At 37.5% G+C, this 57,671-nt stretch carries 56 protein-coding genes and 1 riboswitch (2 of these 57 cut by a window edge); of the genes, 15 read left to right on the top strand and 41 right to left on the bottom strand.

What is annotated here, in order from left to right; all coding sequences use genetic code 11:
• Together LC455_RS14365 and LC455_RS14370 are read right to left on the bottom strand one after the other, a co-directional pair.
• Positions 1–423, bottom strand: partial view of an amylo-alpha-1,6-glucosidase gene (locus LC455_RS14365; protein ID WP_223592256.1) — the 5' end (the start) only. 894 nt of this gene lie to the left of the window's left edge; only the first 423 of its 1,317 coding nucleotides appear in the window; its start codon is at positions 421–423; the stop codon falls past the left edge of the window.
• A 53-nt stretch (positions 424–476) separates the two neighbouring features.
• Positions 477–2,927, bottom strand: coding sequence for an alpha-mannosidase (locus LC455_RS14370; RefSeq protein WP_223591790.1), 2,451 nt, complete (start codon positions 2,925–2,927; stop codon positions 477–479).
• 239 nt (positions 2,928–3,166) lie between these two features.
• On the opposite strand from LC455_RS14370, the gene LC455_RS14375 reads away from it, so the two are divergent.
• Positions 3,167–4,219 (top strand): lactonase family protein, encoded by a 1,053-nt coding sequence (locus LC455_RS14375; protein WP_223591791.1) that lies wholly within the window; start codon positions 3,167–3,169, stop codon positions 4,217–4,219.
• A 65-nt stretch (positions 4,220–4,284) separates the two neighbouring features.
• Here LC455_RS14375 and LC455_RS14380 read toward each other — a convergent pair whose 3' ends face one another.
• The 19 genes from LC455_RS14380 to LC455_RS14470 all read right to left on the bottom strand — a co-directional run bounded on the left by LC455_RS14380 (position 4,285) and on the right by LC455_RS14470 (position 24,800).
• On the bottom strand, positions 4,285–5,007 hold the full coding sequence (locus tag LC455_RS14380) for a hypothetical protein (RefSeq protein WP_223591792.1): 723 nt from the start codon (positions 5,005–5,007) through the stop codon (positions 4,285–4,287).
• Positions 5,008–5,310: 303 nt separating this feature from the next.
• Positions 5,311–6,417, bottom strand: a complete 1,107-nt coding sequence (locus LC455_RS14385; RefSeq protein WP_223591794.1) for an acyltransferase family protein — start codon at positions 6,415–6,417, stop codon at positions 5,311–5,313.
• A gap of 36 nt (positions 6,418–6,453) precedes the next feature.
• Positions 6,454–7,044 carry a YdcF family protein gene (locus LC455_RS14390; protein ID WP_223591796.1) on the bottom strand — a complete coding sequence of 197 codons (591 nt, stop codon included), beginning with the start codon at positions 7,042–7,044 and terminating at the stop codon, positions 6,454–6,456.
• Between the two features lie 13 nt (positions 7,045–7,057).
• The gene (locus tag LC455_RS14395) at positions 7,058–8,287 is read right to left on the bottom strand and encodes a glycosyltransferase family 4 protein (protein ID WP_223591797.1); all 1,230 of its coding nucleotides are present in this window, start codon (positions 8,285–8,287) and stop codon (positions 7,058–7,060) included.
• A 38-nt stretch (positions 8,288–8,325) separates the two neighbouring features.
• A complete protein-coding gene (locus LC455_RS14400; protein ID WP_223591798.1) occupies positions 8,326–10,149 on the bottom strand; it encodes a polysaccharide biosynthesis protein in 1,824 nt (607 codons plus the stop codon).
• Positions 10,150–10,232: 83 nt separating this feature from the next.
• Entirely contained in the window at positions 10,233–11,411 is a 1,179-nt protein-coding gene (locus LC455_RS14405; RefSeq protein ID WP_223591799.1) for a DegT/DnrJ/EryC1/StrS family aminotransferase, read from the bottom strand.
• A 58-nt stretch (positions 11,412–11,469) separates the two neighbouring features.
• Positions 11,470–12,561, bottom strand: coding sequence for a GNAT family N-acetyltransferase (locus tag LC455_RS31710; RefSeq protein ID WP_223591800.1), 1,092 nt, complete (start codon positions 12,559–12,561; stop codon positions 11,470–11,472).
• Between the two features lie 25 nt (positions 12,562–12,586).
• Complete coding sequence (locus tag LC455_RS14415) at positions 12,587–13,357, bottom strand: GNAT family N-acetyltransferase (RefSeq protein ID WP_223591801.1); 771 nt, start codon at positions 13,355–13,357, stop codon at positions 12,587–12,589.
• Between the two features lie 25 nt (positions 13,358–13,382).
• Positions 13,383–13,985 carry a sugar transferase gene (locus LC455_RS14420; RefSeq protein WP_223591802.1) on the bottom strand — a complete coding sequence of 201 codons (603 nt, stop codon included), beginning with the start codon at positions 13,983–13,985 and terminating at the stop codon, positions 13,383–13,385.
• 76 nt (positions 13,986–14,061) lie between these two features.
• The gene (locus LC455_RS14425) at positions 14,062–15,108 is read right to left on the bottom strand and encodes an acyltransferase family protein (protein WP_223591804.1); all 1,047 of its coding nucleotides are present in this window, start codon (positions 15,106–15,108) and stop codon (positions 14,062–14,064) included.
• Positions 15,109–15,159: 51 nt separating this feature from the next.
• Complete coding sequence (locus tag LC455_RS14430; protein ID WP_223591805.1) at positions 15,160–15,930, bottom strand: glycosyltransferase family 2 protein; 771 nt, start codon at positions 15,928–15,930, stop codon at positions 15,160–15,162.
• Between the two features lie 80 nt (positions 15,931–16,010).
• On the bottom strand, positions 16,011–17,408 hold the full coding sequence (locus tag LC455_RS14435; RefSeq protein WP_223591807.1) for a sugar transferase: 1,398 nt from the start codon (positions 17,406–17,408) through the stop codon (positions 16,011–16,013).
• Positions 17,409–17,459: 51 nt separating this feature from the next.
• On the bottom strand, positions 17,460–18,512 hold the full coding sequence (locus LC455_RS14440; RefSeq protein ID WP_223591809.1) for a glycosyltransferase family 4 protein: 1,053 nt from the start codon (positions 18,510–18,512) through the stop codon (positions 17,460–17,462).
• Complete coding sequence (locus LC455_RS14445) at positions 18,487–19,803, bottom strand: O-antigen ligase family protein (RefSeq protein ID WP_223591811.1); 1,317 nt, start codon at positions 19,801–19,803, stop codon at positions 18,487–18,489. Before LC455_RS14445 ends, LC455_RS14440 begins: the two co-directional genes overlap by 26 nt.
• Before the next feature lies 1 nt (position 19,804).
• Positions 19,805–21,262: an oligosaccharide flippase family protein gene (locus LC455_RS14450; protein ID WP_223591813.1), complete on the bottom strand. Its 1,458-nt coding sequence runs from the start codon at positions 21,260–21,262 to the stop codon at positions 19,805–19,807.
• 49 nt (positions 21,263–21,311) lie between these two features.
• A complete protein-coding gene (locus tag LC455_RS14455) occupies positions 21,312–21,938 on the bottom strand; it encodes a CpsD/CapB family tyrosine-protein kinase (RefSeq protein WP_223591815.1) in 627 nt (208 codons plus the stop codon).
• The gene (locus LC455_RS14460) at positions 21,931–22,677 is read right to left on the bottom strand and encodes a YveK family protein (RefSeq protein ID WP_223591817.1); all 747 of its coding nucleotides are present in this window, start codon (positions 22,675–22,677) and stop codon (positions 21,931–21,933) included. The genes LC455_RS14455 and LC455_RS14460 overlap by 8 nt, the downstream gene beginning before the upstream one ends.
• 95 nt (positions 22,678–22,772) lie before the next feature.
• Positions 22,773–23,786: a glycoside hydrolase family 55 protein gene (locus LC455_RS14465; protein WP_223591818.1), complete on the bottom strand. Its 1,014-nt coding sequence runs from the start codon at positions 23,784–23,786 to the stop codon at positions 22,773–22,775.
• A gap of 75 nt (positions 23,787–23,861) precedes the next feature.
• Positions 23,862–24,800 (bottom strand): NAD-dependent epimerase/dehydratase family protein, encoded by a 939-nt coding sequence (locus LC455_RS14470; protein ID WP_223591819.1) that lies wholly within the window; start codon positions 24,798–24,800, stop codon positions 23,862–23,864.
• A gap of 425 nt (positions 24,801–25,225) precedes the next feature.
• Between LC455_RS14470 and LC455_RS14475 the strand changes: the two genes are divergently transcribed.
• The 7 genes from LC455_RS14475 (at position 25,226) to LC455_RS14505 (ending at position 35,288) form a co-directional block, all read left to right on the top strand.
• Positions 25,226–25,579: an XRE family transcriptional regulator gene (locus LC455_RS14475; RefSeq protein ID WP_223591820.1), complete on the top strand. Its 354-nt coding sequence runs from the start codon at positions 25,226–25,228 to the stop codon at positions 25,577–25,579.
• A gap of 88 nt (positions 25,580–25,667) precedes the next feature.
• Positions 25,668–25,783, top strand: a riboswitch (SAM riboswitch).
• 81 nt (positions 25,784–25,864) lie between these two features.
• Positions 25,865–26,977, top strand: a complete 1,113-nt coding sequence (locus LC455_RS14480; protein WP_223591821.1) for a methionine biosynthesis PLP-dependent protein — start codon at positions 25,865–25,867, stop codon at positions 26,975–26,977.
• Positions 26,977–28,152 carry a cystathionine beta-lyase gene (gene metC, locus LC455_RS14485; RefSeq protein ID WP_223591822.1) on the top strand — a complete coding sequence of 392 codons (1,176 nt, stop codon included), beginning with the start codon at positions 26,977–26,979 and terminating at the stop codon, positions 28,150–28,152. The genes LC455_RS14480 and metC overlap by 1 nt, the downstream gene beginning before the upstream one ends.
• Positions 28,153–28,167: 15 nt before the next feature.
• Entirely contained in the window at positions 28,168–30,027 is a 1,860-nt protein-coding gene (locus LC455_RS14490; RefSeq protein WP_223591823.1) for a bifunctional homocysteine S-methyltransferase/methylenetetrahydrofolate reductase, read from the top strand.
• Entirely contained in the window at positions 30,008–33,457 is a 3,450-nt protein-coding gene (metH, locus tag LC455_RS14495) for a methionine synthase (RefSeq protein WP_223591825.1), read from the top strand. Before LC455_RS14490 ends, metH begins: the two co-directional genes overlap by 20 nt.
• A gap of 208 nt (positions 33,458–33,665) precedes the next feature.
• Positions 33,666–34,079: a MarR family winged helix-turn-helix transcriptional regulator gene (locus LC455_RS14500; RefSeq protein WP_223591826.1), complete on the top strand. Its 414-nt coding sequence runs from the start codon at positions 33,666–33,668 to the stop codon at positions 34,077–34,079.
• 12 nt (positions 34,080–34,091) lie between these two features.
• Positions 34,092–35,288 carry an MFS transporter gene (locus tag LC455_RS14505; RefSeq protein ID WP_223591828.1) on the top strand — a complete coding sequence of 399 codons (1,197 nt, stop codon included), beginning with the start codon at positions 34,092–34,094 and terminating at the stop codon, positions 35,286–35,288.
• Positions 35,289–35,327: 39 nt separating this feature from the next.
• Here LC455_RS14505 and LC455_RS14510 read toward each other — a convergent pair whose 3' ends face one another.
• The 4 genes from LC455_RS14510 to LC455_RS14525 form a co-directional block, all read right to left on the bottom strand.
• The gene (locus tag LC455_RS14510; protein ID WP_223591830.1) at positions 35,328–35,543 is read right to left on the bottom strand and encodes a hypothetical protein; all 216 of its coding nucleotides are present in this window, start codon (positions 35,541–35,543) and stop codon (positions 35,328–35,330) included.
• A gap of 33 nt (positions 35,544–35,576) precedes the next feature.
• Positions 35,577–36,068 (bottom strand): hypothetical protein, encoded by a 492-nt coding sequence (locus LC455_RS14515; RefSeq protein WP_223591831.1) that lies wholly within the window; start codon positions 36,066–36,068, stop codon positions 35,577–35,579.
• A 282-nt stretch (positions 36,069–36,350) separates the two neighbouring features.
• Positions 36,351–37,040, bottom strand: a complete 690-nt coding sequence (locus tag LC455_RS14520) for a response regulator transcription factor (RefSeq protein WP_223591832.1) — start codon at positions 37,038–37,040, stop codon at positions 36,351–36,353.
• Complete coding sequence (locus LC455_RS14525; protein ID WP_223591833.1) at positions 37,040–38,494, bottom strand: sensor histidine kinase; 1,455 nt, start codon at positions 38,492–38,494, stop codon at positions 37,040–37,042. The genes LC455_RS14520 and LC455_RS14525 overlap by 1 nt, the downstream gene beginning before the upstream one ends.
• 151 nt (positions 38,495–38,645) lie before the next feature.
• Here LC455_RS14525 and LC455_RS14530 point away from each other — a divergent pair, with 151 nt between their 5' ends.
• Positions 38,646–38,873, top strand: a complete 228-nt coding sequence (locus tag LC455_RS14530; protein WP_223591834.1) for a hypothetical protein — start codon at positions 38,646–38,648, stop codon at positions 38,871–38,873.
• On the opposite strand, the gene LC455_RS14535 is transcribed toward LC455_RS14530, so the two are convergent.
• From LC455_RS14535 to pxpB, 3 genes are read right to left on the bottom strand one after another with little or no spacing between them, the layout of a single operon-like run.
• A complete protein-coding gene (locus LC455_RS14535; RefSeq protein ID WP_223591835.1) occupies positions 38,834–39,778 on the bottom strand; it encodes a biotin-dependent carboxyltransferase family protein in 945 nt (314 codons plus the stop codon). The two genes, LC455_RS14530 and LC455_RS14535, sit on opposite strands and share 40 nt — an antisense overlap.
• Complete coding sequence (locus tag LC455_RS14540) at positions 39,775–40,542, bottom strand: LamB/YcsF family protein (protein WP_223591837.1); 768 nt, start codon at positions 40,540–40,542, stop codon at positions 39,775–39,777. The genes LC455_RS14535 and LC455_RS14540 overlap by 4 nt, the downstream gene beginning before the upstream one ends.
• Positions 40,529–41,170: a 5-oxoprolinase subunit PxpB gene (gene pxpB, locus LC455_RS14545; protein ID WP_223591839.1), complete on the bottom strand. Its 642-nt coding sequence runs from the start codon at positions 41,168–41,170 to the stop codon at positions 40,529–40,531. Before pxpB ends, LC455_RS14540 begins: the two co-directional genes overlap by 14 nt.
• 255 nt (positions 41,171–41,425) lie before the next feature.
• On the opposite strand from pxpB, the gene LC455_RS14550 reads away from it, so the two are divergent.
• Positions 41,426–41,986 carry an NAD(P)/FAD-dependent oxidoreductase gene (locus tag LC455_RS14550; RefSeq protein ID WP_223591841.1) on the top strand — a complete coding sequence of 187 codons (561 nt, stop codon included), beginning with the start codon at positions 41,426–41,428 and terminating at the stop codon, positions 41,984–41,986.
• A gap of 147 nt (positions 41,987–42,133) precedes the next feature.
• Positions 42,134–43,657: an MDR family MFS transporter gene (locus tag LC455_RS14555; protein ID WP_223591842.1), complete on the top strand. Its 1,524-nt coding sequence runs from the start codon at positions 42,134–42,136 to the stop codon at positions 43,655–43,657.
• A 59-nt stretch (positions 43,658–43,716) separates the two neighbouring features.
• On the opposite strand, the gene LC455_RS14560 is transcribed toward LC455_RS14555, so the two are convergent.
• From LC455_RS14560 to LC455_RS14590, 8 genes are all read right to left on the bottom strand, one after another.
• Positions 43,717–44,112 (bottom strand): cytosolic protein, encoded by a 396-nt coding sequence (locus tag LC455_RS14560; RefSeq protein WP_223591844.1) that lies wholly within the window; start codon positions 44,110–44,112, stop codon positions 43,717–43,719.
• A 77-nt stretch (positions 44,113–44,189) separates the two neighbouring features.
• Positions 44,190–44,582 (bottom strand): hypothetical protein, encoded by a 393-nt coding sequence (locus LC455_RS14565; RefSeq protein ID WP_223591846.1) that lies wholly within the window; start codon positions 44,580–44,582, stop codon positions 44,190–44,192.
• Positions 44,583–44,702: 120 nt separating this feature from the next.
• On the bottom strand, positions 44,703–44,831 hold the full coding sequence (locus tag LC455_RS31435; protein WP_263297791.1) for a hypothetical protein: 129 nt from the start codon (positions 44,829–44,831) through the stop codon (positions 44,703–44,705).
• Between the two features lie 12 nt (positions 44,832–44,843).
• Positions 44,844–46,064: a helix-turn-helix domain-containing protein gene (locus LC455_RS14570; protein WP_223591847.1), complete on the bottom strand. Its 1,221-nt coding sequence runs from the start codon at positions 46,062–46,064 to the stop codon at positions 44,844–44,846.
• 134 nt (positions 46,065–46,198) lie between these two features.
• A complete protein-coding gene (locus LC455_RS14575) occupies positions 46,199–47,455 on the bottom strand; it encodes a S8 family peptidase (RefSeq protein WP_223591848.1) in 1,257 nt (418 codons plus the stop codon).
• A 224-nt stretch (positions 47,456–47,679) separates the two neighbouring features.
• Positions 47,680–48,618, bottom strand: a complete 939-nt coding sequence (locus LC455_RS14580; protein ID WP_223591849.1) for a magnesium transporter CorA family protein — start codon at positions 48,616–48,618, stop codon at positions 47,680–47,682.
• A gap of 227 nt (positions 48,619–48,845) precedes the next feature.
• Positions 48,846–49,742 (bottom strand): cation diffusion facilitator family transporter, encoded by an 897-nt coding sequence (locus LC455_RS14585; RefSeq protein ID WP_223591850.1) that lies wholly within the window; start codon positions 49,740–49,742, stop codon positions 48,846–48,848.
• A gap of 118 nt (positions 49,743–49,860) precedes the next feature.
• Complete coding sequence (locus tag LC455_RS14590) at positions 49,861–49,998, bottom strand: hypothetical protein (RefSeq protein WP_223591851.1); 138 nt, start codon at positions 49,996–49,998, stop codon at positions 49,861–49,863.
• 93 nt (positions 49,999–50,091) lie between these two features.
• Here LC455_RS14590 and LC455_RS14595 point away from each other — a divergent pair, with 93 nt between their 5' ends.
• Positions 50,092–50,280 (top strand): YozQ family protein, encoded by a 189-nt coding sequence (locus LC455_RS14595; protein WP_223591852.1) that lies wholly within the window; start codon positions 50,092–50,094, stop codon positions 50,278–50,280.
• A gap of 55 nt (positions 50,281–50,335) precedes the next feature.
• On the opposite strand, the gene LC455_RS14600 is transcribed toward LC455_RS14595, so the two are convergent.
• Positions 50,336–51,091 (bottom strand): yteA family sporulation protein, encoded by a 756-nt coding sequence (locus tag LC455_RS14600; RefSeq protein ID WP_223591853.1) that lies wholly within the window; start codon positions 51,089–51,091, stop codon positions 50,336–50,338.
• A 188-nt stretch (positions 51,092–51,279) separates the two neighbouring features.
• On the opposite strand from LC455_RS14600, the gene LC455_RS14605 reads away from it, so the two are divergent.
• Together LC455_RS14605 and LC455_RS14610 are read left to right on the top strand one after the other, a co-directional pair.
• Positions 51,280–51,441 (top strand): hypothetical protein, encoded by a 162-nt coding sequence (locus tag LC455_RS14605; RefSeq protein ID WP_223591854.1) that lies wholly within the window; start codon positions 51,280–51,282, stop codon positions 51,439–51,441.
• A gap of 56 nt (positions 51,442–51,497) precedes the next feature.
• On the top strand, positions 51,498–52,814 hold the full coding sequence (locus tag LC455_RS14610) for an amino acid permease (protein WP_223591856.1): 1,317 nt from the start codon (positions 51,498–51,500) through the stop codon (positions 52,812–52,814).
• Between the two features lie 47 nt (positions 52,815–52,861).
• Here LC455_RS14610 and LC455_RS14615 read toward each other — a convergent pair whose 3' ends face one another.
• The 3 genes from LC455_RS14615 to LC455_RS14625 all read right to left on the bottom strand — a co-directional run bounded on the left by LC455_RS14615 (position 52,862) and on the right by LC455_RS14625 (position 56,343).
• Complete coding sequence (locus tag LC455_RS14615) at positions 52,862–53,485, bottom strand: LysE family transporter (protein WP_223591858.1); 624 nt, start codon at positions 53,483–53,485, stop codon at positions 52,862–52,864.
• Between the two features lie 120 nt (positions 53,486–53,605).
• Entirely contained in the window at positions 53,606–54,646 is a 1,041-nt protein-coding gene (locus LC455_RS14620) for a glycosyltransferase family 2 protein (RefSeq protein ID WP_223591860.1), read from the bottom strand.
• A gap of 20 nt (positions 54,647–54,666) precedes the next feature.
• Positions 54,667–56,343 carry a DUF6044 family protein gene (locus LC455_RS14625; RefSeq protein WP_223591861.1) on the bottom strand — a complete coding sequence of 559 codons (1,677 nt, stop codon included), beginning with the start codon at positions 56,341–56,343 and terminating at the stop codon, positions 54,667–54,669.
• A gap of 196 nt (positions 56,344–56,539) precedes the next feature.
• On the opposite strand from LC455_RS14625, the gene LC455_RS14630 reads away from it, so the two are divergent.
• Positions 56,540–57,526, top strand: coding sequence for a potassium channel family protein (locus LC455_RS14630; protein WP_223591862.1), 987 nt, complete (start codon positions 56,540–56,542; stop codon positions 57,524–57,526).
• 2 nt (positions 57,527–57,528) lie between these two features.
• Here LC455_RS14630 and LC455_RS14635 read toward each other — a convergent pair whose 3' ends face one another.
• Positions 57,529–57,671 carry the 3' end of a YugN-like family protein gene (locus LC455_RS14635; RefSeq protein ID WP_223591863.1) on the bottom strand. Its footprint extends 259 nt past the window's final position, so 143 of the gene's 402 nt are visible here — the last part of the coding sequence; the start codon falls outside the window, past its right edge — the gene reads right to left on this strand; its stop codon occupies positions 57,529–57,531.

Raw genomic sequence — 57,671 nt, forward strand, 5'->3', positions numbered from 1 at the left:
TAAAAAATCTATGTCCTTGGATTCCATAAAATATGCGTAATGGCCTATAATATACCACAAATTTCCATCAACACATCCAGCATGAATGGAATCTTCAACAGCTTTTCCGTTTTCCTCTTCAATTTCAACTTCAAGCTTACCACCATGTGCGATTAACGCGGGGTCTGCAACGTTTGGAAACCCAACATTATGTGGAATCTTCCCCAGATCACTTTGGAACGTTCCCAAAGTTTCCAATGACTTACGATGAGTCTTGGGGCCCATTTCACTCCCACAAACTAAGAGACCAAGTCCGCAAATCATACTATCTCTTGCCCAAACTTGTTGGTAGGCGGTACTCGACCCTAATAGACCAAGTTCTCCGCCATTCTGCAATAATATTTTTTCTGCCTTCTCCCTGCCAATGTCAACCTTTCTTTCCATCAATCTCAAGTCTCCCCTCAAACGATTCATTAGATGATTTAAAAAATATTGTTTTATGCCAGCACCAAAGCATGATCGAGATTTTCAATTAAATTCGTTTCATAAATCGGCTCTTCAGGATTTTTCGGAATGCATAATGTTTTAATTTCCGAAGGTCCAAAATACAATTCCATTGATCTTCCCCAATTTTTCAAGTCCACTTTTACTGTTGTTTCTTGGTGATTGGTTTCATAAAGCCGGATAATGAAATCATCATTATTTTCCGCCTTCTTTAAAGCAGAAAGGATAATGTTAGGCTGATCAATAGCGATAAATGAATCCTCTTGCGGCAATTTCCCCTTATGATACGTTTCCACAATCACCTGCGGTTTTTGATTTAGTTCTAATGCATGTTTTACCGTTCCAGCTTCTTCCCAGCTATTTTCATGTGGCAGCAATTCATACGTGAATGTTTGAATCCCTTGATCAATAATTGGGTAATCCTCGTCAGGATCCGGTACAAAAGGAGCATGGTGTGCATAGATTGGGCTGCGTAACACCGTAAGATTAATAGAATTTCCATTTACATCTATGCCGTATTTACTATCGTTTAGAATGCTTAGACCGTAAATGTCACTCCTGTGCTTACCTATGGTCCCCGTTACATCCACCCAATTTTGCATAGGTTTTTCGTCCCCATTTGACTCACGGGAAACATGACCATATGGAATTTCAAAAGTCGCATTACGCTGATTAAAGCTTACCGGGAACTTAAGTTTTAATGTTTGATAGCTTTCCTGCCAATTCACTTTCACTTTCACTTCAATCTTATCCAGCTGTTTGTACATTATAAAATCTTGCACAATCGTTGAAGACTGAAATTTAGAAGTTACTCGAATCACACCTTTTACCGGTCCTTCTTCAAGCTTCTTAATGCGAATTGGTTTAAATACTCCTGCAACTTCATCGAAACGAAGTTTTCCGTGACCCCATGAATCAGAAGTATCGTTCATGACAACTGGAATAGCTGCATCGCTCTTGAACACTTCAATTTGCTTTACTTTGTCATATAAACTGCTTATACCGCCGGATTCTTTATTAATGACAAGTTTGAAGCGGTCATTTTCCATTTCATTATCGGTTACTTTTACTGATTCGAACTCTTTTGTCGGTTTATTAGCACGAAGTTTGTACGTACTATATCCTAATGGCGGAAGCTCCGCTAAAAAAGCGACTCTTTTTCGATTTGGAATTTTGGCAACAGAGTCAATGATTTGATATGGTACTTCATTCCCTTTTACATCTTCAATAATGAATTCCTCTGGCAGCAAATAATTAACGAACAGCCCATATTCAATTTCAACATTCACTTTTACTGGCCATGAATGTGGGTTAAAGATAACCATTGGTTTCATATCTTTTTCTTCTTCAATATCAATATTCCAGCTCAACGATTGCAGAGCATAATTCATATTCCGCGAAGAAATGCTAATAGATTCCCCAAATAAATCTCTGGCATCCGTATACGCCGCTTCAATACTTGTCCCTGCTAAAATATCATGGAATTGGTTAAATAAGATTCCCTTCCAAGCCTGATTCATATCTTCGGGGTATGGCTGCTCTGTTGTCCAATTTGCAATGGAGGAAAACTTCTCAGCCATCAACGTCAGATTTTCCGAGTATCGGTTTAGTTTTTTCACTTCGGAGTGAACAGAATAACAGCCCACTGCATGATGGTGCAGGTCATCATGCACAACCGGAAGCTGCTCCTTAAAACTCTCGACATGTTCGAAAAATTCATTTGGAGAACTAAAGATAAGATTTGTATCTCCCATCGTTTTATTTATTTTTTCGATAATCTCAATATTTTCTTTTGTTGGTCCCCCGCCATGATTGCCAACACCATAAAAGCACATTAAGTTATTAAAGGAATGTTTAAGTTCTGATTTACAGTGCAAAATATGGTTTTCCAAATGATCGAAAGTACAATATTCAAAAGGGATACGAAATGCTTTTACACGGGAACCGTCCTTTGATTCCCATAAAAACAACCGGCTTGGAAGTCCTTTTTCATCCGGACCTGGCCTCATGAATACGTAGGAATCCATTCCTGATTTCTTTAATATTTGCGGCAGCATTCCATTATGCCCAAAGCTATCGACATTGTAGCCAACACTGGCAGTTACCCCAAACTTTTCTTTAAAATAATTTTGACCAATCAGTCCTTGGCGGACAAAGGATTCCCCGCTAGGAATATTGCAATCAGGTTGAATCCACCAGCCGCCACAGATCACCCATCTTCCTTCTTGAATTCTTTCTTTTATTTCTTGAAACATTTTCGGTTCATTTTTTTCAATCCATTCATAATAAGCAGCTGAGCTGGAGGTGAAAATAAAATTCTCGTATTCTTTCAAACGGTCAAGTGCTGAGCGAAATGTAGCTTTTACTTCTTGAAAGCCTTCCTGCCAGCGCCAAAGCCAAACGGGATCAAGATGAGCATTTCCAATCATAAACAGGTTTTTCATAAGTGAATTCCTCCAATTACAGTGTCTAATCTAAAATTTGTCGTTTATAGCTTGCAATGTAATCGTATTCAATTAAGTTTTCTGCTCCATTATAACACCCAAATCTTAGTTTGTGTATTCAATAAACTAAGTTGCAAAAATAATAAACCTGATTAATTCATTAGATTGGGTATATTATTTAATAATTATTGGAAATTTTGTTAAAATAAAATGATTAACTTTCTTAGAGGAGTTTGATTATGAATTCGAAATTCATCGGCTATGTTGGAACATATACAAAAGGAGAAAGCAAGGGTATTTACTCCTTTACCCTCGATGCAAATGAGGGGAAAATTGAGAATCTGCAGGCTGCAGCTGAGTTGGAAAACCCCACATATTTAGCAATCAGCAAAAACAACAAGTTTCTTTATTCGGTTACAAAGGAAGGGAATAATGGCGGGGTTGCCTCTTTTTCAATCAATGAAGCAGGTGGACTTACAGCTATCAATAGTGAATGCTCAGAGGGATCTCCCCCATGCCATGTCAGTGTGGACAACAAGAATTACTTCGTGTTCAGCGCCAATTACCATAAAGGAATAGTGGAATCCCATCCTATTAACCAAGAGAATGGTTCTATTCAACCGGCAGTCTCGGTGATGAAGCACGAAGGACGAGGCCCAGATCCAAGGCAGGAGAAACCTCATACACATTATGCGGGGCTTACTTCAGATGAAAAGTATCTTGCTGTAGTAGAATTGGGAATTGATGCACTGATTACATATGAAGTAAGTAATGACGGGACCCTTACAGAAGTTAGCCGTTTACCTTTAAAAGCAGGCAGCGGACCAAGACATCTAGCTTTTCATCCGAATGGAACAATTGCCTATATCATGACGGAATTCAGTTCAGAGGTTATAGTTTTAACCTATCATCCTGAAAATGGACATTTTACTGAAAAACAATATATTTCAACGCTTCCTGATGATTTTCAGGATAATAATCAAGGCAGTGCCATTCATATTTCCTCTGACGGCCGCTTTGTTTATGCAGGTAACCGGGGACATAACAGCATCGCTGTATTTAGAGCAGACATACTATCCGGAGAGTTGAGCTTTATCGAGCATACGTCTACCGAAGGGGATTGGCCGAGAGATTTTTCTTTAGATCCAACGGAGAAATTCATCGTAGCTTCCAATCAGGAATCGAGCAATCTTGTGTTGTTTACAAGGGATGCATCCTCTGGAAGGCTAACTCTCCTGCAATCGGATATAACGGTTCCACACCCAGTTTGTATTAAATTCTTAAATTTGTAAGATAAAAACAGGATGTTTTTTTAGCATCCTGTTTTTATTGTATCTCTCTATTTAGCAAGGTTTATTTAAAAAGTATCAAATCGATTTTTTGTTTTTCCACTATTTAAAATTCGATTTGCAGGGATGGATCTCATTACCAAGTCATTATAATTGCTCTCTGGCTTAAATATAACAACGGGGTTGGTATGTTGTATTAGATGCAAATCCCAACACATACCGTCTACCTTATTGTATTGTCCTTGGATCGTCAGGATATGATTGGTATTGCTCGAAGGCTGGACCTGTAAATTTGTAAAGTAGTTACCACTGCATTCATTTGGAATCGTTTCACTGCCTTCTAAAACAATATTTTCAATACAATCATCCAATGATATCTTATCAAAGCGATTTGCGTTCACATAGGCAAATCCACTAGCAGGTTTAACAGCTTTTAAATAAATACCTTTTTCAAAAGATACAATTTTTATATCTGTAAAGTTTACAAATGAAATCTCGTGTCCACTTCCAGCTGAGTACAACCGGATTCCTGTTCCCGATACAGTGCCTGTCCAATTCACTAGGACAAGATTTTGAAGTGATGAATTGTTCCAAGTATTGTAATATTTATATTTTCCATCCAAATAAATAACTTCTTTGTTATAACCGTTATAATCAACCATAATACTAGCGTCCCACAAGGAAGCATCCTTTTGAAGTTCAAAACCTCTAACGTTAGCACCAAGAACAAATCTTGTTCCATAACTCCCTTGTAACTTAACACCCTGTTTAATAATAACTGTTCCCGTCATATAATAATCTTTATCAGAAGCAATAACTGTTTTCCTAGCATTCTGGTAGGCAAAATCAATTGCTGCTTGAATCTTTCCCTGTGGTGTACTGCCTGTAAAATCTTCAACATAAACAAATGGATTTTCTGCTATTTTCTATTACTCCTTTATCATTTTATAGTTTTCAAGGTATTATATGAATTTAATAAAATAAAGTATAATTAAATCGTACATAAGTATAAAATATATAAATAGTTTGAATAATTTAATAGAAATAACCCTAAGTAATGAAGGATGATTACTTAGGGGTTTTTTTATTAAGGCTTACCCATGTATAGTTTTTCTATCCAGAACTGATCGGCTACTAATTTTTTTATCATTCATTCCTATCGATATTTTCCCAGCAAAATAGATGCCATATGGAATTTTATTCAGGACAAATGTAGTGGCACATGACAATAAAAGACTGCCAATGAAATAGAATAGGGTCATCAATGATGGATAAACTTCAAAAGATAAACGGTTGTAAACCAAGTACATTACAGCTAAAAAGACAGGATGGATTAAATAAATGCCGAATGAATATTGACTAATCCAAACGAAGATTTTAGGTACTTTAGAAATTTTTGTAGCAATATAATAAATCAACAAAATCATACTTGTGGTAAAAAAAACCATATCCACTCTTTTGGATGAAATACTAGAGATTATCTGTGAGTCAAATAAATATAAACAAATGGATCCGATGAGTAAAGGACTAATAATGATCCATTTTGCATTTTTATTTAAAAAGCTAATAAAAAGGGAAAAGTTTCTCCCACAGTAATAGGCAAGAGTAAAATAAAACAACCAGCCAAAAAAGGGAATCCAATAGAATTTTTCCCAGATGTATACTCCTATATCTGTTGGATACGGTTTGACAAAATTGAAAAATCCTAAATAAGCCACGTTGATCAGTAGGGCAATGCCCATGACCAAGGGTGGTTTCCACATTTTTAAATATTTATGGAAGAAAAAATGCAGCAGGTAAAATTGAAAGATAACTAGAATAAAATATCCATGGTAATCACCCAATAAGAGATGCCGCCATAAAAAATGGCCAAACGAACCTGCCAAATTATTTCCTGAACTTATGGAGGCCTCGAAGGCTTTTAAGAGGGCATAAAATGTCCCAAACAAAATATAAGGCACCATTATATACTTTAGTCTTTTAGACCAGAAATGGGCTGGTAATTCATGTGGATAAGAACGTGCCAAGATAAATTCCGAAATAAATATAAAGGTTGGTGTACCGAAAGTTAATAAAACTCTCAGTAGATTGATTGTATGATTTTCATCAGCGTAAGCTCTTGCCAGTGAATGAAGAAGTAAAATACTTAAACATGAAATACTTCTCAATAAGAATATTTCATTTATCAACTTTTTAGGCAATTTCTCTCTCCCTTTCTATGAAAATAATATTTAACCTTATTCTTCAAAAAACACTTCAAAATATTGATATAATTTTCTTTTTGCGTCGTTTCCGTAAACCCCAAAGGTATTGCCGATTATTTTTATATATTCACTCATTGTGACACCAAAGTTGTGTTTACTCATCCACCATGCCTTTGGATCATAAGAAGTATCACTAGAAATAAAAACTAATTTAATATGGCTTCCTCTATAGACTCTGCTGAAGTTGTATTTCACCCTTCTCATATGGTAATCAGAAGAAACAACAATGGCAGAATGATAGTTATTACTTTCCATTATTTCCTTCAAATAGACTGCGCTTTCATATGTGCTCTCAGCCTTATCTTCCAATAGTACAGATTTCCTTGGCAATAGGGTAATAGCATTTTCCCATAGATTATCCGCCAATCCATTTGATACAATAATGGTCCTTGCATACCCCGAATTATACAGTTCAATTCCTTTTTCTAGACGCCCTTCTCCTCCACTTAATACTACAATCACATCCACTTTTTTTGGTTCTTCATTGATAACTAGAAATCTCCCTGCAAAAAATAGAACAAGAATAATTAAAAATACTATTAGTAAAAAAACTCTTTTTCGCATAATGCGATCATCCTTAAACGGTTGCTTGTTCAATAAGGCTATAAATTTCACCGTATGAATGTCTTCTATCAAATTTTTCTTCTGCTAATCTTCTGGCGTTTTCACCAAGTTCGGAACGTAAGCCATCATTATTATAAAGCCGCTCAATTAATGCAGCTAATTTTACAAAATCACCAGGATCATAGTTATGTCCAATATTTTTTTCACTCACCATATCCATAAATTCCTTATTAAGGCTGCTATTTAATATAGGTAACCCTGCAGATAAAAAATCTCCAATTTTGTTGGTAATACTTTGTTGCGCGCCTTTACTGATTGCATTGGCTGCTATATCAGAACTTACTAAATATGGAATCATCTCCTCATATTTAAAATGTCCCATAAAATCGACTGGTGCATCTAATTGTTGGGCCAACTTTTCAAATTTTGGCTGTAAGGGCCCTGAACCGAATACTTTAAACACAATATTGGAAATCCCTTTGTTTTTTAGAATGGAAACTGCACGAATTACTGTTTCCAAATCATAACTATAGCTAAGGGTACCAATATAGGTAATCCAAAATTCATTAGGATCTTTCATTACATAATTTTCTTTATAGCTATCGAAAACACCTAGATCTGTTCCTATAAAAATGGGTAAATACCTTCTGGCATTTAGATTGGCTTTATTTACTCGATAAACGTAACTTTTTGAAACACCTACAACGTAGTCAGCCAAACTATAAATTTTATTGGCATATACAGTAAGTGGATATAATAAAGCATCAACGATTACCTCCGGAAGAGGAATGGCATTTTTAATCGCTTCTGGCCATACATCCTGAATATCCATAATAAATGGAATCTGAAACTTCTTGGCATATCTTCCAGCAATAAAAGCAGCATCCATCATCGGATAGGCACAATAAATCACATCGGGCTTATGTTTTATTTTATTTAAATAGAAGTGAAGCTGTTTCGAAAAGTGTCTATGGCTTTGAATACGATCAAAACCAATATTTTTTTTGTATCCAAGTTCATCTAACATGACGATTTTATATCTTACTCCCTTACTGATGTTTTCAATATTATTTTTATCTCGAAAGCTTTTATCACTGTGCTTAAAATTACTTGTAAGTAATGTTACGTTATGATCCTTGCTGCTTAATTTGTCTGCAATATAAGTGAATCTATTAAATCCTTTTTCACCTGGGAGTATTGTAAAGGGAGCGACTAAAAGAATCTCTTTACTATTTGTTAACATCCTTCCACTCTCCATCCACCCTTAAGTTAGCATTACTACTAGACAACTACTTTCATGGTTTCTTTAGTTTGTCTGGTTTGATTGGTCATAAACAGCAGTATTTCCTTTAGGGTTTCTCTATCTTTATGGATAAAATTCTCAAGTAAGTCTGTAATTTTCGTTTGATCTACATTTACTGGTTTACCTACCAATATTTTTGGATGGACCTGATAGTCCTGTACTTCATTTTGGTTTAGAATTTCTTCAAAAAGTTTTTCACCTGGTCTTATTCCAGAGTAAGTAATTTCTATTTCATTCTCCGAATAGCCAGATAACCGGATTAAATTTTTAGCCAAATCAACGATTTTTACTGGCTCACCCATATCAAGAACAAAAATTTCCCCGCCTTGCGCTCGTGCTCCAGCTTGTAAAACAAGTCGAGAAGCTTCGGGTATTGTCATAAAATACCTTGTCATCTCAGGGTGTGTAACTGTTACAGGACCGCCTTTGGAGATTTGTTCCTTGAACAACGGGATGACACTCCCCCTGCTTCCTAACACATTACCAAAGCGGACTGCAACGAACCTTGTGCTGCTTTTTTGATTTAGCTCCTGCACAATCATTTCAGCAATTCTCTTTGTAGCTCCCATTACACTTGTTGGGTTGACTGCCTTATCAGTAGAAATCATGACAAAGGTTTCAACACTATTTTCTCCTGCTGCTTCGGCAACATTTTTTGTTCCAATAACATTGTTTTTAATGGCTTCCTCTGGATTTCTCTCCATTAAGGGAACATGCTTATGTGCTGCTGCATGAAATACCACCCTTGGTCTATATTCATTCATAATTGCAAAAATTTTATCCCGGTCTGTAATATCCGCAATTTCAGTTACAATTTGAATGTTTTTACCCAATGAGGATTTCAATTCCATTTCAATCGTATAAATACTATTTTCCCCATGACCAAGTAGGATAAGTTTTGATGGTGAAAACTGAGAAATTTGCCGGCAAATTTCAGAGCCAATCGATCCCCCGGCACCGGTTACAAGTACCACGCTATTGGAAATATATTTTGAAATGGAGTTTGTATCTAATTCAACTGGCTCTCTCCCTAATAGATCACAAGGTTCTACATTGCGAATTTCATTAACAGAAACTTTACCTGTTACTAGATCTTCAAACAATGGCATCATTTGTGTATTAATCTTTGTTTTGATGCATTTCTGATAAATACTGTGCAATTCTTTTTTACTTAGGGATGGGATGGCAATGATAATATTTTCAATCATTAGATTATTGACCGTATCATTGAGGGTGGTTAAGCCGCCAAGTACTGGCAGCCCCAAAATTTCTAGGTGCTGTTTTTGTTTATCGTCATCAATAAATGCAACAGGAATAAGTTCCCCGTCACTATGTTTTAATTGCCTTGCAACTAACATTCCCGCTGACCCTGCACCAATAATGAGTGTTCGTTTCTTAACTCCTTTGTTTCCTGAAAAATAATTATCTTTATAAAGACGCCAAGAAAACCGAGAACCGCCAATTAAGAACAAATGCATCATCCATGTTGTAGTTAATATACGAAAATATATTTGCTGGCCAATAATAAATTGAATAATCGCTGCCGTGACGATTGATAACGTTACAGCCTTCAGAACGGTTATCATTTCACCGACACTAGCATACTCCCAAGCACTCTTGTACAGCTTATATTTATAAGCAAACAAATGGTGACTTAAAAGCAAAGTTGTTGATACAAGTGTCAAATGCACTTTAGGAACAACACAGCCTGAAAACAAAAGAAAACTACATATATATACAGATGTAAACACGATTAAAGAATCCACAACTACTAAAGAAAGAAACCGTTTCAGAAAACTCATTATTGCCCCCCTCTCTGTTTTCATTACTAAAAAGGTTACATTTCGTTCTCTTTAAAGAACAACCAAGTAAATACTTCCCTAACCTATGTGGCAATAAATCGCTGCTTTCTTTTACGACTTACAAAGGACTGGATTGTTTGGATAACCCGTGCTTGCTCCTCTTCGGTCATGTTCGTACCAGAAGGCAGACAAACCCCTTTTTGAAACAAACAATCAGCGACGTTTAAATGAATGGAATGAGGGTAGAATCTATATTCTTTTAGTAATGGCTGTAAATGCATTGGTTTCCATACAGGTCTAGCTTCAATGTTTTCATTTTCTAATTCCTGTATTAACTCCAATGGTGTAAACATTGGTTGTACTGAATCTATAAAGAAAGCAGTTAACCAGCGATTATGACGTGTCCCTTGATATTCTGGCATAAAAACAAACTCTTTTATATGACCTAATTCGCGGACATATCGTTGAAAAATAGCTTGTTTTTGTGACACTCTTCCTTCAATCTCGGCAAGTTGAGCGATTCCAATCCCCGCCAAGATATTGCTCATCCGATAATTGTAGCCTAGCTCACTATGTTGATAATATGGCGAAATGTCTCGTGCCTGCGTAGCCAGAAACTTCCCCTTAACCAGTGCCTCATGATCATTCGAAACAAGCATTCCACCACCCGAGGTAGTAATTATTTTATTGCCATTGAAGGAATACACCCCAAATTTACCAATAGTACCACTTTTTCTTCCCATGTAAGTGGAACCAAGTGATTCAGCTGCATCTTCAATAATCGGGACCTGATAAAAAGTACATATTTCAATTATTTCGTCCATCTTGGCACTCTGCCCATATAGATGAACGACAATGACAGCTTTGGGAAGATTTCCTTCTTTTTCTGCGTCCATAAATGCCTTCTTCAAAGCAAGCGGCGACATATTCCATGTATCAAATTCTGAATCAATAAACACTGGAACAGCTTGTTGATAAAGAATTGGATTTACACTTGCCACAAATGTAAGTGTGGAGCAAAATACTTTATCGCCTGCTTTCACATCCAGTAATCTTAATGCCAGGTGGATTGCTGCTGTACCCGAACTGACGGCTAAAGCACCATTCGCTCCAACATATTGAGATATCTCCTTCTCAAACCTATCAACATTTGGGCCTAAAGGAGCAATCCAATTAGATTCGAAGGAGCTATTAATGTATTTTTGCTCATTGCCGGTCATATGCGGTGCCGAGAGATAAATTCTCTTATTATCACTTTCCATTTATTCACATCCATTTCTTTAAAGGCTTACTTCTCTACTTGACTATAAAAAGTTTAAATTATTGATTAGTAAGAAGATTTTGCAGGACCAAATCTGGATGTCTATATAGCGGAAAGTAATTTTCAGTGACTGAGAGGTTTTTTATAAGCTCATGATAAATTTCCTCATTCCGAATTCTTTTTCCGATGTAGAAAGGCAAATCCCCATATTTATTAAATCGTTTTTTAAAACGATACAAGGTATCGCTATCTCCAGCATATCCTCCGCCTAAATGTAAAAATTTTTTTCCGTTTGACTTTGCCCATTCCACAACATAATGAATTAAAAAATTATTTGGCGCGTATTTTAGATAATCTTCATCGGAACCTAATAAGTGATAATGGATGAATTCATCATAATGCATAAAAAAGCATGACATGATTACTTTATCCCCCATCACCACCTCGATTAATTCCAAGTGATTCTGCAAAAGTTCAACTTTATTTTCAAAAAAGCTTCTCTGAAAATAGTAATATTCATAAGCGTTTTTCTTATCCATTGTTTTATAATATAGATTCATAAAACCTTCTAATTCACTTGGCGAGCGATGGACCATCGTAAAATATTCATTCGTATTAGCCTTCCGTAATCTATTTCTATTTTTATTATCGTAATTCGCCCATATTTCTTCCAAGTCCAAGGATAAATCAACATAAATCGTATGACGATTTAAAGTTGATTCAATATCTTTATAATCCTGATCATTTCGAATTATGGGATGAAATCGCACAAACTCGGCGATTATGTTTTTTTGATAACAATACGAACGAAAGGAAGCCTCAAATTGGCGAAATAGCTGTTCTTTTCTTATCTCATCCTTTGTATTTGTAATAGGCCCGCCATAACCGTATGGAGTTGTAATATCATACAAATCCCCATATTTTCTTTTTACATCTTCTGCAGATTTTAAGTCATTAAGTCCTCTCAATAAAAACGGGTAATAAACGAAATCCTGACCATCTTCATATATAAAGAGCTGCGCCTTCCCGTCCCCATTTCTCTCATAAACTTCTAAATATTCCGGAGTAAAATAAATATCCTTTCTTATGGTCTGGTCTAAATATTTATGCCAGTACTCTTTATCACATAAGTCAAATGTTTTATAAACCACAAAAAGGACCCCCAAACAATTTAATTTAAACTAAAATTTCTACATTCATCCTGTTGCTAATACAAACTAATGTGAACGTTTCGTTGCCTGTGAATGATTCGTTCGTTAATAGGAGCAATTTCCTTGTAGGATCTAATTGATAAAGACAATGAAGCAAATCTAGGTCTTGGAGAGATTTTGGGTCAGTTAAACGATAGAATTGATTTCTAATCCTGCCTATTTGGTGAACTCCATTTGCGGTTGAGCAAGTAAGCATAGAAAAATCATATGCCGTATGATCTGCTTCAGCATTGGGATAATTCTCTATATAACATTCACAATTACCATTAGCAGATGTAAAAGCTCGCTGCTCCGCAACATACCAGTTAGTAGAATTCTTTTTAACAAAGCCGATTTTTTCATACCAATTCAGTGCTTCCAGGTTATTTTCAAAAACATCCAGGCACATCATCGATTTTCCGTGTTTTTCTAATAACTTATATCCGTGTTTTACTAATAGTGCTGTTCCAATCCCCATCCCCTGATATTCAGGGAAAATATAAATATTGTTTAAAAAAAGATTATTTTTAAATACCCTCCACTCTGTATATCCGGCAAGATGCTCATCAACAAAAGCGCCATAAAACTTCACTCTTCGATTTTCTTCTGGAATCATAAGTAAATTTTTTAAATACTCACCGTAACGTTTTGCACTAAAAATAGTTAGTGAAAATATATCTTTATTCATTCCAGACTCAATCAACTTTGGAATAACTTGAGCATTGTTCATTTTTAATGGTTCAATACGTATTTTCATAGTGCTGTATTCCACCTCTTGGGTACTATGCTTTCATCCTTCGCTCCACATCAAAATCTAACATCTCCTGATCAGGCACCTTTGCAACCCCGTCCCGTTTTATCGTTTTGCTGATTGTCTTAAAAATAATTTTCAAGTCTAAGAAGAAAGACTGGTTTTCTACATATTTAATATCTAATGTCAATCTGCTATTCCAATCTAACTGGTTCCTGCCCTCCACTTGTGCATACCCTGTAATTCCGGGCCTTACAGTATGCCTTTTCCTTTCTTCAATCGTATAGTAAGGTAAATATCGCACTAACAAGGGACGCGGACCAACCAAGCTCATTTCACCTTTTACCACATTAAGTAATTGCGGTAACTCATCCACACTTAATCGTCTTAATAAAAGTCCGACTTTGGTTAATCGAATAGAATCCGGTAAGTCGTTTCCAGCCTCATCCTTTTCATTTGTCATGGTCCTAAACTTATATAGGTTAAAGATCCGCTCATGATATCCGACTCGTTTTTGTTTAAATAGAATCGGAGAACCTAATTTCACCCGGACCACTATTGCAACTAGAAGCAAAATTGGGCTGAAGAGACACAGAAGGAGTAAACTGGCAGCCAGATCAAATAATCTTTTCATAGACCCTCCACAAAAACACGTTATAAAATCCATATTTGTTTTCAAAAAAGAACATTTGATTTAAAAAATTTTTTGGCTATTTTGCAACTTCTAATGAAGTCTCTACAGAAATTATTTTTTTCTTGAAAACTGCGCTCCTCAAATATTTAGATATAGGCTTTTCAACAACAATATAGACCATGCAGGAAGACAGGACCGTTAATACAATCACGATTATCAATGAAAAAAAGTTTCCTAATGCGCTGATCAAATTTAGCTTTTTCAAAATCAAGATATAAACTTGAAGAAATGGTCCATGTGCAATGTAGATTGAATAGGATGCATCTCCTAAAAATGAAAGCACTTTAGGGACTTTCCGATTTCTTTTGTCTTTTTCCGAAATACCCTGCATCAGAATCATGGCAAATAGACAATACAAGATAGGCGCTGGAATATTAATCAGACTGTATATATTATTTATCCAAACACCCAAAAACCCTAACAGACCAATCATTATCAACATGGATGAATATCTGAAGGTATAATTGAGAGTCAAATGTGCCACTAAACATCCTAGTAGTATTTCCAAATTACTAAAATTCGTAAAAAACGAGTGTGGGATTATTTTCAACCCAATTAATTGAGAGGCTATAATCCAAATCAATACGATTGGTTTAACGATTTTTGGTTTTAACATATAGGCTGAAAATAAGAAATAGAACAGCATCACGTGACTAAGTGACCAGGCTGAAGCAAGAATTGGGTCTGTTTCAAGAAGCAGCATTGACTTGATAATGTAGTCCCAAGAATACGTCCCGTCTATGGCAGGGGAAATAACAGAAACTCCGATAGCTAATAAAGTAAAGATCCAATATAATGGGTAAATTCTAATCAAACGCTTTAAGAGAAATTCAGATGTCTTTCCTGGGACTCCGACTTTCTGGTGATAAAGGTAATAAATCATAAACCCCGTTACGATAAAAAAGAAATCAACACCGCCGGTTCTTTCCCATTCCCCCATATGAAACCAGTCGTATTTATAATCGGTATAAAATAATATATTTACATGACCGAGGAGAACAAATAAAATCGCTATTGCTCTTGAAATCTGTACATATGAAAGCCTTCTTCTTCCACTTTCCATATGATTCACTCTTTTCCTTAAAATTGATAGTAACACTGACATAGAGCCCTTTTAAGTTTTGGAATGCTTCTTTAAAGCATGAAGTGAATAATTGGCAAAATACCACAAGGCAGAGGGTATATTGATGTTTTCTACCTTCCTGTACGTATTCCATGTTTTCTGAGCAGATTTTAATTTGTTGCTTGATAATGAATGTTCACACTTTCTGTAAATGGCTAATTCCTCATTCAAACCATACGCCTGGATTCCTCTTGACAGAATTGAAAGCCAAAGCCCATAATCCTCTGAGCAATCCCGATGAATTGGCATCTGTACATTCCCTACAATTCTTTTATCCAGCATCACGGTTAATGTCCCGATCATTGTATTTTTTAATAGGCTTTTATAATCAAGCCTGGCTGGTACTCGAAATACAACGTTCGTTCTTTCCCCCTCTTCAGTCATAATCCTGTAATTTGAATAAGTAAAGGCAAAATTATTTTTTTCCATAAACATTAACTGCCGCTCTAATTTCTGTGGAAGCCACAGATCATCACTATCTAGAAAGGCAAGATATTTTCCTTTTGCAGCCATAATAGCTAAATTTCGAGCATTGGCAGGTCCGCCATTTTTTTTTAATTCAATTAATTTGAATCTAAGATCATCCTTGATTTCTTTTTTCACAATATTAATCGTGCTATCCGTTGAGCAATCATCAACGATAATCATTTCCCAGTTTGTAAAAGTTTGTTCTTTAACTGAACCAATGGTTTCGGTGATAAATCTTGCAGAGTTATATGTTGGAGTGATGATTGAAACAACCGTTTCAGTTGAGGATTCCATATTTATTCCCCACCTTCTCCCTACGAAATCAAATTTTTATAAGCCTTGTCTCGACTCTGTTAGCCTCTTAAAACAGTATTCTAATGATTGATTACTTTATTTTGTTTAAGCTTTTTCAGTAATTTCTGGTTGTGAATATTCGTTTCTTTCACCCCTTGAGCCTGTTCCGGCTGGAGAACAACTCTAATTGTTTGCAGTAGAATTTTCAAATCCAACAAAAGGGAACAATTACGAACGTAAAGTAAGTCAATACGCAATTTATCTTCTACAGGAGTGGTATAGTTAGCCAGCACTTGCGCTAACCCCGTTATACCTGGCTTAACGGTTAATCGATAAGAGTATTCAGGAAGTAATTGTTTAAATTGATTAATAAAATGTTCCCGTTCTGGTCTAGGTCCAACTAAGCTCATATCACCTTTTAGAACATTAAATAATTGTGGAAGTTCATCTAAACGAACCGCCCTAATTAACCGACCAATTAATGTAATTCTTGGATCTTTAACTGTAGCAAGTACTGGACCTGTCTTATTTTCTGCATCTTGAATCATACTTCTAAACTTATACACCCAATATGGATTCCCGTTAAGTCCTATACGCTCTTGTTTATAAACAGCTGGTCCTTTTGAAGTGAGCGGAATTAATAAAAATAAAACCAATAAAAAAGGACTAGTGATAACTAATACAATTAATGATATAACCAGGTCAAACATCCGTTTATAAATTTGTTGGACTACGCTTAAACGGGGAGGAGTAATCGAAATGACCAGCATATCATCAATTTGTTGTGTATTACCGCCAAGAACTGACAATTCAAAATACTGTGGAACCAGCAATATTTCTTTTCCATGTTTGATACAAAAGCGCACAATTTCCTCTTTATTCTCCATTCTAATCGTAGGGCTAAGCAGGAAAAGATCACACTTTGTCACATAATCATAGATTTGGCTCTTTTTGGTTAAAGGGATAAATCCTAATATTTCAAACCAACCTTTATGATGATTTAGAAATTTTTCAGCTATATTCATCCCTGCGTTTGAATCATCACCGATTATATAGACTTTTTTCTTACCGTTTAATTTCTTATTAATGTTCCAAATACATACACGCGTACAGGTTAATAGGGCCGTCTGAATTAGAAATGCTGCAAAAATAAAGCTTGGCTTGAAAGTTAGATTGAGTGCCCATATTGAAATTACTACTTCTATTCCTGTGAAGGCAGCCATCGATAATACAATTGAATATACTAAATGCTGAATACTTTTTCGGCGCCAATCTGCATAGAGGTCATAAAGATAAAAGACAAAAACTGAGGAAGCGGCTAGAAGCATTAACGATGAATAATTACTGATAGATTCCATGTTCTGAATCGATAAATGTTGTAATACCCAATTCGTAACAATAAATCCACCATACACTAACGTGATATCGACAAGTGCAAGGATGATTTTTAAAAATTTTCCTTTATAGTCTTCATACATTACGATTCTCCTTTCGATCAGGCTGCTTATAAATTAGAATTCATGTAACTTTCAACTACAGTTCAAGTACTCTTTCAATGTATTACTTACCATTTGCTCTAAAGAGAAATCGGTCTGGACTTTTCTTAAAGCATTTTCAATAAATTGCTTCCTAATCACTTCATTTGATTCAATATCTAAAATCTTTGAACAGAAGTCTTCTACTGAATGCTCATTAATAAGGAAACCAGTCTTATTTCCAATTATCGCTTCACCAATCCCGCCTTTATTTATGGAAATGATTGGTGTTCCAACCGCCATCGCCTCTAATATAACCATCGGAAATACTTCTCGGTAGGATGTAAGTAATAAAAGATCCATTTCTCTAATAAACTCCTCTGGTTGGTAAACGGGGCCGACCATCTTGATCTTGTGAACAAGATCTTGTGATTGGATCATATCCTTTATCTTTTCTTTTACAGGTCCATCACCTGCAATATAAAACTTGATATTAGGTATATGGCGAAGCTGATGGGCAATTTTGATAAATAGCTCATGATTCTTTTCTTCAGATAACCTGGCTAATATCCCAACCTTAAACAACTCACCCTTATCTTTGTTGTGAAAGGCGAACTGCATTAAATCAACACCATTATAAATGGTGGTAATTTTACTCGGGGTTATTCCAGCTTTGACGAGATTTTCCTTTTCAAAATCACTGACAGTGATGATTCTTTCAACATATTTATTTAATATATGTTTAAAAATAGTCGGATATTTTTCCTCAAGAACCGTAATATTATGTTTTGTATAAACAATCTTGAATTTCTTTTTTGTTAACTTCTGAATTGCAATACAGTAAAGGACCATCCTCAAGCTATTCGCATGGACAACATCTATTTGTTTGTCACTAATCAAATTTCGCAGTTTTTTTAAATTGTGCAGATGCTTTGTTCTACTAATTTCAATAAAGTTGTTCTTATGTTTGATTTTCTCGTACAACTCTCCAGAACCAGCGGCATAGTGAAAAGAAATGTTAGGGTGTTGTAATTGATTCTCTAATTTACAAAAATACATTTCTGCCCCGCCTAAAATTAACTTATCGGTTATGACTAGAATATTCATGGTTACCATCGCTCCGTCCATAATTAACATTCAATTTTATTTTTGGTTTAGAGGAAATTATGGCAGATAAAAAAGATGCTTTTTTCTTTTCACTTTTTAGAGAGTATTTTTCTTTATGAAAATAAGTGGCCAAAATTGCCAGATACATAAAAAACATGTCGTTAATAATGACAGAAAGGAATGCCATTTGAAGAATGAACCCTACAAATGTTAAGAATAGGTAGGGTTTCTTTTTAATTAATTTCATTTGATAAATTTCAACAAACACTAATAAGATAAATAGACAAAAGCACGTTATTCCTAATAATCCCGACTCCGACAATATTTCCAAAAATGTGTTATGAACTAGCAAGCTAGTTCCATATTGGAAGAAGTTGTAATCAGAAAAATTAAAGGCTCCAATTCCAAAAAACATATGTGAAGTAAAGTAATCCCATGCTCTCCCCCATAATTCTAGCCGACCACTTCCACCATCCTGTGATAGGTCTCCAACTCTCGATTGTAAAATTCCGAATATATCAAAATGCAGATAGACGATTGTAATATATACAGAAACCAATAATGAAACAGTTAAACCCACTATTAATTTTAATTGCTTCATTGGGTTATTGATTACTATATAAATCAGTACGAGAAATGCCATGATTAATATTCCGCCTCTGGAAAAGGTTAATAGATTTGCAATAATGCAGAGCAGCAATCCAAGCTTATTTTTTAACGAATTAGAGTTACAAAGAAAATAAGAAAAGAAGAGTGTATTATAAAACACAAAGAAATTAGGATCCTGCACCAGTCCAATTAATCGGGGGTAATCTCTGTCTAACAAAACTCCGAATTGGTAAACTCTATCTCCTTCGAACACAAAACCAAGACTTTTTAATCCAACAAAATAAAGAGTCAAACTTGCAACATTAAATAGGATCCCAGCATCTGCAATAGCTCTTTCAATCACTAAATCTTTTGCGTTTCCAATAACAGATTTCATAATAAAATAACAAAAAATATAAAGGATGATTCCACAAATGATTCTGATACTTGAGGCAGGATATAAGGCAAAGGACCCAGATAAGCTATACATCATGTAAAATAACAACATTGCCATTTCAAACAAATGAAGTCTTTGGAAGTAAAATGAACCGATATGAACTGTTAAAAACAAGATCAAAAAAATCATATACGGCTTTATCGCAAAACCTACATAAATGTAATAGTTTGCCAATGTTACTAATACAAAAAGAAGGAAGATTAAAAAGCTGTAGTTATAAGATTTTGGAGTTAATTGATTATTCACCTTAAACCCCCTCAGGTTTCTTCGTTTTCCATCTTTGATTGATTCCTAATGTTTTTACATACTTATGGATCTTTTCTCTATTCTCTTTATCGACTAAAACCAACAATGACAATAAAACAAAATGGACCGCCATTGCTAAAAGAGGGAATGCTCCTAGAAAATAGTCGATACTGCATAAGCAAACAATAAATAAAGATACGTAAGGTACGATTACCCTTTTGGCAATAATCCAGCGATTAGGAATACAGATCCAAAAGCCGAAGAAGGCAATTGCTTCTATCACGACACCGGCAAAAGCTGCACCAACAACGCCATAAAATTTACTAAAAAGGATATAAAGGAAAACGCCAGAAATGACCGAAATTAATTGAACAATTGTCCGATATGTTTGTAATGCTCGTGTCGTTAATCCATCAGCTAGTGCAATATTTATCGCCTGCAATGTGAGGAGTAAAGACAATATTTTCAGTGGAAGAGCGGCTTGAATCCACTTATCACTGAACAACAAGTGAATAACAAAATCTGACATATAATACAATGGTATGGTCATGGCCATCCCGACTAAAGAAATGATTTTAAGCAGCGCAATATTGTGTCTTAAATGATCATCCAAACGATTATTATTAAAGGCCCTAAACATCACAGGGTAATAAGCCCCTGCAACTATAAATGGAATTTGCTGCAATGCTTGGGGAATTCGATAAGCGACAGCAAAAACCCCAACTTCTTTAAGGCCTATGGTGTTTTCCAATACTAATGGTCCTAATTGCGGAAGCAATACAAACAGTAGTCCACCTAACGTAAAAGACCCTAAATTATGTAATAGTCCTTTATGAAATCGACTTTTTAAACGGATCTTCACATTTTTACTCACTAGGTAAACCCCAATAATGCCAGCGGTTAAATAAGAAAGGCCATATAATGTGCAAATAATAAGTGGATCAAAATGAAGGAACATTCCTAATAAAAGAGTCACTACTAAACAAGAGGAAGAAATAATCCTGATTAATCCGTTATATTGCATTTTCTCAATCAGTTGAAAATAAGTAGTTCCAATACTTTGTAAAGCAATACCTGAAACCATTGGAATCATTAAAATATAGGCTGTTTGAATTAGTTCTGGCTGTCCCGGGTGAATTATATGAAAAATAATAAATCCACATAGAAATGATGCAAAAAGCAAACCCATTCTCATTTTTACATAGGAGGAAATAAGGTTGGATATATCAACCTGTTTCTTTGAACCCTCCCTTAAGACGATGACACTTAGTCCTGCATCTGAAAAATAGCCCATAATCATGGCAAAGGCTAACACGACGCTAAACATACCATAAGTGTGTTGCTCTAAATAATGAGCTAAAACGATTAGTGCGATTGCATTTAAGCCATTGGATAATGCTGTGCTATAAAACAAATGTAAGATGTTCTTTACAATCGAATTTTTTTTTGATTTCTCCATGAGATAGCCACCTTATTTGAACACCTTGATTCTGTCATCCAATTCCTGCTCAGCCTGTTTGATAAATGACTCCGAAAATTTTATTATTCGTTCTTTCTAAATTTTCCTTTGTTTTAAGAAGCTCTTCTTTCTTTGTTTTATTTTCTTTAATCACCAGAATGACTCCATCACATTGACTTGCTAGAACTTGTGAATCTGCTGCCGTTAAATAAGGAGCAGCTTCAAAAATTACGACATCAAATTCTGATTCACAATTCCTAACCAATTCTATTATTTTATTTGTTACCCATATTTCTGAAGAATTTAGAGGAATAGGACCGGTTGGCAGAATAAACAAGCCCGGAACATACGTTTCTCTAATATGAAGTTTGATCTCATCCTCATTTACAATCACATTCGTGAACCCACTCTGATTTTGCATCTGAAACCAATGGTGGAGAGATGGGTTACGGATATTGGCATCAACTAATAGAACTGATTTTCCCTGTTCTACAAAGGAAATGGCCAATTTAGATGAAATGATTGACTTTTCACCATCTTCACTGGTGGAGGTTACCATAAAGATCGCAGACTTTCCTTCGGAAATCGATTCTAAATTAGTTCTTATTATCCGAATTTGTTCATTACTTATAGGATCTTGCATTATTTTTTTGGTTTGATCTTTTTTCTTAAACACTAATTTCCCCCCTTTTATTTTCAGTTAAGATGGTCGCCTGCTGCTTTCTTCCCTTGCTTTTATTGATAGATTTTCGTTTAATACTTTTTAATTTTACTTCCCCTAATATTGGTAATCCTCCAATACCATCAATCTCTTTAACATCCTTAATCGAATCGTCCCAATACTCCCTAAACATCGCAAGGGCAACTCCAAGAAAAATTCCGATTACGATACCGATTGCTACATTTAATGTTAAACTCCCAACGCGCTTAATGGAGGGATCTCCATTTACAAGTGATATATCTTGAACATTTAACTGTTCACGCATTTTATTTACAGATGTATTAGCAATGATATCGGCGCGCTTTTTAGCTTCATTCTCATCATGGTCTCTTACCACTACATTGACTATTTGTGAATTTCTATTGTTTTGAACAACTATCTGTTCCTCTAATTTCTCCAAGTCCTTATCATTCATATCCAGCTCTTTTTGAACTGAATTCAGCACAATCGGACTTTTGATTAAATCCATTGTTGTGGCCAACAGGGTACTAAGTGCTTGTGTGTCACTATAATTACCATCATCCTTTGTGAGCTTGCCAATTATAATACCCGCAGTTGCATCATAAGTTGGCTTTAATATAAACAAGGATATGCCCATAGTAATAAGGGAAACACATATTACGGTTACAATGATAGTCACAATTCTTTTTCTAATAATACGAAAAAACTTTTTCAGATCGATTCTTTCGTCCATATAGACCTCCAAGAACTTTTGAATTTTATTATTCAGGAAATAATAGGGGAAATGGTATTAAAGTTTAAGAGTTTTCTAGAATTTAAATTAATACTCTACTGCAATTTTTTTGCATTTTCTTCCGGTGAAGAATAATAATTATCCAGTCCCTTATCCTTAATATATTTGGGCTCGATATTCGAAAATAAACTATTCCTAGTTGACTCTTTTGAAAATTCGATTATGGTTTTTTTCGACTTTAATAAATGAACGTCCCAAATAATCCCTGCGAATTTATTATCAGAACCACTTACTGTTATCGCTTCTTTTGTACTCTTGGAAACTTGAATTTGAAGTCCGCTAAAATCATTGCCAGAACTTTCATTTGGTACACTCATCGAACCTTTAATGTCAATAGCACTTATACAATCATCCAATGTGAGATTTATAAAGCGATTTCCGTTAATAAAGCTATATTTATCATCCTTTGGTTTAACAGCTTCTAATTTAACCCCGGTATGGAAGCCTGCAATTTTCAAATCAGAAAAATTAACAAAACAAATGAAATGACCAGGCCCACCTGCGTATAGATGAAGGGCTGTCCCTTTATGTGATCCGCTATTGTTTAAGATGGTTACATTTTTGATTTGTGTTCGATCCGCCGACCAAATTTTTTGATTACCATCTAAATAAATAACATCTGAATCAAAGTTAGAGTGATTTATTTCGATAATCCCATTTGTGATGGACGCATTCTTTTTCAGGACAATTGCTTGGAAATTGCCTTCTATACTTAATCTAGTATTTTGATCAAACTCTAATTCAACACCCTCTTTTAATACTAACCCTTTCGAGATAATATAATTCTTATTCCCTTGCAGCCTTACTTTTCCAAGTTTCGAATCATAGCTATAATTTATGGCGTCCTGTATGGCTTTATAATCGTCTTTTGAATCTTCACCATTAGCTCCAAATTCATCGACATTAACATAATCGTTTTGTAAACTACCTGCCCTTGTTACCTCTTGGTTTCTCTTGGTCATGTTATCTTTGTCATTGAAATAAAACACAAGTATAACTGCTGCAAATATAATCGCTGAAAAATATAGAATTGTACCCCTTTTGTTCATAATTGCTCCTAACAATTCATAATATCCACTTTATATGAGTTATAAATATCCACTAAAACGAACGGTGAAATATAGTTATTCCACGAATAAGTACTTTTTCTTCGATTCGCTTTCAAACCAATGATAAGTTTTAATTAGACCCTGTTGAAAGTTATGAAGTGGTTCCCAATCAAGTTCCCTTATAATCTTTGAATTATCCAGCCTTGAAAACTTGATATCACCTTTCTTAGGCTCTTGATAGATTACTTTCTTTATATTGGCCAAATTCTCCAGGATATAGATTAAATCATTAACGCTTGTCTCAGTATTTGTGGATAGATTATAGACCCCTTTCAATTCAAATTGGACACCGCGATAAATAGCATCAGCAACATCTTCTACATAGATAAAATCCCTTGTTTGCTCTCCGTCACCATAAACATGAAGAGGATGTCCCTCTAAAACATTATTAATAAAAATGGAAATAACCCCGCCTTCGCCCACTGTTCCTTGTTTTGGACCATAGACATTTGAAAAGCGATAGCTGAGGGTTTCAACACCAAATACTTCCATCCATTTATTACAGTAAATTTCTCCAACCCATTTATTGATTCCATATGGGGATAAAGGGTTGCACAAAGCATCCTCTTTTAATGGAATTTCTTCATTAAGCCCATAAACCGCTGCTGAGGAGGCAAATACTACTTTTTTTACTCCGTATTGATCTGATAATTGCAGGATATTGGCTAAACCGAGGACATTTGAATGAGTATCCAGGTAAGGGTTCTCCATTGATTTTGTTACATTGACTTGTGCTGCTAGATGTACAATGACATCGAACCTATTAGATTGAAATACTTCCTCACACATTGGGTCTTCTACACTAAATTGATAAAATTTATGTTTGAATTTTACATTTTCCTTATTTCCTGTTGTGAGATTATCAATTATGGAAACTTCATGACCTTCCAAAAAAAACTTTTCTGCAACAAAAGAACCAATAAATCCATACCCACCCGTTACCAGAACCTTCATGATTTCACCCCTGTATCCTATTGATTTATTGGTATATTCTCATGAAATACCTTTTAAGAAAATTTCACTGTTTGTAATATAGAACAAATCAGTTAAAAAAAATAAAATGTGTTTTTGACCAACTCTAAATTCGTTAATAAGAACATTATAATCCTTACAATCAAAAAAGCAAATTTAAAAAAGCTGAATTTCGCTTAATTTTTTATAAAAATTGGCAATTTCCTTTAAAAAATTTAAGTTATTACGATATTTCGTTCTTCAAAAAGAACTAATTATGTTGTAAAATATAGTTAGCGAAACATAATTTTAATTAATATATTGAATTTTTTTCCAAGATAGGCTGTTTTGCTTTCTTTTTAGGAAACACTTGATAGATTACATGTTAAGTATTACTACTAAATAATTATGGTAATGAGGAGAAACTTATGATTGGAGAGCGAATAAAAAAATTAAGATACGAAAAAGGGTATTCCATTACTGAACTTGCGGAGCTTGCAAATGTCTCTAAGTCCTATTTAAGCTATATTGAGCGTAATGTTAATAAAAACCCCTCTATTCATTTTTTAATGAAGCTAGCAAAGCCTTTAGATGTTTCCTTGGAGTTTTTACTAAATGGAGTGGATCAGTCTGCTAATGCTCCGGGTCCAAATAAGAAAGAACTATTGGACAAGGAGTGGCAATTGATTATCGAAAAGGCCATTAAAGATGGTATGAATAAGGATGATTTTAAAGAATATATGAACTTTATTAAATTTAAAAACTGGGAAAAAAATAGATGAAAACGCTTTACTTATTTAAATGGTTAAAAAACCAATTGACACAATGTCCTCTTTGTAGTAAATTTTATTAATAATCTAAATATTTGTTTTCTTATCAAGAGAGGTTGAGGGAATGGCCCGAAGACACCTCAGCAACCTTCAATGTATTTTTCATTGAAAAGGTGCTAAGTCCTGCAAATTATTTTTTAATTTGCGAGATAAGAAGAATGACAATGTGGTCGTTTAGCAAAAGTCTTCTTCTTATAAGAAGGCTTTTTTTATTTATATAAACAAGGAGTGTGCATTATGTACAAAATTGATACGAAATTAGCCCAAATTGGAAATCGAAGTGAGACTGCAACCGGAACCGTTAACCCGCCTGTTTATTTTTCAACTGCCTTCCGCCATGAGGGGATCGGGCAATCAACTGGGTTTGATTATATTAGAACCGGAAATCCAACACGCCAGCTTCTTGAAAAAACAATCGCTGATTTAGAAGGCGGTGATCAAGGCTTTGCCTGCAGTTCAGGAATGGCAGCCATTTTAACGATTCTTGCCTTATTTGAATCTGGTGATGAATGGCTTGTAAGCGAAGATTTATACGGTGGAACTTACCGTTTATTAGAAAAAGGCTATAAAAAGTGGGGCTTGAAAAGCCAATATGTGAATACGTGTTGTCCGGAAGAGATTGAAAAGAAAATTTCTCCGCAAACAAAGGCTATTTTCCTTGAGACTCCAACCAATCCGCTTATGCAGGAATCCGATATTGCCGAGGTATCAAAGATTGCCAAAAAGCACGGGATTCTCCTGATTGTTGACAATACCTTCTATACTCCTCTATTGCAGCAGCCGATTGCACTTGGTGCGGATATCGTTATCCACAGTGCAACGAAATATCTAGGCGGGCATAATGATGTTCTTGCCGGGCTAGTTGTCGCAAAAGGCAAAGAACTTTGTGAAGCCTTGGCCTTTCATCATAATGGCGCGGGTGCAGTTTTAAGTCCATTTGATTCCTGGTTATTAATGCGCGGAATGAAGACTTTATCGCTTCGGATGAAGCAGCATGAGAAGAATGCAAAGGCTGTAGTTGAATATCTTTCCACGCATGAAGGTGTAACAGATGTGCTTTATCCAGGACGAGGAGGAATGGTTTCCTTCCGAGTAAAAGACGAATCGTGGGTCAATCCATTTTTACAAAATTTAAAGCTGATAAGTTTTGCTGAAAGCTTAGGCGGCACCGAAAGTTTTATTACCTATCCAGCAACACAAACCCATGCGGATATTCCAGAAGAAATTAGAATTCAGTCCGGTGTATGTAATCGTTTGTTGCGTTTCTCTGTAGGCATTGAGGATGCAGAGGATATCATTTTTGACCTGAAACAGGCATTAGCCAAAGTGAACGAAGGAGTGATCGTGTAATGGGAACAGAAGAATATTGTTTTGAGACGAAGCTTCTTCATAACCGGCATAAAGTGGATCCTGTAACAGGGGCGGTAAGCGTGCCTATTCAGCATGCTTCAACCTTTCATCAATTTGATATCGATAGTTTTGGAAAATATGATTATGCCCGCAGTTTAAATCCAACCCGTGAAGCGCTTGAAGATGTGATAGCCGAATTAGAAGGTGGAGTCAAAGGATTTGCCTTCTCCTCAGGAATGGCTGCCATCTCCACGGCATTCCTTTTGTTGTCATCAGGAGACCACGTTGTGATAACGGAAGACGTATACGGTGGTACATTCCGAATGGTTACTGAGGTCCTAACCCGTTTTGGAATAGAACATACTTTTGTTGATATGACTGATTTGGATCAAGTAAAGCAGGCCATTAAGCCGAACACTAAAGCTTTTTACGTGGAAACTCCTTCAAATCCCTTATTGAAGGTAACGGATATTCAGGCAATTAGTGAACTAGCAAAGAAAAATCATGCGTTAACCTTTGTCGATAATACCTTTCTTACACCAGCATTACAAAAGCCTCTAGAATTGGGTGCCGATGTTGTCCTTCATAGCGCCACCAAATTTCTTTCGGGCCATAGTGATGTAGTCGCTGGACTTGCTGTTGTGAAGGATGAAAATTTGGCAAAGAGACTTTATTTTTTACAAAATTCCTTTGGCGCAATTCTTGGAGTTCAGGATGCCTGGTTGGTGCTTAGAGGACTAAAGACGCTTCATGTCCGGCTGGAGCACTCACAAAAATCCACCTTAAAGATTGCTCAATTTTTACAGGCGAATCCGCTTGTTAAAAAGGTTTATTATCCTGGATTAGAAGACCATCCTGAATTTGAATTGCAGAAAGCACAGGCTGAGGGTGCAGGCGCAGTTTTATCGTTTGAGCTAGCTGATGAAGATGCAGTTCGTTCCTTTGTATCAAACGTTAAAATCCCTGTCTTCGCAGTAAGCCTTGGTGCAGTGGAATCGATTTTATCATATCCGGCTAAAATGTCCCATGCGGCCATGCCACAGGCAGAAAGAGAAAAGCGAGGAATCAAAAATAGTTTGCTGCGGCTATCAGTAGGATTAGAAAACGCTGACGATATAATAAAGGATTTTTCTCAGGCCCTAGCGAAACAGTATCAAAATGATTTGGTTTATTAACAAGGAGAAATGTATATGAGCTTTTTAGAAAAATTAAAAAATCAAATCTTAATAGCTGACGGAGCCATGGGTACTTTATTGTATTCGTTTGGTAAGGATAGTTGTTTAGAGGAATTGAATCTTTCTCAGTCAGATCATATTCAAAATATTCACAAAGCCTACATTGATGCTGGGGCGGACGTGATTCAAACCAATACGTATGCTGCAAACTATTTAAAGCTGCAAAGGTATGGTTTAGAGGATTCTGTTAAAGAAATTAACAGTGCAGCAGTCTCTATTGCAAAAAAAGCAGCAGCCCAAAATAGTACTTACGTCCTTGGAACAATTGGTGGAAATCGAGGTGTTAAGCCAGATTCCATTACATTAGAAGAATTAAAGCGCAGCTTTCGCGAGCAATTATATTGCCTCCTTCTTGAGGGTGTGGATGGATTATTGCTTGAAACCTTTTACGATCTTGAAGAACTTGAAACGGTTCTAACCATAGCCAGAAAAGAAACAAAACTGCCGATTATTGCGCAGGTATCACATCAAGAGCCTGGAATTTTACAGGATCGGACTCCTGTCAATGACGCTTTAAAAAGACTCGAAGCTCTTGGAGCGGATATCGTCGGTCTTAATTGCCGGCTAGGTCCGCATCACATGTTATTAGCTTTGGAACAGGTTGAATTGCCTGAACGTGCCTTTCTTTCCGCCTATCCAAATGCCAGTCTACCTGCCTACACGGACGGAAAGTTCCATTATAATGAGGGCGATAGTAATTATTTCCGAAGTTCTGCAAAAGCGTTCCGTACACAAGGAGTGCGGCTGCTTGGCGGCTGCTGCGGTACAACGCCTGAACACATTAGGGCCTTTGCTGAGGAATTAAAGAATAGTGTTCCGGTTACTGAAAAAGTAGTACAATTAAAACCAAAGAAAATCATTATCGAACCACCTGTAAGGGAGCATACTCCTCTTCAGGAAATTGTGAAAGAGAGAACATCGGTTATCGTAGAATTAGACCCACCTCGAAAGCTGGATACCACAAAGTTTTTCGAAGGGGCTAAAGCGTTGAGGGAAGCAGGCATTGACTCTATCACTCTAGCGGATAATTCCCTTGCTACAGTTCGTATTTCCAATGAATCATTGGGATATCTAGTGAAGGAACAATTAGGAATGCGGCCGCTCATCCACATCGCCTGCCGCGATCGAAATATTATTGGCTTGCAATCCCATTTAATGGGCCTTCATACGCTCGGTATGCATGATGTTTTAGCCATTACAGGCGACCCCGCAAGAGTAGGAGATTTTCCGGGAGCATCATCCGTTTACGATGTGTCTTCATTTGAGTTAATCAAAATGATTAAGCAAATGAACGAAGGCTTGTCTTATTCCGGAAAGGATTTGGGGCAAAAAACGGCTTTTAGCATTGCTGCAGCCTTTAATCCTAATGTCCGCTCGCTTGAAAAAGCTGTTAAGCGCTTGGAGAAAAAGATTGAATTCGGGGCCGATTACTTTATCTCTCAGCCTGTTTTTTCAGAAGAAAAATTACTTGAAGTCTATGAAAATACGAAGCATTTAGATGCACCTATCTACATTGGCCTTATGCCGCTGACAGGCAGCAAGAATGCAGAGTTCCTTCATAATGAAGTGCCGGGGATCAAAATTGCTGATTCTATTCGTGAACAGATGGCCAATTTGAACGATAATCCGCTTGCAGCAACCCGCCTGGGAATTGACATCACAAAATCCTTAATCGATGCTGCCTTAGATTTATTTAACGGGATTTATTTAATCACACCGTTTTTACGGTATGAATTAACCGCTGAGCTTGCTCAATATGCCAATCAGCGGGCAAGTGAAGTGAGGAGGAGCAACATTGCCGAAAACATCATTTAATGATCAACTAAAGAAACGAATCCTCGTTATGGACGGAGCCATGGGAACAATGCTCCAGCGTGTCAACCTTACCGCTGATGATTTTGGCGGCGAGGAATTTGAAGGATGTAATGAAAACCTGAATTTGACCGCCCCTTCTGTTATTGCCAACATACATCGGGAATATCTTGAAGCTGGAGCCGACATCATTGAAACAAATACCTTTGGTGCCACAAGCATTGTCCTTGATGAGTATGGACTCGGCTATAAGGCCTATGAAATCAATAAAATTGCCGCGATGATTGCTATCGGTGAGGTGCAAAAGGTTTATTCAGAAGATTGGCCTCGTTTTGTGGCTGGCTCCATGGGCCCGACCACCAAAACGCTAAGTGTTACCGGTGGGACGACGTTTGATGAATTAACGGCAAGCTATGAAGAACAAGCGCTTGGGTTAATTGACGGCGGTGTGGACCTTCTATTGCTTGAAACAAGCCAAGATATGCTGAATGTAAAGGCTGGTTTCGCAGGGATCCAAAGTGCTTTTTCAAAAACTGGTACAACACTTCCTATTGTGATTTCAGGAACAATTGAACCAATGGGCACTACACTTGCTGGGCAAGCGATTGAGGCATTTTATATTTCGGTGGAGCATATGAATCCTGTTGCTGTAGGGCTTAACTGTGCTACAGGACCAGAGTTTATGCAGGATCATATTCGTTCTTTATCAGAGCTTGCTACAACGGCAGTAAGCTGTTACCCTAATGCCGGTTTGCCAGATGAAGAAGGACACTACCACGAAACACCGGAAATTCTGGCGAAAAAATTAGCTGATTTTGCTGCTCATGGCTGGCTGAATATTGTTGGTGGATGTTGCGGAACTACTCCAGAACATATTAAAGCAATATCTGATGCCATGAAAAACTTTAAACCTAGAGAAACAAAACAGTCTACTGTACACATGGTTTCTGGTATTGAACCTTTTGTATATGATGACCCTACATTAAGACCTATCATGGTTGGTGAAAGAACAAACGTTATTGGCTCTCGTAAATTTAAGCGATTAATTACCGAAGGAAAATTTGAAGAGGCTTCTGAAGTTGCCCGCGCGCAGGTTAAGGGCGGAGCGCATGTTATTGATATTTGCCTTGCTGACCCAGACCGTGACGAAATCGTTGATATGGAGAATTTTATTAAAGAGGTTGTAAAGAAGGTTAAGGTTCCTCTTGTTATAGATTCTACTGATGAAAAGGTTATTGAAAAGGCGCTTAAATATTCTCAAGGTAAAGCAATTATTAATTCGATTAATCTTGAGGACGGAGAAGAACGTTTTGAAGCGGTTGTACCATTAATACACAAATATGGCGCTGCAGTAGTCGTAGGCACCATTGATGAGAAAGGCATGGGAGTTACAGCAGAACGAAAGCTGGAGATTGCCAAACGTTCCCATGACCTTTTGGTAAACAAATACGGTCTTAAATCCCAGGATTTAATTTTTGATCCACTTGTTTTTCCAGTTGGTACGGGAGATGAGCAATACATTGGTTCTGCCAAAGCAACAGTTGAAGGGATTAGGTTAATTAAGGAGGAGCTTCCCGAAGTTCAGACCATCCTTGGTATAAGTAATGTTTCTTTCGGTTTACCGCCAGTTGGAAGAGAAATATTAAATTCTGTGTTCCTATATCACTGTACACAAGCTGGCCTCGATTATGCCATTGTAAATACTGAAAAGCTTGAACGCTTTGCATCTATTTCAAAAGAAGAAGTAAAGTTGGCTGATGATCTTTTATTTACGACAACAGATGAAACATTAGCTACTTTTACGGAGTTTTACCGTGGCAAAAAGAAAGAAGCAAAGAGTACTGTACCTGATATGACCCTAGAAGAACGTCTCTCCTATTATGTTGTTGAAGGCACAAAAGAAGGTTTGCTTCCTGACCTGGATCAAGCTCTTAAGGTATACCCTGCCCCACTTGATATTATTAATGGTCCTTTAATGGATGGGATGAAAGAAGTGGGCCGTCTTTTTAATGATAATCAACTTATTGTGGCTGAGGTTCTACAAAGTGCTGAGGTAATGAAAGCAGCAGTTGCTTTTCTAGAGCCCCACATGGAAAAAGGCGATGTCTCGGCATCAAAAGGGAAAGTTATATTAGCAACGGTTAAAGGTGATGTTCATGACATCGGGAAAAACCTTGTTGATATCATTCTAAGCAATAATGGCTATAATGTGGTTGACTTAGGAATTAAAGTGACTCCGACCGATTTGGTTCAAGCTATTAAAAATGAAAAACCAGATATGGTTGGACTTTCTGGTTTGCTAGTTAAATCGGCGCAGCAAATGGTGTTAACAGCACAAGACATGAAGGAAGCAGGACTTTCTATGCCTATTCTAGTTGGCGGTGCTGCACTTTCCCGTAAGTTTACAGATACAAAAATTGCTAAAGAGTACGATGGACTAGTCCTTTATGCTAAAGATGCCATGACCGGATTGTCACTTGCTAATCAGCTGCAATCACCTGAAGAACATCAGAAACTGCTGGCTGAAAAACATGAAAAACTGGCAGCAGCTGAGATTCCAAGAGAAATTCCAATCCGGTCTGGGGTATCTGTTGCAGTAAAACCAAAACCATCTGTATCTACAACGGTTCCCGTTTATACTCCAATGGATACAAAAAGACATATCTTAAGGTCTTATTCTTTATCACATATTGAGCCTTATATAAATATGCAAATGCTTATTGGACATCACCTTGGAGTCAAAGGTAAAATTGCCAAATTAATCGCGGAAAAAGATGAAAAAGCTTTAAAAGTAAAAGAGGTGGTTGATCAATTGCTTGCTGGTGCAAGTGCAAACAATTGGATTACACCTCAAGCTCTTTATCAGTTTTTCCCTGCACAATCAGACGGGAATAAGGTAAATATTTATAATCCAGAAAATCCAGAGGAAATCATTGAAACATTTGATTTCCCTAGACAAGAGTCTGAGCCTCATCTATGTTTGGCGGATTTTATTAAATCTGTTGATAGCGGAGTTAAGGATTATGTTGGTTTCTTCACTGTTACAGCTGGCAGAGGTATTCGGGAAAAAGCGGATGAATTCAAGACCGCAGGACGTTTCCTTGAAAGTCATGCCCTTCAGGCATTGGCGTTAGAAACTGCAGAGGGTTTTGCCGAATTAATTCACCGACAGATGCGTGACCGTTGGGGCTTTCCTGATCCACTAAACTTTACAATGCAAGACCGGTTCGCCGCTAAATATCAAGGTCAGCGATTCTCGTTCGGTTATCCGGCCTGTCCTGATTTAGAAGATCAGAAAAAATTATTTAAGTTAATTAAACCTGAAGAAATCGGTATTGAATTGACTGAAGGCTGCATGATGGAACCTGAGGCTTCTGTTTCAGCCATGGTGTTTGCACATCCAGAAGCTAGGTATTTTAATGTTTTGAGATAAAATAGTTAGATGATTTTTTCCGCGGATTTTATTAATATTTCCGCGGATTTTTTATGTGTTTTCGCGATTTTCCTCAGTTATTTCGCGGAAAATATAATGGTTTCCGCTTAAGCTGATACTAATTTCGCAAACACACTTACCTTGACATTTTTCACTTAAAGGAATATAGTTACCTAGGTAACTAATTAAACTTTGGAGTGAATCCTCATTGAATACCCACGAATTGTTCCATACACTGCATCAGCTTTCACGACATCTAACTAATACACTTAATGAGGCATTGAAACCATTAGGATTATACGGTTCACAATGGTCGGCAATTTTCGTTTTAAAAACAAAAGGCTCTTTAACTCAAAAAGAATTATGTGATTACCTTTTTGTTGAAGCACCTCCGATGACCCGAACCATTCAGCGTTTAGTAAAGCAGGGATACGTTAGACAAGTACCTGGTAAGGACAAGCGGGAAAAAATTATCCAATTAACTGATAAGGCATTATTAGAGTATCCAAAGTGGGAAAAAACAGTATTTGAAACAAATGAATCAGTTTTAAAGAACCTTCCAGAAACATCACAGGAAGAACTATTAAGATTGCAAAAAAGCTGGTTACAGCAGCTTAAATAAGGAGTGCATCATATGGATCGAACAAAATTATGGACGAAGGATTTTATTGGTATTTCCTTAAGTAACTTTTTTCTTTTTCTAACCTTTTATTTCTTACTCGTAACACTGCCAAATTTCGCACTGCAGGAGTTTCACAGCAGTGCTTCTGAAGCTGGTCTGATGACAACAGTATTTTTAATTTCTGCCATTATTTCACGCCCGATTGCCGGCAAATGGCTAGAACGTGCTGGACATCAAAAAATTCTTTTAACCGCCCTTATCTTATTCTTTGGCGCATCGCTATTTTACTTTTTTCCAAAAACAATTTCTGGTATGTTGATCATTCGTTTTTTACATGGGATTGGTTTTGGCATGGCGACCACTGCTGCCGGTACCATCGTCGCTGACCTTGTCCCAGCTTCGCGCAGGGGTGAAGGCATGGGATACTTTATAATGTCTGCCAATTTAGCAATGGTTCTTGGTCCTTTCATCGGGATCACCGCAATGAATTCATGGGGACCAAAGGTATTGTTTACTCTAAGTGTGGTTGGAGCATTGGCTTCACTCATTGCTGGACTTTTTATAAAAATTGCAAAAAGAGAACACACAAAAACAGAAGTTGCTTATTCAAGTTTTTCGTTTCGCAACTTTTTTGAAGCTTCAGCAGTTCCTATTTCATTGATTGGCGCATTCTTTGCACTTGTTTATTCATCGATTCTTTCCTTCGTCAATGTGTATGCAAATGAAGTACATTTATCAGCGGTTTCAAGCTTATTCTTTGTAGTTTATGCAGTTGTTCTTTTAATCTCAAGACCTTTTACTGGCAAATTGTTTGACCTTCGTGGTCCAAACGTGATTGTTTTCCCTTCTATTGTACTATTTGCCATCGGGATGTTTCTTTTAAGTAATAGTGGTACAGCCGGTACATTCCTATTTTCAGCAGGACTGATTGGTTTAGGGTGGGGAACACTTTTTCCAACCTTCCAAACCATTGCCCTTCAAGATGCCCCTCCTAAAAAACGAGGGCTTGCGACTGCTACCTTCCTATCGATATTTGATACCGGTATTGGATTAGGGTCATTTGTGGTAGGCTTGTTAGTAGCAAAAATAGGCTTTGGCTCGTTTTACTTTATAAGTTCATTTTATATCCTTATTGGGATTGTTCTTTATTACTTCCTTCATAGCCGTAAAAAAGAGCAAGTTAAGCAATATGAAGAGCGGGTTAATTAAACTCGAAGACCCCCTTGATTTTCAAGGGGGTCTTTACTATTATTTTTGCTTCAGAATTTCATTTATTTTTTCATATTCTTCGATGTCAATTTCCCCTGATGCCAATCTTTTTGCCAGGATTACCTGTGCATCGGCATTACCTTGAAAGCAAAATCTGCCTCTACGCCGCCACATAATAAAATTAGCTGCAAAGAAAGCAATGAAAAGTAATGGAAAAATAAATGCGAAAGGGTGAAAATATCCCCAATGATGCATATAAATCAACTCCTAAATTTTAATGATTTTTCCTTAAGAAAGTCTGGTGGTACTAACTCTTTTCCCCCATGGTTTAATTACTGAAATAATGTACATCAGCACGAGTGATAGGATTTGAATAATAATCCCAGTCCAAAGCTCGGTTTTGACAAAGAAAAGGTCATTTGTTTTGCTTATAGCTTGAAGAGTCCAAGTGTACATTCCCCAGAAGTTAAGAAAGATACAAAGCACCGTAAGGCCCTCCTTGGCAATAATCCAGTAATAGCTGAACAATCCCCATTTTGTCCAAACGGAAAGTAGAATGCCTGTTACGGTCATTCCAATGGTAGAAGCTCGCAATGATGTTTTCGAAAGAATATGCATGGCTTGATAGCATGTTTGTATTAATTCTTTATCACTTACAGAAGCCGCTGTAATACTAAAAATAAGAAAAGCCGTCATATTCCCGAGCATGATTGCTGCAAATAATAGATGAAAAATCAGCAGCCATTTCTTGGTTTTATGCGAAATCTTCAGCCCTATCACCTCCTTGATGTTTTACAAGCTTTAGTTTAAACAGAATATCTAAACTCCTTCTAAAGCATTTCTTAAATATTTCTAAACTATTTTGAAATTGCGGAATCGGACTCTCCCTTTTGCCTTTACCGAGTCTTCTATAGCCTTTCTTGCAGAATCGGACTCTCCCTTTTGCCTTTGCCGAGTCCTCTATAGCCTCTATAGTGGACTCGGACCCTTCCTTTTTGCTTTGCCGTGTCATCAATAAAAAAACAGGATGCCCCGCGATAGTGGGACATCCCAACAAACAATTTATTGTCCTTTAAACCGATACCCCGCTCCCCAAACTGTTTCAATATAGTGAAGATTGGATGAATCGGTTTCGATTTTCTCACGAATTTTTCTGACATGAACGGTTACAGTTGCGGTATCCCCCATCGATTCAAGTCCCCAGATTCGTTCAAATAGGTGCTCCTTCGTAAAAACCTGATTAGGATGAAGGGCTAAGAAGGTTAACAAGTCAAATTCCTTCGCTGTTAAGATTACCTCCTTTTCATGAATAAAAACCTGGCGGGAGGATTTATTAATCTGCAGGCCTCGGATTTGTATTTCATCGAGCGGTACACTTTTTCGAATCAGCCGCTCATATCTCGCCAAATGTGCTTTAACTCTGGCGACAAGTTCACTTGGACTGAATGGTTTAACGATATAATCATCGGCCCCCAGTCCCAACCCGCGAACCTTATCTATGTCGTCATTTTTGGCCGTAACCATAAGAATGGGTATATCTTTGTCTTTTCGAATTTGCTTACAAATATCAAACCCATTCATGTTTGGCAGCATTAAATCCAGCAATATTAACCGATAGTTTTGATTAAGGGCAGCTTCAAGCCCCGTTTTTCCATCTGTTGCAATTTCTACTTCAAAACCTTCAATTTCTAAATAATCACGTTCCAGTTCCGCAATACTCCGTTCGTCTTCAATGATTAGTATTTCACTCATTATTCGTCACCTTTACCATTAGATCTTGGAAGAGTAAAATGGATACTTAAGCCGCCACCAGAAGAATTTTCTGCCCAAATTTCACCGCCATGGGCTTGAATGATTTGGGCTGCTATAGCAAGTCCAAGACCGCTTCCACCTGTATCTGAGCTGCGGGAAGGGTCGCCACGATAAAAACGGTCAAATATATTGGCAATCTCATCAGCTGGGACTCCGGGCCCGTTGTCACATATTGAGACCTTTACCATTTTCCCCTGTTCTTTGAAGGAAATCTGTATTCGGCATTTACCTTTTTCGATATATTTCACACTATTAAAAATAATATTATTTATTACTCTGATGATTTTATCTCGGTCAATAAAGACCGCTATCCGGAAATTCGTCACCATGACTATCTGCGTTCCTTCATCGCTCAAATCCAGCCTTATTTCCTCCAGATAATCTTCTAAAAAAAGGTTCAATTCCACTTTTTCAAAATTAAATGGGACACTATTAACGTCTAATTTTGAAAAAAGAAAAAGTTCATTGATCAACCGGTCCATATGAGTTGCTTTGACATGGATGGTATCTAAGTAACGCTCGAGCTTTTCTTTTGTATTGGCAACCCCATCTTTAATTCCTTCTACGTAGCCCCGAATAGATGTAATGGGTGTCTTTAAATCATGAGAAATATTAGCGATGAGTTCGCGGCGATTATTTTCATATTGTTCCCGGAGATCGGCTGATTTCTTTAATTTCTTTCTCATTTCATCAAAGGATTTTACTAGTTTTCCTAATTCATCTTTTCGGATCGGTTCTAGATGGAAATCAAGATTACCAGCACTAATTTTGGAAGCAGCTTCGGACATTTGATTAATTGGCTTAAGAATTCGTCTTGACATCAAATAGGAGAGCACAGAATTTGTTAGGACCAAAATAAGCACAAATCCAATGAATATCATCGGAAAGAATCTCCTCGCAAATTGGATAAAAGGCACCCCTTTATCGAGTAATAGTATAGTACCTTCTGTCCCGTCCTTAAAATAAAAATCATGCTGCCTTATTGAATAGGGCTGCTGTCCAAGCCTGACCATAGGCTGATAGCCTTCATTGCCGAACGCTGGCAGCTTTTCTTTTTGTAACTTACTTACATTATCAGATGAAAACAATACTTTTTTACTTTTTCGAATAATGATGCCGGCATTCTTATCCTCCAATTCCATGGATAAGGTAACCTGAAATGAAGGGTTCGAAAATTTCTCCTCTTCTAAAGAGGCTGTTTTCTTCAACTGATTAAATAATTCAATATTTTGCCCCCCTGTCCCTGTTTGCCAGCCACGGTGATAGTTATTGCTAAGAAGTTTAAAATCGCCGCTAAATAAGACATTCAACAGAGCAAAATAAAGAATAAAGATGAGGGTCGGCATAATGACCATGGCAGCATTCGAAAGAAAGAGACTTTTACGAATTGACATGAAAATCCACCTTTAACAATTTGCTATTACTTTAGAATAAACCTAAATTCTAAAGAACACATAATGAATTTCTTAAATTTTTATAAATTTACTATTCTCGATTAAACAATTGTTATATAATGGAATGAATTATATTTTAGGAGTGATTAATTTGGCAAAATCTAAAGCCAAGAAATTACGCGAAAAGCTTTCGCGTGAAGGGAAAATGAATCCAGAAGTAAAGCGCAGTTCATTTGTTCATGTAGATATGAGGACACGAGTAACAAAGACCAAGAAAGAGCATTTATATCAATTTAAACACAAGAACCATCAATCCCAGGACGGAAATGATGGTTCTTTTTATTTTGCTGCTAACGACAGATGTTTGATTAAAATCTGATTTTCCAAATAAAGTCGCTGCGCTTCTTCTATAGACACTGTGGAGAACTGAACAACGGTGTCAGGCACCGCTTGAGCAAGCAAGGGAATATCGGCAGAAATAACGGTGCCAATTCTGGTGTAGCCGCCGGTCGTTTGGCGCTCTGCCATTAAGATGATGGGCTGCCCGCTTGCAGGGACTTGTATTCCACCAAAAGGAATAGGATCAGAGATAATATCAGGACCACCAATATGCTCTAACTCTGTACCTTTAAGCTGCAGGCCCATGCGATTGGACTTTGTTGTTATAACAAATTCTTCAGAACAAAAAACCTTAAGAGACTCTTTAGTAAACCTCTCCAGATGCGGCCCGGGAATAAAACGTACATTAATTTGTTTTTTACACTGTGGAACTAGTTGAGGAGGCAAGGATTTGAAAGGCTTTTTTATGAACGGGTTCCCATCCAAAATATCCTCTTTTTTTAAGGCACGTCCCTCGAATCCTCCAAATCCTCCGTTTAAAAAGGTTGATTTACTGCCTAATACAATAGGGACATCAATTCCTCCCGAAATCGAAATATAGACTCTGGCACCATTTTCACTAGGACCTACTGAAAGAATTTGCCCTTTCTTAATTAAGAAACCCTTCCACTTGTTTACTTCACAACCATCCACTTTTGGTGAAAAATCCCCACCGCAGATCGCTATAGTCATATCACTTAATGCCTGTAAAACAGGGCCAATTAAAGTTGCCTCCAACACAGCTTCATTTGAAGGGTTCCCTACAAGAAGATTAGCCACTTGCATTGAATAAGGATCCATGACACCTGATGGGCTGATACCGAATTGCTGGTAGCCAAATCTCCCCAAATCCTGAACTGTTGTTTGCAGCCCAGGCTTAATCACTTTAAAAATAGCTTTTTTCATTGATCACGCCAGCTTTTACGGATGAGAATGTTTTCTTTTTCAAGTGCATGTTTTAAATTTAATACAAACTCTAACGCCTGGGGCTCATCACCGTGGATACAAATCGTATCGGCATTTATATCGATTTCCTTCCTATCCACTGTTTCTACCTTCCCCTCTTTTATCATGCGAATCACTCTTTTTATTGCATAATCAGCATCATGGATGATGGCGTTTTTTTCTTTCCGGGAGGTCAATGAACCATCCCACTGGTATGTACGATCAGCAAACACTTCTTCTGCCACTTGCAGACCTTTTTCTTTCCCGGCCCTCACTAGCTCACTATTTGCAAGCCCGTACAAGACAATAGTAGAATCAAAATCAGCAACAGCTTCGGCAATAGCATCCGCCATTTTACGATTTCCTGCTGCCATGTTATACAATGCACCATGCGGTTTGACATGCGCAATTTTCGTTTCGTTAACTTTACAAACAGCGTCCAGAGCACCGATTTGATAGATAACTAGGTGGTATATCTCTCGGGGGGAAAGAACCATTTCACGTCTGCCAAAACCAGCGAGATCCGGAAATCCAGGGTGCGCACCAATTCGTACTCCAGATTTTTTTGCAAGCTTAACAGTTTCAAACATTACGTTGTGGTCACCAGCATGAAAGCCGCAGGCTAAATTGGCGCTCGAAATATGCTTTAATACCTCTGCATCATTTCCAATTCTATACGCCCCAAAGCTCTCCCCCAGATCACTGTTTAAGTCAATCACCTTCATTATTTTCACCTCTTTTGTATGTCTGGACTATATAGTCTTTTGCCTTTACTAATTTCTTGATTCTAGCATATTCTTGTTCATCAATTGGGTGAAATTTAATATAATTCCCCGCAGAAAAAAGAATCGGCGAAGATCTCTCTCTATCAAACAACTCAACAGGAGTAATCCCTAATATCCTCCAGCCAGAAGGAACCTCTGAAGGATATATTCCGGTTTGATTCCCGCCAATCCCAACCGAACCTGGTGCGACACTTGGTCTTGGGTGTTCAAGTCTTGGGACCGCCAGCTTAGAAGAAAGTCCTCCCAGATATGGAAAACCTGGGACAAAGCCCATCATATAGACGAGGTATTCCTTATTACTATGCAATGAAATAACCTCATTCTCCCTTAGATTATGGCAGGCAGCAATATACGATAAATCAGGACCATTATATAAGACTGGAATCTTATAGACGAGCGGTTGTATTGGCTTTTCTTTATTTTTTTGAGCGTAAATCGCATTCACCTTTTCAACTAAAGAAGAATAACTAATGGTTTCTGGCCGATAATAGATGGCAACCGTATTATAAGCAGGTACCCATTCTATAATCCCCTCCAATTTTGCTGCAACCAGCTTGGAAGTAAACAATTGAATTTCCTAATGTATTTCTTCACTAATAACACTCCCAAAAGAAACCCGGATAGCCCCATCACCAAGCGGAACAATTTCTATCATAACTATCACCTTCTTTAATATTACAGTATATGGATGTAAAAATAATACAAAAGAATCTTATCAATCACTTTTTTTCCCAATATCTCTAAACAAGCAATTCATTTTACTTTCATTTTTTGATACGCTACGATAATACAAGATATAACTTTAAAAGTGGAGGTTTTGAAGATGTTTGATGTTGTAGTTATTGGCGCAGGCCCTTCTGGTGCTAGTGCTGCCTTATTTACAGCTAAAGCTGGCAAGAAAACTCTGGTAATCGATAATGATAAGAGCGTGACAAAGAGAGCCTGGATGGAAAACCATTATGGCGTTTTAGAAATCTCTGGACCAGACCTTGTTGAAACTGGCAAAAAACAGGCGAGCAAATTTGGTGCAGAACTAGTTACAGCTACTGTAACAAACGTAAGTAAAACCGACGGTGGATTTAAAGTAGAAACGGACCAAACTGAATATGAAGCAAAACATGTCATTGTTGCAACTGGTTTGTTGGCTGACCTTGCTGAAAAAATCGGCTTAACTACAAAGCCAGGAACTGAACCAAGAATTAAGACGATCCTTGATGTTGATGCTCAAGGGAAAACAAATATTGAAGGAATTTGGGCAGCCGGGACGATCGCAGGTGTCAGCATGCACACCATTATTACGGCTGGTGACGGTGCAAAAGTGGCCATCAATGTAATAAGTGAAATAAATGGCGAGCGCTACGTTGACCACGATGTTTTAAAATAATGAATGATTTAATCCCCTTACAAATAGGGGATTTTTTTTATTGTTTAAAATTTATTTTATTTCACTCATCAGTTAAAATAGTCATCAGGAGGAGGACCCTTGGCAATTATGGCCATTACCCTATAAGACCATTTTAAGGAGATTTTTATGATAAAAAAAGACAGTAATATAAAACCTGTTGTTACGGGCTTACTATTAGGGATCCTGATGGCAGCGATGGATAACACGATCGTCGCAACCGCAATGGGAACCATCGTTTCCGAACTTGGCGGACTTGACAAATTTATTTGGGTAACCTCAGCCTATATGGTTGCTGTTATGGCGGGTATGCCGATTTTCGGTAAGTTATCCGATATGTATGGGCGGAAACGCTTTTTTATTTTCGGTTTAGTTGTTTTCCTTATTGGGTCCGCTCTCTGCGGTATCGCCCAGAGTATCGTTCAGTTAAGTGTTTACCGAGCGATCCAGGGAATAGGCGGAGGAGCGCTTATGCCAATTGCCTTTACGATTGTTTTTGATATTTTTCCACCAGAAAATCGCGGTAAAATGACGGGCTTGCTTGGTGCCGTATTTGGAGCATCCAGCGTTTTAGGACCGTTGCTTGGTGCCTATATAACTGATTATATCAGCTGGCATTGGGTTTTCTATGTAAATGTTCCGATTGGCATTGTTTCGATTATTTTAATCGTTCGTTATTATCATGAGTCACTGCAGCACTCGAAGCAAAAAATAGACTGGGCTGGTGCGATTACACTCATTGTTTCAGTGGTAAGCTTAATGTTTGCACTTGAATTAGGCGGAAAAGAATACGACTGGGATTCCATCCAAATCATTGGCTTATTTGCGAGCTTTTTTGTCTTTTTTGTTGCCTTCTTCATTGCTGAATTAAAAGCAGCTGAACCAATTTTGCCACTATGGCTTTTCAAGCGGCGGTTGTTTGCAACTTCACAAATCTTGGCCTTTTTATATGGCGGCACTTTTATTATTTTAACGGTGTTTATTCCTATTTTTGTGCAGGCAGTTTATGGGGGAAGCGCGAAGAATGCCGGACTTATTTTGACTCCAATGATGCTGGGCTCTGTAGCCGGAAGCTCGATTGGCGGTATATTCTTAACCAAAACTTCTTATCGAAATTTGATGATTATTTCCATTATTTCATATGTTATTGGCATGTATCTACTCGGAACCTTGACTGTTGATACCGCACGCTGGTTATTGACCGTTTATATGATTCTTGTCGGTTTCGGTGTAGGGTTTTCTTTCTCGTTATTACCGACGGCATCGATGCATAATTTAGAGCCGCAGTTCCGCGGAACTGCGAACTCTACGAATTCATTCCTACGTTCATTTGGGATGACGCTTGGTGTTACAATCTTCGGTACGCTGCAAAACAACTTATTTACCGACAAACTCAAAGAGGCGTTTAAAGTCATGCAGGGTGCAGGGGGAGGACAAGGTTTCCAAATGGGCGATCCACGACAAATTTTCCAGGCTAGCGAGCGCTCGAAAATCCCTAGCTTTATCTTGGATAAAATTGTCCACGCAATGTCGGATTCGATTACGCATACTTTCATGCTGACATTAATCCCGATTGCACTAGCAGCCATTACGATCTTTTTCATGGGCAATGCCCGTGTTATCGTGAATAAAAAGGGAACTGCGAAAAGCTAACATAAACAAGCACCGGACCACTTAGGTCCGGTGCTTGTTTATTCTCATTATTTCCACATTTATACCTCAAGACTCTGCCCTTCTTCAACAATGTGAAACATAAGATGGGCAAGATGATGAATGGGGCCGTATTCCTGGTCTTCTTCTTCCATTTCTTCGCTAAATCCAAGATCACTTAAGTAAAGCGCCATAAATTCATAGAAATCCTTCAACTGGAATGAATAACAAGCCATTGGCTCCTCATTGTCCTCTTCATATTGGAGCACCATGTATGAGACCAGCCCGTCAGCATCCTCTCCATCAAAAAAAACAAAAAAGCCAATGTTGGTATCGAGTTCAAATAAATGCCGCGTTCCGCCTTCGGTTGCTTTATCAAAATCCTCTTTACTTAGTTTTTGAATTTGCATTGCATCTACATTGTCTTCTTGGTGAAAACCAACAACAAATGATTTCATCGTATCCTCAGTCCTCTTCCATAATTTTTCAACACATATGATTAGGATACCCTTATATGCGTTGGTTTCATTCCTTTTTATGGGACAAATAAATTGGCGTTTTCTTTGATGATTTCACTTCCGGTTACGGCCTCCAATATTGTACCTAATGCCTGAAGCCAATCACCCGTAACGGCTAATTTTTGGGCACCTAAACTAATTTCACTGCTGTCTATCCCAATTTCTTCTGTAACGCCAATCGCTTCTAAAAAAGTGCCGATTGTCTGCAGTGATGCCCCTGTAAGAAATTGTTTTTCTATCATGGGTTCTTCTTCATCACTAATAAGATTTAGCCTATACAAGCTCACTAATTCAATTAATTGTCCCACCGCTTGAATCCAGACACCGATGGCAATTTGTTTTTCAAGCTTAATGATTACTTCTTCCCTTTCAGATAAAACCTGTTCCTTTTCCTTTTTCTTAAAATCCATTGCGATATCCTTTCAAAAAAATACTTTTTATTATTTTTATTCAACGAGGCATTTCAGGGTATCGCTTTTTTCCGCAAAATAAAAAACCTCCTGATGAACAGGAGGTAAATGATTATTGTATTAAACAGGAGGCAAAATTGGGTGATCTGTAGGTGTAGCATCTGCAACATTAACAGGTTGCGCACTGCTCACCGGTGATGATAAAACTAGTAATGCAACAGAAAATAATAGAATAAAAGCCTTTTTCATGTTATATCCTCCTCATGTAATTTTATTTAAATAGTTAACTGCTTCCAGGTAGATTCCTTGTTGACTATAAAAATCTGAAAGCATTTTGTAAAAGCGGGTAAGATCATTATGATGTTCGTTTGTCGCCTCAAGATAGGGAATCACTTTTGATTCTAAGTATTTAAACGCCTTTTCTGGAGAGACGATGTGGAAAATATAAAAATCTGCCAACAATCGATATTTTTTAACACCGAGCTCCTTCGCTAAAGAACTGACCACCTGAAAACACTCTTTCGCTTTAGCCGTTTCTTGAAGGGCATATTGGTTCTCACCAATTGAATACAGGGTTACCAGATAATGTGGATTGTTGATTGGCTGAAGGGCCAAGCTTTTTTCGTAATAACTTATCGCTTCCTTAGGATTTTTCTTTTTGTTTTGCAAGTAGCCCATATTGTGATAAATTTGCGGAAGCAGCTTTTCCTGCTTTAATAATTCGGCATTGCGTATTAAGTGTTTGAAGCAGTCTTCAGCTTCCTCGTAAATATTCGATTGAGTATAATTAATTCCCAGCATCATAAGCGTATGAAGGATTCGGAAGAAATTATGTTCGTTCATAAACAGCTGCAATGCCATTTTGCCAAAATGAATAGCATGTCCTGATTGCTCTAAAGAGCTTTTTACTATTGCACGATGATAAAAAAATTCAGCGTTAGGCCTATCATTACTTGGATCAATATACAACGCCTCAAGTAATTCGTCTGCAGCTTTATACTGTCCCTTCATTATTAAACATACCGCATTAAAGTAGCGAAATAAATACTCTTCATGTTGGGAAAAATTTTTCTTTTGTTTAAATAATAAATCCTTTTGGCGTTCGGCCTCGGCCAAAAATCCTTTAAATAATAGATATCGATACTTGTATAATTCATAGGTATGAATAAACTTTGAAAATGGGATGATATGCTCCATTTCCTGCAGTTTTTGATAAATTTCATCGATTTTGTCTTTTAAATAATAATTGATTTTTTCCCCAAGCTGCCCCAATAAAGTCTGGATTAGGCCCTCTTTCTCGTCCATTTCTTCTAGTCCGATTTCCAGCCGTTCAAGTAAAAGGGAAATCGTTTCCTCATTTGCTTCCTTCGAGTTGTTTTCAATCTTACTTAAATGGGGAACAGAGCAGATTCCTTTAGCAAGCTCTGCTTGAGTCATTCCTTTTTGTGTACGATAGAATTTAATCAGGGCTCCAAATTCCATATAACCACCTAGCTTGCCTTCCTTTTTTACACTATTTTACATGAAATGTCACCCTGCATACAGTTATTTTTCTGATTTTTTCTAATATTTCCACAAAGCCATCCGAACATCAGAATCGGATGGCCTATATTCATTTACCTTACTCGAGGGAATCCGAAGCCTGAGGCATAATCATCACCTGCTGCCGCCCCTGTACCTCCTAAAATATCATTTGCTTTTGCACGATTTTGTAATTCTGCTCGCAGTTGGGTATGGGACCAGGATGGATTTGCAGCCCAGATCTTTGCTGCAAGACCTGATACGTGCGGAGTAGCCATCGATGTACCGCTGATTGTGTTATAACCTCCATCCTTCCACGTTGATTCAACCGCTCTTCCTGGTGCCGAAACTTCTACATCGCGCTCTTGAATAACATAGTCACCATCTGAAGCCGGGTTGCCTCGAGACGAGAAATCTGCCACACGGTAGGTACCGTTCTGTTGAACATTCTCCAATGCAGCAACAGCAACGACATTCACTAAAGCTCCAGGATATCCAATGGTATTGTCTCCAGGGCCGTCGTTTCCAGCAGCAGCTACGATTAATACACCTTTGCCATAGGCATAGTCAACAGCACTAGAAATAAGTGAATCCTTCGAGCTTGAGCCAAGCGACATTGAGATAATAACGTGTGATTTACTTGCTGCATCTGCTACTGCTCTGATTGCGGCCGCAATATCATCTGAATAACCCGATCCACGGTCGTTTAAGACTTTATAGGACCACAGCTTTGCTCCTGGTGCCACACCGTAGATACCCTTCCCGTCACTACCTCCATTTGCAAGAACGGTGCCGGAAACATGTGTCCCATGTCCATTTCCGTCAGAGCAGCTTCCATCAACTAGAGGGGTTTTCGTTTGTGAGAAATCCTTACACTGAAGTACTTGATTGAGTAGATCCTTATGGTCCTTTTTAACTCCTGTATCAAGTACAGCAACAATTATACCGTCTCCACCGGAAGTTGCCTGTATTCCTGAATCATTATAGATGGCTTGAATTCCCCAAGGAGTTTGATCACTAGGAGCTGTAGCCACTGTTCCCCCTGGCTTTGCAAGTGCATCCTGGCTTACGCCAAGCTGAAGCTCTGGAAGCCTTTCAATCTTTAAATTTTTATTTTTCAATAGTGCTTGGTATTGCTGAGCGTTTACTGTTGTTGTAAAGCCTTGCCCTTCAAACTCCCACCGAGCCCCATAGCTTGCCTTAGCTTTTGCTTTTTCCGCGGACGGGCCTTGAATCAAGACGCGATATGATTCCTGACTGGCAGATTGTTGTCCGAATGCGGCCGTTGCAAACATCGATATCCCCATTACTGCACTCATTAAAGCAGCCCCTAGAATTTTCCCTTTTTTCATTCAAAAACTCCCTTCTCCCTTTGGATTACAGCCGTTTTGCTGATGTTCTAGCCTATTGTTAAATTTCTTATAAAATAACAATCTACCAACTATGAATATTGGGAAAATTTTTAATTTTCCTTTAAAAATATTAGGAAGAAATAGATTATTTTTTTCAGTTAATAAAAAATAGGGAAAATTTATCATTGAAAATAAAAAAACCAGCCAATTGAATGGCTGGTAATCTAGAAATATTTCTTTTTCCAAAAAACAAACGCTGTTAAACTAGTTAAAAAGGCAGAGATCACTAGCGGGATCGCATAGGAATGTGTAGCATGCTGGAATGGAATATCCACATTCATTCCGTAAAAGCTGGCTACCATCGTTGGGAATGACAAGATGATTGTAATCGAAGTTAAAAACTTCATCACAATGTTCAGGTTATTTGAAATGATCGATGCAAAAGCATTCATCATCCCGCTCAAGATCGAACGATACGTTTCCGCCATTTCTATTGCCTGTGTTTTTTCAATCATCACGTCTTCTAATAAATCCTTGTCTTCTTCGTACATTTTTAAATAATTAAACCGCAGGATCTTATCAAGAACGACTTTATTTGATTTTAAAGATGTCGTAAAGTAAACCAAACTTTTCTCTAAAGCTAAAAAGGCATATAGTTCTTTATTTTTCAATGATTGGTGTACTTCGCGTTCTATTTCATTTGTTTTCTTACTTATTTGCTTTAGGTACCGAAGATAATACGAAGAGATTACAAATAGAATCTGCAAAGCGAAGCGCGTCTTTTTAAACGTAAAGAATTCTTTGACGCGATTTTTTCGGAATTCCTCTATAATTGGAGAATCCTTTAGGGAAACGGTAATAATATTATCCTCTGTTAAAATAATCCCAATTGGTATTGTTTCATAAACAGCAAGACCTGTTTCATCATGGATAATATAGGGAAAGTCAACAATGATATATACCCGGCCATCATCACGTTCAATCCTTGGACGCTCTTCATCATCCAGCGCGTCTTTTATAATATCGATATCTACTTGTGCATCATTTGATACCTTTGCAATTTCCTCGGGTGTTGGGGCATAGATATTAATCCAGCAGCCTTTGGAAATAGAATCCACTTTTTCCAGCACCCGCGCATCGGTGCTTTTAAACATTTCCAGCATGGCAAAACCTCCTCACTCACTTTGTTCGAGGAAGCCAACATCCAATTCTAGAGTTGATATTCTTGATAATCAATTCAATCAATTCAAAAATAACATTGACTTCCCCTCGCCTACTTGGGTCCGGGTCAACGGAATAACTCAAAAATATCAACTCCTTCGATCTTTTTATATCCTATCCTATCATAAACCCAAATGGTCCAAAGTACAAAGATGTTTTTTTTTGGAAATTAATTATCTTCCGGAAAATAAGGGTTTAAATGAATTAAAACTTCATCGATGTTATCATAACTTTTCATGAGCTTTTGTTTAATCGATTTGGCCAGATCATGCCCCTCTTTGATTGTCTTATAATGATCAATGGATATACGCAAATCCACCAATATATAATGGCCATGCTCTCTTGCGCGGATTCGGTCAATCCGCCTAACGTCAGGAAAATCATTAATTATTTTAGTGTATTCTTGAATTGTCTCCGTGCTAATATTCCGCTCCAGTAGAATATCAAACGCCTCTGTTAGCATTTCCTTTGAAATTTTAAAAATTAAATAGGCAACAAAAATACTAGCAGCTTTATCTCCATAAAGGAGTAAATGAAGATCGAATCGTTCTCCTAAAATAGAGATGAGAACACCAATTGCAGCAGCAATGGAAGCAACAATATCGGCTTTATGGTCAAATGCAATGGCCTCAATGGCCTTGCTATTATGCTGCTTAGCTGCTTTTAATGAACTGCGATATAAAATGATCTTCATTATATATGAAAATAGTGCGACCCACATGGCCAACAAGCTAGGTGATTCCACTTCGTGAAAAAAACCGCTAATTCCTTCATAAACAACATAAATGGAGACAAGAAAGAGTAAGATCCCAACTATGCCAGAGACAATGACTTCAGCCTTTCCGTGTCCATATGGATGTTCATTATCCGCAGGTTTATTGGCAATTTTAATGACCAATAAAACAATGATAGACGCGAAAACATCGGCGGCAGAATGAATCCCATCTGCAAATACAGCATCACTGTTTCCATACCAGCCAATGATGATTTTTCCTAGTGTAAGAATAATATTACTGATTACACTGATCCAAGCGACTTTTTTTGCCAGCGTTTCTCTTATTACCATATTAAACCACCTTTGAAATGCCTCTAGAAATCATAGCAAACAAAACTTTGTTGGGTCTAGAGAAAAATTCTTGCCCCTTTCAACCTAATTTGGATTAAGGCAAATTTTCATTCCTAGTTTATTCTTTATATCCTTCTTTTTCTTCTTCCATCATTTCAACTTCCTCGATAACGGAAATCCTGTTTATCTGGTCGTGAAGATAATGAAAGGCTTGGTCTAAATCTTCTCGGTTTGGAAATTTGTTTTTATTCTTCATCGTAAGCACTTCCTTAGCTTAAAAATTTTTTAGGAGTAATCCGCTTTAAAAAAGAAAAAAATACCGTTGTATCATATTGAAAAGGAGGATATCATGTTGGACAAACAGAAACAGAAAGCCAATCCGGACAAAGAAGTTGCCGGGAGCTTCTATCATCCAAGCTATTATCAAGAAAAAGATCAGATTTCATCAGGGCTTGCCACTACACATGAGCAAGTAAGTGATGTGTACGCGGAAGGCGATGTTACGACCGGAAATGAGAATGAAACAGAACAAAGTTAAGCAATAATCAGAGAAAACAGCTCTCATTAAGAAAGCTGTTTTCTTTTTTACTTACTCATTTATCATCATCTACATACGCGTCATGTTCAAATGCTGGCAGGTCCCCAAAGCTTGTCATAATCCCTTCTTGATCAAGTGCATCCTCATATTGTTCATGCTGGGCATTTGGGTATACGGTAATATTTTTTCCATACATATCATTTCCAACAAAATTCTCATAGTCCTCGACATAGCTGATATTTTCATCAGATTCAGCGTAGATATCATGGTAATTATCCTCCGAAAAGGCTAAATCAGAAGGAGTCTCGCTCGTTCCCCACTGGGCAACGGTTTGCCAGGAATCTTCGGCATCGAAGGCGGCATTCTCATTCTTTTCATCCATATCAAATTTCCCCCAAGGCGGCATCAATACCCCTTCTTCAACAGGACGGTTGTGAGAAACAATTTGATCTGGACTGTGTTCAATACAATAAGTAGTATTAGGCAATGCCTGGAGGCGCTCTAGCGGAATGTCCTTGCCGCAAACCTCACATTTCCCATATGTTCCATTTTCCATTGCCTCTAAGGCGTGATTAATATTTTGTAGCTGCAATCCATAATGCTCATTTAAAGCTATATCCTTTTCACGCTCATATAACTCTGTTCCTTCATCTGCGGGGTGGTTATCATAGCTGGACAACTCCCCTACCGATTCATGTGCGTGGCCTCTTTCTAAACCAAAGTGGTCATTTTGTTGTAAATGTTCCTCTACTTCACTCTTTTCCTGTAATAGTTGCAGACGTAACTCAGCTAATTGCTGTGTCGATAGCATATGTTAAACCCCTTTCATCGAAAAGCGCAATTGTCTATATCCTATATTTTCATTTGTTAGGCGGTTGATTATGTAACAAAAATTTAATTCCATCAAAAACCTATCTATGATTACTTTAAGAATTTGAATAAGAATGAACGTGACGTATATCTTAAAAAGGATACCTTGATAAGAAATGAGGAGATTAGATGGTAAATGAAAATTTTAATAAATTTCGAAAAGTCCAACGTGAGCATGAGGCACAGTATTTAGGGGGAGCCAATAACCAAAATCCAGGACTTAATGATGAAGAATATAACAATCAAAAGGATACGGATAAATCACCAGGTGCCACTGGACGAAGATTGTAAAAAAGGAGAAGTTGTATGGGCAAATCAAAAAGTCAGGGGCTGAGGAGAAAAACGTTATGAAGTGGTGGCATCTCTCTTTGTTTGGAGTAGGCTGTACGATAGGGACAGGATTTTTCTTAGGATCGAGCTTAGCCATTAAAATGACAGGTCCATCCATTTTAATGGCGTTTATCATTGCAGCCATTAGTACTTATTTCGTCTTTGATGCTCTTTCAAAAATGACATCGAAAGAGCCCCTTAAAGGCGGTTTTCGATCTTATGCAAAAAAAGCTTACGGGAGATGGGCCGGCTTCAGCAGCGGATGGGTATACTGGTGCTCTGAAGTGTTAATTATGGGAAGCCAAATGACTGCTCTTTCCATTTTTTCACGTTTTTGGTTTCCAAAAGTTCCATTATGGCTGTTCGCTGCCGGTTACGCCATTCTTGGACTCGTCGTATTATTAATCGGAGTAAATGTATTGAACAAGCTGGAAAACATTTTGGCACTGCTAAAAATAGCTGCGATATTAATGTTTATCATCATTGCCTGTTTAGCCATTTTCGGTGTAATTGATGGAGACCGCCCAATACAATATCCAAGGAGCCGAAATGATATTCTTCCACATGGAATAAAAGGCCTATGGTCTTCCGTTATTTTTGCTTTTTACGCCTTTGGCGGGATTGAGATATTGGGACTAATGGCAACAAATTTGAAGGATCCCAAGGAAGCACCTAAGGCAGGAAGGGTTATGCTGTTTACTCTTATGCTCATTTACATTCTATCCATTGGACTGGCGGTCATGATGGTATCCTGGCAGAAATTTAATGCAAAGGAAAGTCCATTTGTCGTTGCCTTAGATGCCTTTCATCTTTCATTTGTTCCTCATATTTTCAATGGTGCCTTAATCATAGCAGGATTCTCTACTATGGTTGCTTCTCTTTATGGAGTAACAAGCGTTCTGGTTACCCTGGGTGAAGAAGGTGATGCACCGAAAAGCTTTTCTAGAAAAGGAAAATTAAAGGTACCGATTCTGACACTCCTCCTTACCATGGTCGGTATCACTGCTTCAGTAGTATCTGCTTTGTTAATGCCCAATCAAGTTTATGAGTATATTACAACGGCGGCCGGCTTAATGCTTCTTTATAATTGGATATTTATCCTGGCCTCCTCAAGAAAAATCCTTGAATTAACATCCATGGACAAAATAAAATATACCATCGGGACAATTTTAATCTTAATCGCCGTAAGCGGGACGATTTTCCATGAAACAAGCCGTCCAGGCTTTTTTATTAGTTTAGCCTTTCTCGGGGTCATTGGAGCCATTACCTTAATCATGAACCTCAAATGGAATAAGCATAAGAAGAAAGTGCTTAAACCGTGGCCTACTGCCTAAAAACAAATCACAAAAACTGGCAATACTTCATGCCAGTTTTTTGTGATTTAAAATAGAATTTTACACGCTTGGATGCCAAAATACACGCCAAAGCCTACTAAAGAAAAACCCGATAGAAGTGAAATCATGATAAGTAAACGTGAGGTGACAAAGGTTCGGAAGCTGCTAGAAACCCCTGCCATTGTGATATCCCATAACAAAAGACCAATAAAAATAGCGCTGCTGTAAAATACCAATCGAGTGGTATCATAAACGGAAGCTGTTTTTGCGAGTACGGATCCATAAATACCCAGCCAAAAAAGAATCGTTAATGGATTGGAAATCGACATGAAAAAACCGGATAGGAACGATTTTATGAGCGGCTCCGTCCCTCTTGAATCCTGTAAGTGTATCTTTCCTGCCTTTAAAATCGTTTCAACTCCTGTGTAGATTAATACAAAGGCTCCAAAAAGCCATAGGAAAGTTTGCATAAAGGATGTTTCAAGAAAATTGACCACACCTATGTATACCACCACCATATAAATCCCATCCGCAACCACTGCCCCTACACCAATCAGCCATGAGTGCATGAATCCATTTCTAATTCCTCTGTCAATTTGGGCTGCATTTATTGGACCAATGGGAGCAGCTAGAGACAATCCTAATAGGATATAGCTTAAAAATATGTTCATTAAAATCTCCCCCCACCTTAAATAAAAGCCTGTCTATCCATTTTTATTCAAGGCAAAGAGGTTGTACGACAAAAAAATAAAAAGAGCTCCCTTCATCAGGTAAACTCTTTACACAATACACTATTTATTGGATTCCGCTATTTTTCTAAAATCAAGGTTATAAAGCTCATCCTCACCGGTTTGGTTAAGCAGACGATGCCTTGGCACAGGCAAATTAAAAGAATCAATATCAACGATATACTTGGGGCGCTGCTTTGCTTCTTTATAAATTTTCCCAACATATTCTCCAATCAAGCCGATGGCAATTAACTGCAAACCGCCAATTAACCAAATGGATGTAATCAGTGATGTCCAACCGGTTTCAGTATTCCCCAAAAATTTTAACGTTAAAAAGTAGCCTCCAAAGACAAGGCTCATAAAGAATGAGACAAAGCCAATCATTAAAACAAAACGAATCGGAGAGATAGAAAAGGAAGTAATTCCATCAAACGCGAAGGCCAACATTTTCTTTAACGGATACTTAGTTTCACCAGCCTGCCTTTCTAGGCGGTCATAATAGACCACGTCAGTTCGAAAGCCGAGAAGTGGGACAATTCCCCGCAAAAAAAGATTAACCTCTTTAAATCGCTCCAGTTCTTGCAAAGCCCTTTTGCTCATTAACCGGAAATCCGCATGGTTGTAAATAAGATCGACACCGAGCATTTTCATGATTTTATAAAATCCCTGTGCCGTGCTTCGTTTAAAGAAGGTATCTGTATCACGGCCTTTCCGAACACCATAAACAATTTCACAGCCCTCATGGAACTTCAACATAAAATCTCTAATAACCTGAATATCATCTTGTAAATCAGCATCAATGGAAACGACACAATCAGAAAGTTCCTTAGCGGTAAATAAACCAGCTAATAATGCGTTTTGATGTCCAACATTGCGCGCTAATTTTAAGCCCCGCACATGGTCGTTTTTTAACCCTTCTTTGTAAATCATTTCCCACGTACGGTCCTTACTTCCGTCATCTACAAATAAGATTTTGCTTTGCTTTGAAACAAGCTCATCGTTCATTAGCTCCTGAAGCAGCAGACCAAGCTTCATCATTGTCTCCGGCAATACCTCTTCTTCGTTATAGCACGGCACCACAATCGTAAGAACTGGTTCCATCATCTGTTATATACCCCCGATGTCTACAATATCTTATATAAATAAATTTTCCAGGCAGATTTTTTCGATTCGAACACTTTGTCTAGCTGTAACTGATTTTGCTCGGCATTATCGATTGGGATGGCAGAGAAGATATAACGGCCGCCCATTTCTTTAAAAACATCAGTGTTTAACTCTAGTTTTTTCAAATGCCGTTTTGAATCCTTTTTGATCATATATCTTTTTCCGAGCTGAGCCGTAAACAGATAGCAGCGCCCGCCCCATTGATCGAAATACGTTCGCACCGTTTTATTTTTCGCCAATTCTTTTTCAATTATTTTCCTAAATTGATGCTTATAGCTTAAGGGATAAAAATTATTATAGGTATCCAGTGTGTAAAATCCGTTGTATTGAGAGATTGCTGGATGGATTCCGATGCTGGCCACCCGATATTTTTCTTGAGGAAGAGCAATATGCTCTTTGATTTCCCCAAATAAATCCACTGCGTAAAATTCCTTCACAGTTGGTTTTTGTTGATAAATGATTTCATCATTAAATAATCCTAAAATAACAATTTGCATAATAGCAAACCATTTCGCCGTATTTCTCCAGGAAAATCCCTGCAGTGAAATAATCTTTAGGGCAAGGCCAAAACTGGCATAAATCACGAGCGGCCTCAAAAAATGATAGCGGGCAAAATTAAATGTATCCATAAAATGGAATTTCTTTGTCAACGGAAACCAGCCTTCATAAAACCAAAAGGCATACCAGGCGGACAACAAAATATTTAATACAAATAAAAATACAAATATTCTTTCCTGCTTCCAAAGCTGTTTCATAAAAACAAAATAAAAGGCAATAAACGTAGCAGGTAAAATAAATAAAGTATGTATGGTCAGAACATGCGTGTGCCCAAGCAAGTAATTTTTAAAAAAGAGCCGAACGGCCCTCCAAAATGGCAGGTGAGCATGGAAATATTCATCTCGGCTATTGGGCTCGGTAGTGAATAGAAATGAATAAATTAAGCGATATTCTACTAGCATAAAAATAAAAGTCATATAAACAATGGCAAACAAAAAGCGCAGGTTCCAGCCTTTTCTTCTTACGACGTCTGTCAGCCAGAAAATGCCCATGGCGCTTAAGAAAAAGAAAAAGCCTAGGACAATACTCGCATATAAGGGTAATAACGTTAGTACTAAATAATCCTTCCATGTATCCTCTCGATTCCTAAAATTAAGGAACGACCAAAGTGCGAGCGGCATTCCTAACGTACTCAGCATTCCCGACGGCCAAAAAGGTGTTAAAGCAAAAGCTAAAGCCGTTACTATTTGAATGGGAAGCCATTTTTCTCCGGGAAGTAAATGCGCCTTTAACAGTACATACATACCGAAAAAGGCCACAAGCCTTGTTAAAGCTTGACTCAAACCATAGGCTGCCATGGTTGGAAGAAGAGCATATAACCAAACAATCACGCTATATTCTGTACCAAAGGCATTTCTGGACAGCAGTCCATTAATGATTTGCGGGATAGGAGCCTTTACATCCCCAAATATCTCGCCGCTTCTTGCTAAAACCTTATACCATGCCAAATTAGAGTCCAAATTATCATGGACACGAATATGGGCATTTTCTTGAAGAATAAACAGCGGGGAAAGATATACGGCAAGAACAATCAAGGCAAAGAGGATATATCTTCGCTCCTTTTTTCTTTCAATCAGCACCTTATACACCTCATAAATCTTGAAATAATTGGTCACTTTCGTTTAAATTTTACAAATTCGATGGAATTTATTCCTATAAAAAACCCTTCCAAACATATTGGAAGGGTTTTAGTGTTTTTTTAGAAATTACTAGTTAGGATTATGAGAACCTCCAATTTCGTCCATAATATTACTTAGTAGAAAAGAGGTGTTTGTTGTGCCAAATAGGGTCTATATAAGCTTTTTACGAATGCCGCTTCTAGTGAGGATTTTACTGATTGCCCTGCTTGTTTTTCTTACTTTTGGAATATCCATTCATCTATTAGAACCAGAAACCTTTCCAACTATTTTTGATGGAATTTGGTGGGCAATTATCACTGCTTCCACGGTGGGGTATGGAGATTATGTACCTCATTCATTAATGGGCAGATTAACAGCGTTATTTTTAATCTTACTAGGAGTTGGTTTTGTTTCCTCCTATTTTGGAACACTCGCAGCTGCCGCCGTTACAAAGCAAGATGCCTTTTCAGAGGGGAGAATTCCTTTTAAAGGTGAAAACCACATCATTATCATTGGCTGGAATGAACGCTCCAAAGAATTAATCAGCAAGCTGACCAATACTAATTTTCCACAAATGATTGTCTTAATCGATGAAACACTTGAATCGAATCCGGTGAAATCAAAATTTGTTCATTTTATTCAAGGAAAAGGTCATGTAGATGAAACTATCCTTAAAAGTGATATCGAAAAGGCAGAAAAGGTTTTAATCACTGCCGACCGGGGAAATGATGAACTGCAGGCAGATATGAATAGTATTTTAACCTTATTAACGATTAAAGGGCTATGCTCAAAGGTTAAATGCATCATTGAAATATTAACCGCTGAACAAGTGATTAATGCGATTAGAGCAGGTGCTGACGAAGTCATTCAATCGAATAAGCTTACCAGCGTTTTTATGGTGAACAGCCTTCATTCCAATGGTGATGGGCTCTTATCTAACGTAATTCATCAGCTGCAGGAAAGTCGATTATCTTCCTCTTCAGTAATGGAAACAGATATCGGAAAGACCTTTACGGAACTGTGTCAGGAGCTTCTCAGCAAAGGCTTTCTTTTAATCGGAATTAAAAGAGGGGAGGATACCATGCTTAACCCCTCCCACTCGTTAAAGATTGAAGAAAAAGACCAGCTATTAACTTTTAAATAATGCTAATCGTTTAAAAGCAACGACTCTAGTTCCTGAACTAGCGATTTTCCGGTTTCGATATATTGTTCTGGAAAACTGGCATCCTTATCAACAGGATCTTGGAATTGATTAAATGTACCTCCTCCTGAGGATCCTAGTTGATCAA

It is taken from the genome of Neobacillus bataviensis (genome assembly GCF_019969725.1).

What these genes read in the sequence shown, in the direction of transcription:
- LC455_RS14370 (WP_223591790.1), bottom strand. Translation starts at nt 2,927, where the DNA reads ATGAAAAACCTGTTTATGATTGGAAATGCTCATCTTGATCCCGTTTGG.
- LC455_RS14375 (WP_223591791.1), top strand. Translation starts at nt 3,167, where the DNA reads ATGAATTCGAAATTCATCGGCTATGTTGGAACATATACAAAAGGAGAA.
- LC455_RS14380 (WP_223591792.1), bottom strand. Translation starts at nt 5,007, where the DNA reads ATGACGGGAACAGTTATTATTAAACAGGGTGTTAAGTTACAAGGGAGT.
- LC455_RS14390 (WP_223591796.1), bottom strand. Translation starts at nt 7,044, where the DNA reads ATGCGAAAAAGAGTTTTTTTACTAATAGTATTTTTAATTATTCTTGTT.
- LC455_RS14395 (WP_223591797.1), bottom strand. Translation starts at nt 8,287, where the DNA reads ATGTTAACAAATAGTAAAGAGATTCTTTTAGTCGCTCCCTTTACAATA.
- LC455_RS14400 (WP_223591798.1), bottom strand. Translation starts at nt 10,149, where the DNA reads ATGAGTTTTCTGAAACGGTTTCTTTCTTTAGTAGTTGTGGATTCTTTA.
- LC455_RS14405 (WP_223591799.1), bottom strand. Translation starts at nt 11,411, where the DNA reads ATGGAAAGTGATAATAAGAGAATTTATCTCTCGGCACCGCATATGACC.
- LC455_RS14415 (WP_223591801.1), bottom strand. Translation starts at nt 13,357, where the DNA reads ATGAAAATACGTATTGAACCATTAAAAATGAACAATGCTCAAGTTATT.
- LC455_RS14420 (WP_223591802.1), bottom strand. Translation starts at nt 13,985, where the DNA reads ATGAAAAGATTATTTGATCTGGCTGCCAGTTTACTCCTTCTGTGTCTC.
- LC455_RS14425 (WP_223591804.1), bottom strand. Translation starts at nt 15,108, where the DNA reads ATGGAAAGTGGAAGAAGAAGGCTTTCATATGTACAGATTTCAAGAGCA.
- LC455_RS14430 (WP_223591805.1), bottom strand. Translation starts at nt 15,930, where the DNA reads ATGGAATCCTCAACTGAAACGGTTGTTTCAATCATCACTCCAACATAT.
- LC455_RS14435 (WP_223591807.1), bottom strand. Translation starts at nt 17,408, where the DNA reads ATGTATGAAGACTATAAAGGAAAATTTTTAAAAATCATCCTTGCACTT.
- LC455_RS14440 (WP_223591809.1), bottom strand. Translation starts at nt 18,512, where the DNA reads ATGAATATTCTAGTCATAACCGATAAGTTAATTTTAGGCGGGGCAGAA.
- LC455_RS14450 (WP_223591813.1), bottom strand. Translation starts at nt 21,262, where the DNA reads ATGGAGAAATCAAAAAAAAATTCGATTGTAAAGAACATCTTACATTTG.
- LC455_RS14460 (WP_223591817.1), bottom strand. Translation starts at nt 22,677, where the DNA reads ATGGACGAAAGAATCGATCTGAAAAAGTTTTTTCGTATTATTAGAAAA.
- LC455_RS14465 (WP_223591818.1), bottom strand. Translation starts at nt 23,786, where the DNA reads ATGAACAAAAGGGGTACAATTCTATATTTTTCAGCGATTATATTTGCA.
- LC455_RS14470 (WP_223591819.1), bottom strand. Translation starts at nt 24,800, where the DNA reads ATGAAGGTTCTGGTAACGGGTGGGTATGGATTTATTGGTTCTTTTGTT.
- LC455_RS14475 (WP_223591820.1), top strand. Translation starts at nt 25,226, where the DNA reads ATGATTGGAGAGCGAATAAAAAAATTAAGATACGAAAAAGGGTATTCC.
- LC455_RS14480 (WP_223591821.1), top strand. Translation starts at nt 25,865, where the DNA reads ATGTACAAAATTGATACGAAATTAGCCCAAATTGGAAATCGAAGTGAG.
- metC (WP_223591822.1), top strand. Translation starts at nt 26,977, where the DNA reads ATGGGAACAGAAGAATATTGTTTTGAGACGAAGCTTCTTCATAACCGG.
- LC455_RS14490 (WP_223591823.1), top strand. Translation starts at nt 28,168, where the DNA reads ATGAGCTTTTTAGAAAAATTAAAAAATCAAATCTTAATAGCTGACGGA.
- LC455_RS14505 (WP_223591828.1), top strand. Translation starts at nt 34,092, where the DNA reads ATGGATCGAACAAAATTATGGACGAAGGATTTTATTGGTATTTCCTTA.
- LC455_RS14510 (WP_223591830.1), bottom strand. Translation starts at nt 35,543, where the DNA reads ATGCATCATTGGGGATATTTTCACCCTTTCGCATTTATTTTTCCATTA.
- LC455_RS14520 (WP_223591832.1), bottom strand. Translation starts at nt 37,040, where the DNA reads ATGAGTGAAATACTAATCATTGAAGACGAACGGAGTATTGCGGAACTG.
- LC455_RS14525 (WP_223591833.1), bottom strand. Translation starts at nt 38,494, where the DNA reads ATGTCAATTCGTAAAAGTCTCTTTCTTTCGAATGCTGCCATGGTCATT.
- LC455_RS14535 (WP_223591835.1), bottom strand. Translation starts at nt 39,778, where the DNA reads ATGAAAAAAGCTATTTTTAAAGTGATTAAGCCTGGGCTGCAAACAACA.
- LC455_RS14540 (WP_223591837.1), bottom strand. Translation starts at nt 40,542, where the DNA reads ATGAAGGTGATTGACTTAAACAGTGATCTGGGGGAGAGCTTTGGGGCG.
- LC455_RS14550 (WP_223591841.1), top strand. Translation starts at nt 41,426, where the DNA reads ATGTTTGATGTTGTAGTTATTGGCGCAGGCCCTTCTGGTGCTAGTGCT.
- LC455_RS14555 (WP_223591842.1), top strand. Translation starts at nt 42,134, where the DNA reads ATGATAAAAAAAGACAGTAATATAAAACCTGTTGTTACGGGCTTACTA.
- LC455_RS14560 (WP_223591844.1), bottom strand. Translation starts at nt 44,112, where the DNA reads ATGAAATCATTTGTTGTTGGTTTTCACCAAGAAGACAATGTAGATGCA.
- LC455_RS14565 (WP_223591846.1), bottom strand. Translation starts at nt 44,582, where the DNA reads ATGGATTTTAAGAAAAAGGAAAAGGAACAGGTTTTATCTGAAAGGGAA.
- LC455_RS31435 (WP_263297791.1), bottom strand. Translation starts at nt 44,831, where the DNA reads ATGAAAAAGGCTTTTATTCTATTATTTTCTGTTGCATTACTAGTTTTA.
- LC455_RS14570 (WP_223591847.1), bottom strand. Translation starts at nt 46,064, where the DNA reads ATGGAATTTGGAGCCCTGATTAAATTCTATCGTACACAAAAAGGAATG.
- LC455_RS14575 (WP_223591848.1), bottom strand. Translation starts at nt 47,455, where the DNA reads ATGAAAAAAGGGAAAATTCTAGGGGCTGCTTTAATGAGTGCAGTAATG.
- LC455_RS14580 (WP_223591849.1), bottom strand. Translation starts at nt 48,618, where the DNA reads ATGCTGGAAATGTTTAAAAGCACCGATGCGCGGGTGCTGGAAAAAGTG.
- LC455_RS14585 (WP_223591850.1), bottom strand. Translation starts at nt 49,742, where the DNA reads ATGGTAATAAGAGAAACGCTGGCAAAAAAAGTCGCTTGGATCAGTGTA.
- LC455_RS14590 (WP_223591851.1), bottom strand. Translation starts at nt 49,998, where the DNA reads ATGAAGAATAAAAACAAATTTCCAAACCGAGAAGATTTAGACCAAGCC.
- LC455_RS14595 (WP_223591852.1), top strand. Translation starts at nt 50,092, where the DNA reads ATGTTGGACAAACAGAAACAGAAAGCCAATCCGGACAAAGAAGTTGCC.
- LC455_RS14600 (WP_223591853.1), bottom strand. Translation starts at nt 51,091, where the DNA reads ATGCTATCGACACAGCAATTAGCTGAGTTACGTCTGCAACTATTACAG.
- LC455_RS14605 (WP_223591854.1), top strand. Translation starts at nt 51,280, where the DNA reads ATGGTAAATGAAAATTTTAATAAATTTCGAAAAGTCCAACGTGAGCAT.
- LC455_RS14610 (WP_223591856.1), top strand. Translation starts at nt 51,498, where the DNA reads ATGAAGTGGTGGCATCTCTCTTTGTTTGGAGTAGGCTGTACGATAGGG.
- LC455_RS14615 (WP_223591858.1), bottom strand. Translation starts at nt 53,485, where the DNA reads ATGAACATATTTTTAAGCTATATCCTATTAGGATTGTCTCTAGCTGCT.
- LC455_RS14620 (WP_223591860.1), bottom strand. Translation starts at nt 54,646, where the DNA reads ATGATGGAACCAGTTCTTACGATTGTGGTGCCGTGCTATAACGAAGAA.